This is a genomic window from Hymenobacter sp. DG25B (assembly GCF_000801315.1).
Taxonomy (GTDB): Bacteria; Bacteroidota; Bacteroidia; order Cytophagales; family Hymenobacteraceae; genus Hymenobacter.
In genome coordinates this window covers 1493627-1551297 of record NZ_CP010054.1, presented here as the reverse complement: position 1 = coordinate 1551297, position 57671 = coordinate 1493627, and the positions used below count along the sequence as shown (strand labels likewise).

Here is a 57671-nt window from a genome sequence, read left to right as displayed (position 1 = left end):
ACTTCTACCCGCAACAATTCCTCATCCTTAACCCGTGTGCTGCGCGTAGCTGGCCTGCTGCTGCTGCTGCTGGCTTTCCGCGCCACCAGCGCCCAGGCACAAACCTGGATGGTATCCACGGACGCCTACATTAAGCTGGGTGTAATGGATAAATACGGCCAGCTGGGTACCTATACCGCCAAGTTTATCGTGACCAATGATAACGGCAAACAGTACATCCTGGTAAAAGACATTGAAAAGGGCCAGAATGGCGTGGACGTGATGTACCCCGCCGACCCTCTGAACGGCGACTACTTCAAGTCAGACAACAATGAGGCCGCCCGCACTACGCCCGGCCGCTATACCTGGGAGTGCCAGGTGGCCGGCAAAAAAGTAGTGGGGGGCCGCTTTCAATTCCCCGAAACCGGCAACGAAGTGACCGTAGTGGAAAAGAAGGGCAAGTAGCTTTTTCAGAATACCCGTATAAAGCGTCTGGAGCCAGAGAGTTCCGGACGCTTTTTTTGTGCCCGTGGCTCCCTGCCGAGCCAGTACCCAGTATTCGCCTTGTAAATAGTAGCCGCCATGCCTAAGAAATCATTCTCCGAACTCATCAATAGCCCCGGCATGCCGGTCCTAGTCGATTTTTATGCCGATTGGTGCGGCCCCTGCAAAACCATGGCGCCCATTCTGCAGCAGGTAGCGGCCCAGCACCAGGGCAAGCTGAAGGTGATAAAAGTGGATGTAGACCGCAACCAGGCGGCGGCCCAGCAGTTCCGGGTGCAGAGTATTCCCACCCTGATTCTGTTTCATAAAGGGCAGCCGGTGTGGCGGCAGGCGGGCGTGGTGCCGGCGCAGCAATTGGCGCAGGTGGTGCAGCCCTATATGCAGGCCGGCTAAATTTGAAAACATTCGGGCGCTGCCAGCATTTCACAGAGGACCACCCTGGGTAAAGCCTTTCGGCTACCTTTGCGGTGCTTTGTGATATACCGTGCTGCTGATGCCTGTTTCCGTGTTTCGATGTTTATGGGTGGCCTGTGGGATTTGGCTGCTTCCCTTTTTTGTGCTGGCCCAACAGCGCACCTACACGCTGCAAGGCAAGGTGCTCAGCAATGCTGAAACCCTGCCGGGCGCCTCCGTAGCTGTGCCGGCGCTAAACACCGGCGTTACGGCCGATGCTAACGGCAAGTATCTATTGGTGCTGCCGGCCGGCCGCCACGAGCTGGTGGTTTCCTTTATCGGCTATCAAACCCTGACGCGCACCGTGAACCTGCGGGCCGACCAGCAGCTGAATCTGCAGCTGGCCCTGGCCGGCAATGAGCTGGGCGAGGTGATAGTAGAGTCATCGGGTACGCTGGAGCAGAAGCTGCAAACCACCCAGATGAGCGTGGAGCGCCTCACGGCCAAGGAAGCCAAGCTGCTGCCGGCCCTGTTTGGCGAGGTGGATATCCTGAAAACGCTGCAGCTGAAACCCGGCGTGCAGAACGGCGGCGAAGGTACCTCCGGCCTGTTTGTGCGCGGCGGCTCCCCTGACCAGAACCTGGTTTTGCTGGATGATGCGGTGGTGTACAACCCCAATCACCTGTTCGGGCTGTTTTCGGTGTTTAATTCGGATGCCGTGCAAAGTGTGGACCTGTACAAAGGCGGCTTTCCAGCCCAGTACGGCGGTCGGCTTTCCTCCGTAGTGGATGTCAAGCTGCGCGAGGGCAACAACCAGAAGCCCAGCGTAACGGGCGGCCTGGGGCTGATTTCCTCCCGCCTGACGGTGGAAGCGCCCATTGTCAAGAACAAAGGCTCCTTTCTGCTCTCCGGCCGCCGCACTTACTTCGACATCTTCACCCGCCAGATCAACAAAGCCAACGCCGACGACCCCGACTTCAACCCTATTCCGGATTATTATTTCTACGATTTCAACGCCAAGGCCAACTACACCCTGGGCGAGAAGGATCGGGTGTATCTCACGGGCTACTACGGGCAGGATAAGTTTGGCTTCAACTCCACCAACGGCTTCAACTTCAATTTTAACTGGGGCAACGGGGTGGCTGCCACCCGCTGGAACCACGTGTTCAACAAGCGGCTGTATGCCAATACCACGGCCGCTTTCACGCACTACCAGTACAGCATTACCAACAAGCTGGACCAGTTCAGCTTCAACCTGGCCTCCACCATTCAGGACTACTCCCTGAAAACGGACTTTGAGTACACGCCCTCGGAGCGGCATACTATCCGGTTTGGGGCCATGGGCACGCAGCACCACTTTGGGGTGGGCCGCCTGAAAGCCGGCTCTACCGATGGGCGCCTGAATTTTGGGCAGGATGTAACCTACTCGGGGCAGGAAGGCGGGCTGTATGCCACGGATAATTTCCGGGCCTCGGACCGGTGGCAGCTGGAATATGGCCTGCGCCTGACAGGCTTCCGGAGCGGCACCGAAGCTTACGGCGGGCTGGAGCCGCGCCTATCGGCCCGCTATACCCTTTCGCCCAAGCTTGCCCTGAAAGGCAGCTACGCGCTGATGTACCAATACCTGCACCTGGTTACTAACTCCGGCGCCTCCCTGCCCACGGATATCTGGTACCCTTCGCGGCTCTCGGTGAAGCCCCAGCGCAGCCAGCAGGTTTCTACCGGGCTTAGCTTTCTGTTTGGCGGCGGCACTTATCTGCTGTCTGATGAAGTGTATTACAAATGGTCCCGCAATCAGGTGGACTTTCGGGACGGGGCCCAGCTGTTCGTGAACCCCGAGCTGGATGCGGAATTCCTGTTTGGGAAGGGCTTCGCCTACGGCAATGAGCTGTACCTGGAAAAGAAAACGGGCCGCACCACCGGCTGGATTGGCTACACGCTGGCCTGGACCAAGCGCCGCTTCCCGGCCCAGCGCGGCACCTCCGGCATCAACAATGGCGAGCTGTTTTACCCCACCTACGACCGGCGCCATAGCCTGACGGTGGTGGGCCTGCACCAGCTTTCCAAGCGCGTAAACCTAACGGGCGCCCTCACCTTCAGCTCCGGTAATCCTACCACGCTGCCCCTGGCACGCTTTGTTTTTCAGGATATCTACGGGGCCGATGCCGACCCGGTGCCCGTTTACCCGAACCGCAACGGCTACCGCCTGGCGCCCTACCACCGCCTCGATCTGGGCCTGGTCTGGAAGCTACTGCCCACGCGCTGGTTCCCGGAGTCGGACCTGACTTTCAGCGTATACAATGCCTACAACCGCCGCAACCCCTACTTCGTGTATTTCGACCAGGTGAAAAACGAGGATAAAAGCGAGGTAACCGGCTACCGGGCCCGGCAGGTTTCGCTGTTTCCGGTTATCCCTTCGGTAACGTACAATTTCAAGTTTTAACCGCTGATGCAAACGGATTCTGAACGGATGAAACGTACCCGGAACACCTCCGGCCAGCCCCGGGCCAGAAGCGGATTCTATCTGCTTTCCGGCCTGCTGGCCACGTTACTGGCGGGCTGCGGGCTGCAGAAAGATATTGATGTGGAGCTGCCGGCCTACCCTGCCCAGCTGGTGGTAGAGTTTTACCTCACCCCGGGGCAGGTGCCACAGCTCACCGTTACGGAAAGCACCGAGTACCTGGCCTCCCCCACCCCCGCCGTGCCCCGGGATGTGCGCGTGGTGCTTTCCGGCCCCGGCGGCCTCACCGATACCATTCCGTTTGCCCCCGCCTATGACTCTCTAATGCAAAAGGCCTTCACGCACCGCGGCACCCGGCCCGTCCAGGCCCGCCCCGGCGACACTTTTACGCTGGACGTAACCGATACTAAAGGGCGCCACGTAACCGGCACGGCCACCATGCCCGCGCTGGTTCCCATTGATACCGTAGAGTGGAAATTCAACGACAAGCCCGATGACCAGCGCCGTGCCTACGTGCTGGTCCGCTTTCACGACCCCGCCACCCCCGGCGACTATTACCGCTTTCAGGTGCATCGCAACCGGGTTTCCCGGGAACCGGAAGTAGATTATACCCCGAAGACCGCCTCAACAATGGCCAGGAATTCACCCTGGGCACCAGCTACGATTTCGAGCCGAATGATACGCTGGTGGTCAGCCTTTTCCACCTCGACCGGCCTTATTATCAGTTTCAGCAGTCGGTGCAGGATGCGCGCAGTGCGAACGGTAATCCGTTTGCGCAGCCTGCGGCTATAAAATCCACGGTGCAGGGCGGGCTGGGCGTGTTTACCGTGCTGAGCTACGAACGGCGCACTGTTATTGTGAAATAAAGAAGCCCGGTGCACAAAATGCAGCGGGCTTCTTTATGGCGCCACTATTAAAGTTACTGCCGCTCAATAACGGTCTTCAGCAGCGCCGTTAAACGCGGCTCCGCTACGGCGGCCACCCGCAGAATATCGGCCAGGGCTACGTGTTTCAGCTTGCCGGGTGAGCAGAGGTCGGTAATAACGGATACGGCCAGCACGGGCAGGCCCATGTGGCGGGCGGCTATAACTTCGGGCACGGTGCTCATGCCCACGGCATCGGCACCAATGGTGCGCAGATAACGGTATTCGGCGGGGGTTTCCAGCATGGGGCCGGGCAGGCTGGCGTACACGCCTCGCCGCACTTTATCGGCAAATCCTAATTCTTCGGCAGCAGCTTCCGCTTGTGCCAGCAGGCCCAGGTCGTAGGGCTCCATCATGTCGGGGAACCGTTCGCCCAGCTCGTCCAGGTTTTTGCCGATGAGCGGGTTTAGGGGCTGCAGGTTGATGTGGTCGTCAATCAGCATCAGGTCAGAATAGTCCATATCCGGGTGCAGGCCGCCGCTGGCGTTACTCACAAACAGCTTCTGAATGCCCAGTAGCTTCATCACGCGCACGGGCAGCACTACCTGGTCCATGGTGTAGCCTTCGTAGAAGTGAAAGCGACCCTGCATCACCAGCACCCGCCGCCCGGCCAGCGTGCCGGCCAGCAAATTGCCCGAGTGGCTTTCCACGGTAGAAACCGGAAAATGTGGGATGCCGGCGTAAGGCAGCTTATGGAGAACATCAATTTCGTGCACCAAAGCCCCCAGCCCGGTGCCGAGGATAATGCCGAATTCCGGTTGAAAGTCGCCAAGCTGCTGGCGGATATAGGCGGCGGCTTCGCGCAGGTGCTGCATAGCAGGAGTTGATGTGCTCATAAAAAAGTTGTCATCCTGAGCTTCGCGAAGGACCTTCTCTCGCTAGAACGAGTCGTTGTTACGCGAGTAGTTCAGCCGTGAGAAGGTCCTTCGCAAGCTCAGGATGACAAATAAGGGTGGCTATTGAATATTCAGCTCAAACGGCATGCGGGCCTGTACGCCGCTCATCTCGGAGAGCTTCTTATACTGCTCGTACACGGGGTACATGGGGCCCATTTCCTCGCGCACCAGGTGCAGGCGGATTTCCTCATTGAAGTTGCTGAACATGGATTCCATGAACGACTTCTGGCGGGGCAGCACCTGCACGCGGTAGTCGCCTTTAGAGAGGCCGGCGCGGCGGGCGGCAATCTGCATGGCATCTTCAAAAGAGCCCAGCACATCTACCAGGCCCCGCTGCTTGGCTTCCGTGCCCGACCATACCCGGCCGGAGGCGTACCGGCGCAGGCGCTCTACGGGCATATGGCGGCCCTGGGCGGCTTTGGTCGTGAAGTCGGCGTAGATGCGGTCCACCTCTTTCTGCAATTGCGCCTTCTCGTAAGCCGTGAGGGGCCGCGTGATGGTGGGCAAGTCGGAGAACTTGCCGGTGGTTACCCGGTCGGTGGTGATGCCGAGCTTATCGCGCAGCATGGGCTGAATGTTGGGCAGAATGCCGAACACGCCAATGCTGCCCGTAATGGTGTTGGGGTGCGCCACAATGGTGTCGCAGGCCATGGCAATGAAATAGCCGCCGGAAGCCGCAACGTCCGACATGGAGCACACAATAGGTTTCACTTTCTTGGTGAGCACCACCTCGCGGTAAATAATGTCTGACGCCAGCGAGGAGCCGCCGGGCGAGTTCACGCGCAGCACCACGGCCTTCACTTTATCATCGAGGCGGGCTTTGCGGATGGCTTCGGCGAAGCGCGTGCTGCCGATGCTGCTGTTGCCGCCCTTACCCGTCACAATGTCGCCCTCGGCATAAATCACGGCAATGCGGTTGCCGCTGCTTTTCTCCTCATCGTCGTTTTTAGCATAGTCGGACAGGGGCACCAAACTCAGCTTTTCCTTTTTATCCAGCTTCAGCTTGCCCTTCATGTAGTCAGAAGCCTCATCGTAGTAGCCCAGGTGGGTTACCAGGCCCAGGCGCTTGGCGTCTTCGGCATTGTGCACCAGCATGGAGTCGCTGATGACTTTGAGGCGCGCGGGCTCAATACCACGGGCGGCGGCCACGTGGCTGAGGGTGAAGTTGTTGATGGAGTTGAGGAAGGAGCTGGTTTGCAGGCGCGCCGAGTCCGACATGTTCTCGCGGAAAAACGGCTCTACGGCGCTTTTAAACGAGCCTACCCGAAAAATATAGGGCTCGATACCGGCCTTCTCAAACAGGTTTTTGTAGTAGAACGTCTCCGAGCTCAGGCCATTGAATTCCAGCGTGCCCTGCGGGTTAAGGTAAATCCGGTTGGCTACGGAAGCCAGATAGTAGCTTTTCTCGGAAGCCATATCATTATAAGCCACCACAAACTTGCCCGATTTCTTGAAATCGAGCAGGGCGTCGCGGATTTCCTCCAGCGAGGCCATACCGGCCTGCACCAGCTCCACATTCAGGAAAATGCCCTTAATGTCGTCGTCCGTTTTGGCCCGCCGGATGCTGGCCTTAATTTCATCCAGCCCAATGTTATCGGCCCGGTTGGTGAGCATAGAAGCAAACGAATCCTTGCTTTCCCGTTCGGCTACGGGCTTGTCCAGCTTAATTTCCAGAACGGAGTTGCTGGCCACCTCCACGTCTTCGCCCGCGGAGGCTACTCCTGCAATCAGCCCTATCAGCAGCACAAAACCTACTAAGGCAAACAGTAGCAGCCCCACAAACGAAGCCAGCACGTATTTCAAGAATTGTCTCATTGGGTAAAGAAAAAAGGATATCCGCTACCTAACAAAGGTAACGGGCTTTCGGCATTGTTAGAGAGTGGGTTTTTGACAGTTGGTTGCGTGGTTCCATGTCCTTGCGAGGAGGCACGACGAAGCAATCCGTCCTCTCCGCAGCCAGACACGCCCTTTTACCAGAAAGCCCTTTCCCGTCAGCAACGGAAAAGGGCTTTTCACAGCTCGAGCGTTTCTACATTTCAGAGGACGGATTGCTTCGTCGTGGTCTCATCGCAATGACACTTTCTCGCCTCCTCTTCTCACTTCCTTAATACCCGTACTTCTCGCCCCAAAGCTGGCGCATTCGCTCCCGTATTTTGTCTTCGGCGGAGTTCTGACCAGGCTGATAAAATACTGTGCCACTGAGCTTTTCGGGCATAAATTCCTGATAGGCAAAGTTGCCGGGGTAGTCGTGGGAGTATTGGTACTCCGTACCGTAGCCGAGCTGCTTCATGAGCTTGGTGGGCGCGTTGCGCAGCGGAATGGGCACCGGCTCTACGCCTTGCTGCCGCACCAGCGCCCGCGCCTCCCGAATGGCTTTATAGCTGGCGTTGCTCTTAGGCGAAGTGGCCAGGTACACCACGCATTGCCCCAGAATAATATCTGACTCCGGCATGCCGATGACCGTAACGGCCTGAAAGCAGCTTTGGGCCAGCAGCAGGGCGTTCGGGTTGGCGTTACCCACGTCCTCGGAAGCCAGAATGAGCAGGCGGCGGGCAATAAACTTCACATCCTCGCCGCCTTCCAGCATCACGGCCAGGTAGTAGAGCGCCGCGTTGGGGTCGGAGCCGCGGATGCTTTTAATGAAGGCCGAAATGACGTCGTAGTGCATCTCGCCGCCTTTATCGTAGCGCGCCAGGTGCTGCTGGGCCAGCTGCTGCACGCCTTCATCGGTGATGATGATTTCGCCGGTTTTGGGGTCCGGGCGGCTGGCTTCCACCACAATATCCAGCAGGTTGAGCAGCTTGCGCGCATCACCTCCCGATATGGTGAGCAGGGCGTTGTACTCCTGCACCCGCACTTTTTTCTGCTTCAGAATCTCGTCTTCAGCCAGAGCCTTGTCAACTAAGCCGGTCAGAATTTCCTTGTCCAGCGGCTCCAGCACGTACACCTGTGCCCGACTGAGCACGGCCGGAATTACTTCAAACGAGGGGTTTTCGGTGGTGGCGCCAATCAGCGTAACAATGCCCTGCTCCACGGCGCCCAGCAGCGCATCCTGCTGGCTTTTGCTGAAGCGGTGAATCTCATCAATAAACAGCACCGTGCCACGCTGCTTTTTGGCCCGCTCAATTACCTCTCGCACGTCTTTCACGCCGGCATTCACGGCGCTGAGCGAGGCGAAGGGCTGCCCCAACTCCTGGGCAAGCAAATTGGCCAGCGTGGTTTTGCCTACGCCGGGCGGCCCCCACAGAATCAGGGAAGGCAGGCGGCCCGCATTTAAATACCGCCGCAGCACGCCCTCCGGCCCTACCAAATGCTGCTGCCCGGCATATTCCTCCAGGGTACGCGGGCGCATGCGCTCCGCCAGCGGCGCCCCGGGGCGTGGGGTGTACGGTTGTGGTACGGGAGAATCAGTATCGAAAAGGGAGCCGGTAGCCATGCGAAAGAATTGAGTCAGGAAAGGTACGGAAGGAAGTAGCGCGAAGCTCCGGCTTCGCGCACGAGCAACGCGAGTAGCAGGCGTGTGCATACGTTAGCACTCGCTCCGCTCGTACGCGAAGCCGGAGCTTCGCGCTACATTCCTTCTACATCAGCTTATCTTCGCCGGGCATGAAAAACTCTTTCCGCGTGCACGCCGCGCTGCTGTTTGTTACGTTGATATACGCTGCGGCGTACAGTCTTTCCAAAGACATTATGCCGCGCTATGCCGGGCCGTTTGGTGTGGTAGCGCTGCGCATTGCGGGCGCAGCGCTGTTCTTTGGCGTGTTGAGTCGCCTGGTGACGCAGGACCGCATCCGGGGCCGCGCCGATACTGTGCGCTCTATTTTGTGCGGCATCATCGGCATTGGGCTGAACCAGCTGCTGTTTTTCGCGGGCCTCAATCTTACCTCGCCTATCAATGCCTCGCTTATTCAGACGGTGGCGCCCATTGTGGTGGTGCTGGCTTCGGCGGTGCTGCTGGGCGAGAAAATTACGCCCACACGGACGCTGGGCATTTTGCTGGCGGCCGTGGGTGCCGCGCTTATTATTCTGGGGCGGGGCCACGGCGCGGCCACCGTGCCGGGGCAGGATGGCACGCTGGGCAACGTATTTATTCTGCTCAATGCCACGGCCTTTGGTATTTACCTGGTTATTGTGACGCCGCTGATGCGGAAATACCACCCGTTTACGGTGCTGTCGCGCATTTTTCTGGTGGGCGCGGTGGTGGCGGTGCCAGTGGGCTGGCAGCAGGTAACCGCTATTGAATACGCCCGCTTGCCGCTGTTTATCTGGGCTGAGCTGGTGTACATGGTGGTGTTTCTCACCATTCTGGCCTACCTACTCAACAATTGGGCGCTGAAATATGCCTCCCCTGCCCTGCTGGGCGTGTACGTGTATCTGCAGCCGGTACTGGCCGCTGTCATTGCCATTTTACTGGGCAAGGATGTATTTACCTGGGGTAAATTCCTACAGGCGCTGCTGATTTTTGCGGGCGTGTGGCTGGTGAGCCGCCGGCCGAAAGAGGTGCTGCCGGAGGGTGTGGAACCGGTGCCACTGGAGCCGGTGCAGGATTGAAATGGAGTAACTACCTTGGGGCTTCCGGTTTCGGGAAGCATTCAAATAATAGTATGCTTCCCGAAAGTTAGCTTCGTACAGAACGTCGGTTCCCGAAACTCTGAGGCCAGAATACTTTCGTAAACACAGATGTTATGGGCAACTTTAAAGGGACGACACATAATGAAGAATAGCATAATAATTTCGACTTTAACGCTTTTGCTTTTTGCTTGTAATGCAAAGACAGAAAAGAAATCGACAGTAGTTGAAACAACCGACAGTACAACAGTTACTTCGACAAATATCAAATCAGAAAGATTTTTCCCATAGAATAAAGAAACTGTAAAATTCGACACCCTATTAGCCGACAAACAATTACAAGTTACAATCATAAAGACAGACCTAGACAGCTATGTTACAAATGAATACGATGACAATGGAAAAAAGCAAATTGACAAATATAGAGACGCTGAAATAACATTGACAATCAAACAAAAGTCACAAACACTTTTGGACACTGTATTTAGAAAAAAGCAGTTTTCACAATATGCTGACAATGATTTTATGGACATCGCAATTTTTCACAACTATTGGTTTAACAAGGTAGACAAAGACAAAATAGAACTCTTTGGAGTTATTAGCAAACCTGAAACAGACTATACACTTGCCTTTTATCACTACTTCGACTTGACAAATAGAAAACTAAATTTTGTTGAACATACTGACGATGAAGAATAAAAAAGCAGCCCATAACAGGCGTTTGGCAAAAAAGCGGGTTCAGTGCTTAAATGAAGCTTTGTACTTCGTATCAAGTTCAGTGCTGGCAGATAGTTCAGTGCTTCGAAATCCGCTTCTTCGCCAAGCGCCAAAACGTTAGCAAAATCAGTTTATTGCTTTCTGATTACTCGCATAGGCTAAGCCACTAGTAAACCCGGCATACTCCGTAACTTATCCGGCGAAGGCCCCGGCTGATATTCCCCGGACTTCTGCCGCTTATGCCAACCCCGCTAACTACCGCTGAGCGCTGGCCCGCCCTGCCCGCCGCCGACTGGGAACCAACGCGCCGCGCCCTGCACATGTACCTGCAGATTGTGGGCAAAACCCGCCTCACGCTTAGTCCCCTGGTTAACCACTGGTGGCAGGTGCCGTTTTACGTTACGCCGCGCGGCCTCACCACCTCCGCCATGCCCTACGCCGGGGGCAGCCTGGAAGCCCTGTTCGATTTCCACGACCACGAGCTGCGCCTGTTCACCTGCAACGGCGACACCCGTACCCTTCGCCTGCCCGAAATGAAATCGGTGGCCGATTTTTACGAGCAGTACCAGAAAGCCCTGACCGAACTGGGCGTGCAGGTCCACCTCTGGATTATGCCCGTAGAAGTGGCCGAGCTAAACACGCCCTTTGATGAGCAGACCGAGTCCGTAGCGTACGATGCTGATGCCGTGCACCGCTGCTGGCGCATTCTGCTGGAATCGGCCAGGGTGCTGGGCGAGTTCCGCGGCCGGTTTATTGGCAAAAGCAGCCCGGTGCATTTCTTCTGGGGCAGCTTTGATCTGGCCGTGTCGCGCTTTTCCGGCCGGCCGGCGCCACCGCACCCCGGCGGGGCGCCCCACCTGGGCCAATGGGTGATGCAGGAGGCCTACTCGCACGAGGTGAGCAGCGCCGGCTGGTGGCCCGGCGGCGCGGGCTACGAGGCATCCTACTACAGCTACGTGTACCCCCAGCCCAGCGACTTTGCCCAGGCCAAAGTCCCCGCCCCCGCCTACTACGACAAGGACCTCGGTGAATTTATCCTGCCCTACGAAGCCGTACGCACCGCACCTAACCCCGAGAAACTACTACTGGAGTTCCTGGAAAGCACGTACGCCGCCGCCGCCTCACTGGGCCACTGGGACCGGGTAGCGCTGGAACGGGAAGCAACTGTAACGACATAAATATCAGCCGCCAGGTGTCGCAAAGGTGAAGGTGCAAACAGATATCTGCTGAGCATAAACTAGTCATGGCGAGCTGGTCAAGTCATCTCGCGTGCTGATGTTGCCAGAGTAATATAAAGCCCCTCCCTTCATGGATAGGGGATGAGGTTTAATGAAGCGGCAGAGATGCTTCGGCTACGCTCAGCATGACGTTCCTTTTCCAACAACGTCAGCACGCGAGATGTCTCGACTTCGCTCGACATGACGTTCTTTTCAGCTCACTTAAATTTCATTAAAAAAGCCCCTGCCATTGCTGGCAGGGGCTTTTTGCATCAGTCGAAGCTGAATTAATTAAATGTGAATCACCTCGCCATAGGCGGCGGCGGCGGCTTCCATAATGGCTTCCGACATGGTGGGGTGCGGGTGTACGGCTTTGATGATTTCGTGGCCCGTGGTTTCCAGCTTACGGGCTACCACTACCTCGGCAATCAATTCCGTAACGTTGGCGCCAATCATGTGCGCGCCCAGCCACTCGCCGTATTTCTTGTCGAAAATCACCTTTACGAAGCCGTCTTTGGCACCAGCGGCCGAGGCCTTGCCCGAGGCGGTGAAGGGGAATTTACCCACCAGAATATCGTAGCCCTGGTTTTTGGCTTCGGCTTCGGTGAGACCTACCGAGGCAATTTCCGGCGAGGCGTAGGTGCAGCCGGGAATGTTCTGGTAGTTGAGCGGCTCGGGGTGATGGCCGGTAATAGCCTCTACGCAGATAATGCCTTCGGCTGAGGCTACGTGTGCCAGCGCGGGGCCGGGCACAATATCACCGATGGCGTAGATGCCGGGCACGTTCGTCTGGTAGAAGTCGTCTACCACCAGGCGGCCTTTCTCTACTTTGATGCCCAGCTCTTCCAGGCCAATGTTCTCGAGGTTGGTTACCACGCCGGCGGCGCTCAGCACCACGTCGCAGGCAACTTGCTGCTCACCCTTGGCCGTTTTGATGGTTACGTTGCAGCCTTCGCCGCTGGTGTCCACCTTGGTTACCTCGGCCGAGGTCATGACATTCACGCCTATCTTGCGGAACGACTTCTCCATCTGCCGCGACACTTCCTCGTCTTCCACGGGCACAATGCGGGGCAGGTACTCCACCACCGTCACCTCGGAACCCATGGTGCGGTAGAAATACGCAAACTCTACCCCAATGGCGCCGGAGCCCACTACCAGCAGGCGCTTGGGCAGCTCGGGCAGCACCATGGCCTGGCGGTAGCCAATGATTTTTTTACCATCGATGGGCAGCGCGGGCAGCTCGCGGGAGCGGGCGCCGGTGGCCAGAATGATGTGCTTGGCCTCCACCGTCTGCTTGGTGCCGTCGGCGGCAGTTACTTCTACTTTGCCGGGGGCCAGCAGCTTGCCGGTGCCCATCACGGTTTCAATCTTATTCTTGCGGAACAGGAAGTTGATGCCCTTGCTCATGCCCTCGGCTACGCCACGGCTGCGCTTAATTACGGCACCAAAGTCGTAGCCCACCCCCTCGGCGGTCAGGCCATAGTCGGCGGCGTGGTTGAGGTATTCAAACACTTGGGCGCTTTTCAGCAGCGCTTTGGTAGGAATACAGCCCCAGTTGAGGCAAACCCCCGAGCGACTCACGCTCTACCACGCCTACTTTCAGCCCCAGCTGCGATGCCCGGATGGCGGCTACGTAGCCGCCCGGGCCGCTGCCAATCACGACCAGGTCGAATTGCAATGCCATATCTTGGAATAAGTGCTTGGAGGGAAGACCATTCTTCCCGTATTTTTGAAAAACCTTGCCTTCACTTTTCCGCAGCAGGTTGATGCCACGTTGTTTGTTTTCGCAAAGCGGGAGTAAAGATAGACACGGAAATCAATCAGTTCCGAATGAGGCGAAAGGCAAATAGCTGGCCCGGATATTGTCTATCCTTTTTCACCCGCGTTCCGCCCCCACCTTTTTCAACAATCTAATTTTTATAAGTCTCATGAAACACTGCTTCTCTTTGCTGGCAGCCGGTATTTTAACTGTTTCCCTGGCCTACACAGCCTCGGCGCAAACAGCGGTTCCGGCAGCCCCTGCTACCACTTCACCCGCGCAGGAGCAGACTGCGGCCGCGCCTGTTAAAGTGGAGGCGGCCGTATTGCCTCCCAAGAAAATGACCGCCGCTGATTATAAGCTGCAGGTACAGACCTCTGACAAAGTGCTGGCCGGCAATCCAAAAAATGAAGAGGCTCTGCTGGCGCGTGCCAAAGCGCATCTGCAGCTGAAGGACTACCCGGACGCCATTAAGGACTACAATGCGGCCATTAAGCTGAACCCCACCAACACGGATGCCTACTACAACCGGGGCCTGGCCCACCTGAAGAATGAGGAGATAACGCCCGCCATTGGCGACCTGAGCAAGGTAATTCGACTGCGCCCCGATGATAAAGAGGCGTTTTTTGCCCGTGGAGTAGCCAAGATGCAGATGAGCAACAACAAATCGGCGCTGGGCGACTTTGCCAAAGTGATTACCCTGGATCCTAACTACGCCGATGCGTATGAGTACCGCGGTATTTGCTATGCCTCCATCAACAAGCCCAAAGAAGCCCAGAAAGATCTGGAAAAAGCAGTACAGCTGAACCCGGCAGCCGCCAAAAGCCTGCGCAAATACGGCAAGAAGTAATTCAGCCGACGAGTGTCTTTGCGAGCGAAGCGAAGCAATCCGTCCTCTGAAATGTAGAAACCCCTGAAATGTGTAAAGCCCTTGACGTACCTCACGTCAAGGGCTTTCTGGTGAAAGAGAGTTTCCTACTTCGCAGGGGACGGATTGCTTCGTCCTTCGTCCTTGCAAGGACACAGGGTGCCTTGCAAGGACACGCTTACTCTTTACCGGCCAAACAGCAGCTTCATATAGAAGCCAGGCTGGCGCAGACGCTCCCGCAGGTCGATATCCATGAACATGCTGGACAGAGTTTCGGCCAGGGTAGGATTATTGGCAGCGCGGTTGGCCACAAAGTTGAACAGGCTGGGGAATTGCAGCAGGCGCTGCATGGTGCGGCTCAGGCGCAGCTCCTGCCACAGGCGGCGGTACACGGCCGCATCGTACTGCTTCAGAAACTCGGCGGAGGTATTCCCGGCCACTAAGGCTTTGGTGGCCCAGTCGGCGGCGTGGCGGCCGCTCACCATGGCGTGACTGATACCTTCGCCGCTGAAAGGGTCGATAAGGGAGCCCGCGTCGCCGAGCAGTAGGTAGCCCGCACCGGACAAGGAGCGGCGCTTGGAGCCCAGCGGCAGGCCAAAGCCGCGCACCGGCCCCAGGCGCTCGGCAGTGGCAAACCGTTCTTTTAGCACGGGGTGGGTGGCCAGCATGTCGGCCAGCCGCTCGCGCAGGTTTACTTTTTTCTTCGATACGGCGCTGGTGAGCATGCCCACGCCCACGTTTGCCTCGCCGTTCGGCAGCGGAAATACCCAGAGGTAGCCGGGCAGAAAATCCTTGATGAAGTGCAGCTCAATGAAATTATCGGGGTGCAGGCCCTGCACGCCGCGGTAGTAGGCGCGCAGACCGGCACAGTGGTGGTTGGGCTCCAGCTGGTGGCCGCCAATCTGGCGCGCAAACGCTGACTGGGCGCCGTTGGCGACGAGCAGCAATTTCGTTAAGGCTATAGGTGTGCCATCGGTAGCTTTCAGCAGCCAGCGGCCATCGGGCTGCTGTTCGTGCTGGGCTACATCTACACCTTCGCGCAGGTTAATTTCGGGGCGGCGGCGCACTTCTTCAATTAGAAAATTATCGAAATCGAGGCGCTTGGCAATGTGGCCGGCGGCCTGGTCGGTACGGGAGTTATAGCGGGGCCGGAAGGGCACGGCCAGGCGGCGGCCGTTGGGCGCGTAGAAATCGATGCCCCAGCTGGGCAGCTGTATGGGAGCAGCTTCCAGGCGGGCGGGCAAGTCCAGGCCCAGGCGGCGCAGCTCCGATAATACTTTGCCGCTGAGGGCATCGCCGCACACTTTGTCGCGGGGGAAGGTAGCACGGTCCAGCAGCAGGCAACGCTGCCCGGCATTGGCCAGGTGAATGGCGGCCGAGGCGCCACCCGGCCCGGCGCCCAGAATACAGATATCGGTTTCGAGCATGAAATAGGCTTACCGGGCGAAGGTAAGGACTTAGGAGCGCACCGTATGCGTGTAAAGTTGGCAGAAAATCGACCGGAAAGCGGTGCCTTCCGTAAGGAAAAGCGTTACGCTTTCTTCCATCATTTGCTTCATCCGCAATATTTTACCCATGAAAAAAGTATTACTACGTTATTGCCTGGGGGCTTCGCTGCTGGGTTTTATTACCCAATGTGCCACCGCGCCCAAGGAAAATGAGTCGCCGGGGGCAGTGGCTTCCTCCCCTGCTTCTTCCACTACGTCCGTAACTGCTCCTTCTACGGATTCTTCTGCGCAGGACGCCGTGCTGGGTGCTGTTACTACACCGGCCCCGGCTACGCCAGCGGCACCGGTAGCCAAAAAGCTGACTAATGCCGATTACAAAGCCCAGGTGAAGGCGGCAGACGCATCCCTGAAAACCAATCCGCGCAATGCCGATGCGCTGATGGAGCGGGCCAAAGCCCGGATTGAGCTCAAGGATTACAAAACGGCCATTCTGGATTACAACTCGGCGTTGCGCCTGAAGCCCACCAACGCCGAAGCGTACTACAACCGGGGTCTGGCCCGCCTGAAAACGGAAGCCTACACGCCCGCCATCAGCGACTTTACCAAGGCCCTGAAATATCGGCCCGACGATAAAGAAGCCCTTTTTGGGCGGGGCGTGGCCAAAATGCAGACCCAGAATTTCCGCAGTGCTATTCCGGATTTCACCAAGGCCATTGCCCTGGACTCTGCTTACGCCGATGCCTTTGAATACCGTGGCATTTCCTATGCCTCCATTAACAAACCCAAAGAAGCCAAGAAAGACCTGCAGCGCGCCGCCGCCTTAAACCCGGCCGCCGCTAAGAGCCTGCGCAAGTATGTGAAGGATTAGAGCGCTAAACGCGGCCTATTATACCGAGCGGTGCATTCAGAACGATATGCACGTGTATATTAGAATTAAAAGACTAGTTCCCCTCCTCAACTGAGGAGGGGTTAGGGGTGGTTGACCACTTGTTGAACGACCAACTAGTTCTAATTATCTAACTCTAGTTCTTCAACCACCCCTAGCCCCTCCTCAGCTGAGGAGGGGAACTAGCTTCTAGCTCTAGCTTAACCATTCTTAGTTTTTCCCGATTGCAGAAAATTGGGGCCGATACCTGCTCAGGCTTGCCGGGTTTTGCGGCTTCGCCTACCTTCGTCCCCATGACAAAACTGCTCGACGGAAAAGTAGCCCTCATTACGGGTGCATCTAAAGGTATTGGCCGCGCCATTGCGGTGCATTTTGCCCAGCTGGGCGCTCAGGTAGCTTTCACGTACCTCTCCAGCGTGGAGAAGGGCCAGCAGCTGGAGCAGGAGCTCGGCGCGTACGGCACCAAAGTGAAAGGCTTCCGCTCCGACGCCTCCGATTACGCCCAAGCCGAAAAGCTGGTGGAAGATGTGGTAGCGGAGTTTGGCAAGCTGGATATTCTGGTGAACAACGCCGGTATTACGCAGGATGGCCTGCTGATGCGCATGAGCGAGCAGCAGTGGGACCAGGTGCTGGCCGTGAACCTGAAGTCCGTATTCAACCTGACTAAGGCCGCTACCAAGCCCATGATGCGTGCCAAAGCCGGCTCCATCATCAATATGACCTCCGTAGTGGGCATTAAAGGCAACGCCGGCCAGAGCAACTACGCCGCTTCGAAAGCGGGCATCATTGGCTTCACCAAATCGGTGGCCCTGGAGCTGGGCTCACGCAACATCCGCTGCAACGCCATTGCGCCCGGTTTCATTGAAACCGAAATGACCGATGCCCTGGACCCCAAGCAGGTGGATGAATGGCGCAAGGCTATTCCGCTGAAGCGCGGCGGCTCGCCTGAGGATGTGGCCAAAGCCACGGCTTTCCTGGCCTCAGACAACTCTTCCTACATTACCGGACAGGTGCTGCAGGTAGATGGCGGCATGCTGACGTAAGGATATCAAATTAGCTAGAAAAGCTAGTTCCCCTCCTCAGCTGAGGAGGGGAACTAGCTTTTCTAGCTAATAACTTTTATTCCACAGCTTCTTTTTCAGATCGTCCATAGCCTGCCTACCACCTAACTTGCGCTTCTCCGTAGTTGCTACCACACGCAACCGGACTGAAGCATATGAGCAAGGCAGTATTTATTGCAACGGCGGAGCCGTACAGTGGCAAATCGGTAGTGACGCTGGGACTGGTGAACCTGCTGCTGGGTAAGGCGCAGAAAGTGGGCTATTTCAAGCCGATTATTACTCCCGTTACCCCTAATCAGAACGACCTGCACATTGAAACGGTGCTGCAGCACTTCAACCTACCCCTCGCCTACTCCGATACCTTTGCCTTCCGCGGCCACGAAGCCTTGCGCCTGATGGAAAATGGCCAGCAGGGCGAGCTGCTGGATACCATCATCCATAAATTTAAAAAAATGGAGGCCCAGCATGACTTTGTGGTGGTGGAGGGCACCGACTTTGTGGGCACCAGCACGGCCCTGGAGCTGGATATTAACTGGTCGGTGGCGCGTAATCTGAGTATTCCGGTTATTCTGGTGATTTCCGGGGTCACTAAAACGGTGGAAGAGGTAGTCAACTCGGCCCTTTCCATCCGGCGCACCGCTCACGACCGGGAGGTGCAGGTGCTGGCGCTGGTACTCAACCGCGTGGCCCCCGAGCAGGTGGTGGAAGTACACCAGCTGGTGAAAGACCAGCTGCCGCCCGACACGCTGCTCACCGTAATTCCCGAAAGCAAGGACCTGCGCAACCCCTCCATGCAGGAAATTTATGACCAGCTGGGTGGGCAGCTGCTGTTTGGCGAAGAGCAGCTCACCAACACCGTCGACCATTTCATTAACGGCTCCATGCACGTGCCCAACTTCCTGCGGCGCATAGAGGAGAACGTGCTGGTGGTAACCCCCGGCGACCGATCAGACCTTATTCTGAGCACGCTGCAGGCCAATATGTCGGCGAACTACCCCAAGGTGGCGGGGCTGGTGCTCACCAGCGGCTACATGCCCGAGGACTCCGTGCTGCGCCTGATTGAAGGCCTGCAGACCACCGTGCCCATTATTCTGGTGGACACCGGCACCTTCCTGACCACCACCCGCGTGGGTGCCATACAGTCGCGCATTGGTCCGGGCCACGCCAAAAAAATCCGGCTGGCTATTCAAACCTTTGAGCGCTACGTAGACACGGCCCCGCTGCTGGATCAGCTGGCCACGTTCCGGCCTGAGGGCATGACACCGCACATGTTCCAGTACCAGCTGCTGCAGTGGGCCCGCAGCCAGCGCAAGCACATTGTGCTGCCCGAAGGCAACGACGACCGGATTCTGCGCGCCGCCGCCCGCCTGCTGGAGCAGGACGTGGTTAACCTCACCATCCTCGGCGACCCGCAGCAGATTATGGCCGCTGCCAAGCGCCTGAGCCGCCCCCTGGACCCCGCCCGTGTGCAGCTCCTGGACCCCACCAAATCCGAGCTGTTCAACGACTTCGCCGAAACCCTCTATGAGCTGCGCAAAGCCAAAGGCGTAACCCTGGAAATGGCCCGCGACCTGATGACGGACGTGTCGTATTTCGGCTCCATGATGGTGTATAAGGGCCTGGCCGATGGCATGGTATCCGGCGCGGTGCACACCACGCAGCACACCATTCGGCCGGCCTTGCAGTTCATCAAAACCAAGCCGGGCGTATCGGTGGTGTCGTCGGTGTTCTTTATGTGTTTGCCGGACCGCGTGGCCGTGTTCGGCGACTGCGCCGTGAACCCCAACCCCACCGCCGAGCAGCTGGCCGAAATTGCCATTTCCTCCGCCGACAGCAGTCGGCGCTTTGGCATTGAGCCGCGCGTGGCTATGCTCTCCTACTCCTCCGGCACTTCCGGTGAGGGCGCCGACGTGGACAAGGTGCGCCAGGCTACGCAAATCGTGCACCAGCTCCGCCCCGATTTGCTAGTGGAAGGCCCCATTCAGTACGATGCCGCTGTGGACCCCGCCATCGGCCAGCAGAAGCTCCCCGGCTCGCCGGTAGCCGGCCAGGCCAGCGTGCTCATCTTCCCCGATCTGAACACCGGCAACAACACATACAAAGCCGTGCAGCGCGAAACAGGCGCGCTGGCTATTGGCCCGATGTTGCAGGGGCTGAATAAGCCGGTCAATGATTTAAGCCGCGGTTGTACCGTGGATGATATTTATAACACGGTGCTGCTGACGGCTATTCAGGCGCAGGGGTAATAATCAGGTGGAAGTAAAGAAGCCGTTTCTGGGAATTAACCGAGTTTATGGCTTTTTCAGTTTCTTAATCAGTAGATATTCAAAACCATATCCTAATAGCAATGCAAAAGGAAAGCCTAGTAGGAACATTGCCACCGCTATTCTCAGCAGGAAATAAAATGCTATAAAGACGTCAAAACCCTCAATCCAACTTATCTGAATTACTTCGGCCAAAGAAACAGTTAATGCTGATATAATTAATACTTGCAGGGCAGCAACAAAGCCACCTGAACTTTGAGCATTAGTATCTTTATTGATTTTAACACCTGCTTTCCTACCAAAGTAATTGGCAGATACAAAAAGAGATAAGATACCGATTATAACAGGAAAATAGAAGTTATTAATATCATTATTAATCTTTTCCACTACGTTCGGATTTATAGTTAAATTTATTAAAAATATAATAAACAATACAAGTCCTATTGCTATAATTACCGCTAGCATTGCGTATCGGCTTCCGTTAAGTTCTGAATTTTCCCTCATTGCAATAACCTTTGAATTTTATTTTTTCTACATAACTAAGTCATTTTTTGTTATTTCAAGCTCAAATCCAGTTGTATCATTAGCTTCAGTGAATAAATACAATGATTTTAAATCCTTTTCATAAGAAGATGGTTTTACCAACCCAAATTTCAAATGTTTCTCATTGTTAAAGAAAATTGTATCGTTTTTCAATTTATAAGTTCCTCTTATCTCTTCAACACCAAAGCAGACATTTCTTTGAGAAAACTTAAAATTATCTTTAAATTTTATAGATGTTCCACAACCTCCACTACCTTCTCTTTCTGCAATCAACAAATCTACCCCTGCTAACTTGTCAAAGTCTATAAACCCATAAGGCCTGAGGAATGTCATAAGTATCACAAATGTCAGAAGACTTAAGATCAAGAGTCGTTTTCTAGTATTAAACTTTTCCTTATATGCTAAGTAAAACTGTCGGAAAAGAACTACAATAAGCCATAAATAAACAAAAAACAAGATTAAATAGACTGGAAAAGTCAAAATCCTAAGCTGCCCTTCCCAAAAATAGGCGGAATTTACTAATACAAAGAATACTATTATCGTAATTAATAGTCTATTATTTTTCAAAATACAAAGTTATTTATCATTTTAAAAAAGCCGCAAAATCCCCATTTAAGTTCTCACTTCTTGGGGCGAAATTTTCTTATTTCGCAAAGCGCCAGCGCCATCTTGCGCAATGTATGTTGGTTGACGCACAGCACCAAACTTCCCTAGCCTTGTAGCTGAGATGTCCCTGTGAGTCTTGGTTAATAGAGTTGAATGTCTCGATAATAAGCAGTTGATTAGCTTGCGCAGAGCAGGCCTACAGATACTACTCATCCATCCGTACTTTCGGGGCGCGTCTTTACCTTCACCGCCCTATGAACATCTTCGTTATCAACTCCGGCAGCAGCTCCCTCAAGTACCAACTCTTCCGCTGGCCCCAGGAGCAGCCCGTTAGCCGGGGCCTGATTGAGCGAATTGGCCTGACGGACGGGCTGCTCACGCACCACGCGCTGGTAGATGGCCAGGAGCATACGGTACGGCGCACCCTCCCCATTCCCGACCACCGCGCCGGGCTGGAAGAAGCCATGCGCCTGCTCACCGATGCTGAAATCGGCGTTATCCAGAACCCGGATGAAATTGCGGTGGTGGGCCACCGCGCCGTGCACGGCGGCGAGCAGTTCCGCGACACTACGCTCATTACGGCGGAGGTAAAAGACAAAATCCGGCAGCTGTTTTCCCTTGCCCCGCTGCATAACCCCCCCAATTTGCTGGGCATGGAGGTAGCCGAGCAGCTGTTTCCGCAGGCCCGGCAAATAGCCGTATTCGATACGGCATTTCACCACACGCTGCCGCCCCACGCCTACCGCTTTGCCCTGCCCGAAAAGCTGTACACCGAGCACGGTTTCCGGGCCTATGGCTTTCACGGCACCAGCCATAAGTTTGTGGCCGGCGAGGCACTGCGCTATTTAGAAAACCCGGAGGCGCGCGTTATCACCATTCACCTGGGCAATGGCTGCAGCATGACAGCCACCGCCGCCGGCCATTCCGTGGATACCAGCATGGGCTTTGGCCCCATGAACGGCTTGGTGATGGGCACCCGAGCCGGCGACACCGACCAGGCCGTTATTTTTCACCTTATCGAGCACCTGGGCTACACCGCCAGCCAGGTACAAAACCTGCTGAACAAGGAAAGCGGCATGCTGGGTCTCACCGGCCACAGCGACATGCGCGACGTGACCCACGCCCTGGAGCACGGCGACGAGCGCGCCCGGCTGGCCTACGACCTCTACGCCTACCGCATCAAGAAATACATCGGCAGTTTTCTGGCGGTTCTCAATGGCGCCGAAGCCATTGTATTCACCGGCGGCGTAGGCGAAAACGACGCCCGCGTACGGGAGCTAACCTGCCGCAACCTCGATTTTTTCGGCATCACGCTGGAAACCAGCGAAAATCAGCGGCGCTCCCCCGGCCTTCGTGACCTGTCGGCCCCGGGCTCCCGCGTAAAAGTGCTGGTGATTCCGACCAACGAGGAGCTGGAAATTGCCCGCCAGTGCGCAGATTTGGTGATGCAGGCTTAGTAATAGATATCTAAATGCAATACACACCAAGTAGAAATACACACTAAAAGAACGGGTCATGCTGAGCGGAGTCGAAGCATCTCGCTAGTGTGGTATACCACTGCAACGAAGCGGGCGAGATGCTTCGACTCCGCTCAGCATGACCGTTATTTTCCCAAAATAGTCAGCACGCGAGATGCTTCGCTCTGCTCTGCATGACGGTTAGGAATATTAACTAACACCCTTCCTTTTACACGGCGCTGCGCACAATGCCGCCATCTACGCGCAGGCTGGCTCCGTTGATGGCGCCGGCCAGGGGGCTGGCTACGAATACGGTGAAATCGGCAATTTCCCGGGGTTGAATCAGGCGGCTGATAAGGGAGGTTGGGCGGTTTTCGGCCATAAAGCGCCGCTCCGCCGTGGCGTAATCTTTTTCATCGGGAAATACCTGTCGGATAAATTCCTCTACCCCGGGGGTATGCGTGGAGCCCGGCATCAGGGCATTTACGGTGACGTTGGAGCCTTTCGTCATTTCGGCTAGGCTTCGGGAAATGGAAAGCTGCATCAGCTTGGTGGCGCTGTAGTGGGCCATTTCCGGGGCCGGGTTCATCGCCGATTCGCTGCTGATGAAGATGATGCGCCCGGTGGTGCGGGCCAGCATACCGCGCAGGTAATGGCGGCTGAGGCGCACGCCACTCATAATGTTCACCTCAAACAGCCGCAGCCAGGATTCATCGGTGGTATCAAAGAACTCGGTGGCCTCATAGATACCCAGGTTATTTACCAGCACATCCACCTCCGGGTACTTGTGTATGGTTTGGGCGGCTCCTTCGGCGGTGCCATTGTCTGCCACCAGCGGCAGCAGTTCGGCTTCAGGAAACTCCTGCCGCAGTTGCGCAATGGCCTGCTGCACGCTGGCGGCTGTGCGGCCGTTGATGATAACTATGGCCCCTTCGCGGGCAAAGGAGCGGGCTATTTCCAGGCCGATGCCGCCGGTAGAAGCGGTAACCAGAACGGTTTTTTGGTCAAGTTGTAAGTCCATGTGCAGGAGGAAATGAGTTTGCGAGAGGCTAATGCCGTACTTTCTACGGCTACCTTCGCACAACAAACGCCGCCAGCGTTTGGCTCATATCGCCCAACAATTTGCCGTCCTGCTGAGCATGTCGGTTGTAAGAGATGGCAACAAACCGCAGCATCCCTTTCCAGAACTCTTAACTTCGCCTGCCTTCCTTATTCTGTATCCTATTCCTCTGATCAGCCCAGGCAACCGTTTCGGTTGCTTTGGAGTTATTGGTGCTCTCTTCACGTATTTCCGCCGTTGATATCCTTCGCCGCTTCTCCCTGGTTTATTCTGCTGTGCCTGGCCGTGGGCGCGGGCTACGCGGCCCTGCTCTACTCGGCCAAAGCGCCCTGGAGCCGGGCGCTGAATCTCGGGCTGGCGGCCCTGCGTTTTCTGGTGGTGAGCTTGCTGTGTTTTCTGCTGCTTTCCCCCTTCATCAAAACCACCACCAGCACCACCGAGAAGCCCACCATTGTGCTGGCCGTGGATAATTCACAGTCGGTAGGGCTGTTTACACCGGCTCCGCTCCTGCAGCAAACCACCCAGGGCCTGCGCCAGCTCACCACCGACCTGCAGGCCAAAGGCTTTACCGTCGAAACCCAGACGCTTACCCCCGGCACACGCGCCGTCCGCCCCGATTCGCTGCGCTTCACAGCCGCCGCTACTGATCTGGATGGTATGCTTTCCGCCGTGAGCGAGGCGTATGAAGGCCGCAACCTGGCCGGCGTGGTATTGGTGTCTGATGGCATTGTGAACCAGGGCCGGGCACCGCAGTATTCGGAGTACCGCTTTCCCATTTACGGCATGGCTGTAGGCGACACGGTGCCTAAGAAAGATTTGAGCATTCCGGCGCTCAACTACAACCGGGTAGCCTTCAGCGGCAACCGTTTCCCGGTTGAGGCGGAAATTGGCTACGATGGCTACGCCGGCAGCACCGCCACGGTGCAGCTGCGCGAAAACGGCCGCGTGCTGCAAACCAAGCAGGTGAAACTGCCGGCCGGTCAGCGCCGCCAGAAAACCACTTTTCTGGTGATGGCGCCGGCCCCCGGCAAGCGGCGCTATGAGGTGGTAGTGGAAAAGCAGCCCGGCGAATTTACCCTGCTCAACAACAGCAAATTTGCTTACGTGGATGTGGTAAAAGGCAAGCTGAAGGTGCTGCTGGCCGGCGCCGCCCCCCACCCCGACCTGAAAGCCCTGCGCGCCGCCATTCAGCAAAATGACAACTTCGACCTAGTTACCTACCTGCCCGGCATCAGTCCCCTGAAGGCCCAGGACTATGATGTAGCCATTCTGCACCAGCTCCCGGCCCGTGGCGGCCTGGGCAGCGAAGTAGTGGCCCAGGTACGGCAGCGCCGGATTCCGGCCTTCTATATCCTGGGAGCCCAATCTGATTTTGATGCCTACAACCGCTTGGGAGCGGGCCTCACGGTGCAGCCGCGCGGCGCTCAGACGGATGATGTAACGCCAGTGCCCAACCCAGCATTTGCGCGCTTTTCCTTTGAAGAAGACGCTGCCCGGCGGTTTGCGGCGTATTCGCCCGCCCCGGTTCCTTTTGGCAGTCTGCGCCTGAATGGCGGCGCCGAAGTGGCCTTATTTCAGCAGGTAGGCCGCCTGAAAACCCAGCGCCCGCTGCTGGTTTTTGGCGGCTCGGCAGCCCAGCGCCAGGCTACCCTGCTCACGGATGGCAGCTGGCAGTGGCGCCTGCAGGAAGCCACGGAGCACGAAGACCGCCCCGAAGCCTACGACCGGATGATTATTCGCACGCTGCAGTTGCTCACGCAAAACGCCAACAAAAAGCGCCTCGATGTATACCCTACGCAGGACGCCTTTTCTTCGCAGGACGACGTGACGTTCGGCATCGAAACCTACAACGCAGTATTTGAGCGCATCTACAACCAGAAAATCACCCTTACCCTCACCGACGAAAAGCAGAAGACGCGCACCTTCAGCTATACTAATACCGAGGACGGCGCGCCGCTGCACCTGGGCGCATTGCCCGGCGGCCTCTACCGCTACACCGCCCGCGCCACGCTGGGCGGCCAGCCCCAGCAGGACCGCGGCGAGCTGCTGGTGCAGGAGCAGCAGCTGGAAGCCCTGGATGCCCGCGCCGACCATAACCTGCTCTACCAGCTCTCCCGCCGCAGCGGCCAGCGCCTTTACTATCCGCAGCAGTTCGCCCAGCTCACCCAGGACATTGAGAAGGCTAACTACAAGCCGGTTATCTACTCCGAGGAAAAGCTGAAAGAGCTCATCGATATGAAATGGCTGTTTTTCCTGATTCTGGCTTTAATTTCGGCGGAATGGGCCATACGGAAGTACTCGGGTGTAGTGTAGCGCGAAGCTCCGGCTTCGCGCACGAGCAGCGCGAGTTCCTAAGCATTGTTACAAGCGGCGCATTTCCGACCACTCGCTTCACTCGTGCGCGAAGCCGGAGCTTCGCGCTACAATGCGCGCTACGATGCGTGCTTCCTGCTACCTTTGCACCATGCATTACATCCTCGTCAACAAACCCTACGAAGTCCTCACCCAGTTTACCGACGAGAATGGCCGCGCCACGCTCAAGGATTTCGTTAATATCCCCAACATTTACCCCGTAGGCCGCCTGGATTATGACTCCGAAGGCCTGGTGCTGCTCACCGATGACAAGCAGCTGCAGCACCGCCTCTCCGAGCCGCGCTTTAAAGTGCCGAAAACCTATTGGGTGCAGGTGGAAGGCATTCCCACGCCCGAAGCGCTGGAAACCCTGCGCCGTGGCGTAGACCTGAAAACCGGCTTCACTACCCCCGCCGAGGTAGAATTATTGACTGAAGAACCCCAAATCTGGGACCGGAGCAAGCCTGTGCGTTTCCGGGCCGCTATTCCTACTTCCTGGATTCAGATTACCATTTCGCAGGGCATGAACCGCCAGGTGCGCAAAATGACGGCGGCCGTAGGCTTTCCTACGCTGCGCCTGGTGCGCGCCCGCCTCGCTGGCATTCCGGTAGGCAACCTGCAGCCCGGCCAGTGGCGTGAGCTGACGACTGATGAGGTAAAAGCGCTGACGGATGATATGGCGGCTCAAACGCTGGCCGCCGGCACCTTTAAGCCGGCCAGCAAATCAGACAGTGGCTATTGGCCCGGCGGCATTCGTCCGACCAGTGAAAAGCCCGGCCAGAACAGCGCCGGTGGCTATAACCGGGGCGGCTTTGGCGCCAAGCCCGGAGCTGGCAGTAAATCCAAAACCGGCCGTAGCGCCGGTGGCCCGGCCCAGGGCAAGGGAAAAGGCAAACCCGCCGGCGGCCCCAGCCGGGGTGGCGCCGGCCGCAAACCGGGCTCCGACCGGCCAACGGGCGGCGGGCGCAAGTCCGGCCGATGAAGCTTAGGTGCCTTCTTACGCTGCTCTTAGTATTAGCCACGGTAGTGTTAAACACCGTGGCCTTTTTCCATGCCTGGCGCTTCACCCATTTCTCCCCTGCCGCCACCGTGCGCACCAGTAATCCGGAGCGGCTGGCCGGCTGGCGCAAGCTGGGCGTGCTGCTCACGGGCGTATCTAACCCGAAGCCGCACAGCCTGGCCCTGCCAGATTTTCCCTACACCAATCACTTTTTATCCAGCCCCAACGGGCGCCTGGAAGCGTGGTATAGCACAGTGCCCAATGCCCAGGGCACCGTGGCCCTTTTTCATGGCTACACCAGCAATAAAGCCGCACTACTTCCGGAAGCCGCTTATTTCCGCAGCCTGGGATTTAATGTTTTGCTGACTGATTTTGCTGGTAACGGTGGCTCCGCCGGCTACACCTGCACCGTAGGATACCGGGAAGCAGAAGACGTACGCACGGCTTTTAACTGGGTGCGCCGGAATCAGCCCGGGCAGCCAGTTATTCTCTATGGTGTGAGTATGGGTGCCGAAGCTATTTTAAGAGCTGAGAGTGAGCTGGGAGTATCGGCCCAGGCAAACATTCTGGAATGCCCTTACGGTAGCATGCTTCAAACGGCGCGAAACCGCTTCGCCGCCATGCACCTGCCTGATTTCCCAATGGCTCAGTTGTTGGTTTTCTGGGGTGGCGTACAAAATGGCTTCTGGGCCTTTGACCTGGATGCTACCCAGTTTGCCAGCCATATCACCACGCCTACCCTACTAATGTGGGGCGAAGCAGATCCGCGCGTAACCCGTGAGGAAACCGATGCTATTTTCCAGAACCTGCGGGGGCCAAAGCAACGACAGGATTTTGCCGGCTCTGGTCATGAGCCCTATTGGAAGCGCCACAAGGCGCGGTGGGAATGGAAAGTGATGGAGTTTGCCGATAAGTATTCACATCAAACCATAGCCAATGGAACTGCTGCAACGAATTCAACGCTGGTACACCATCAATTGTAACGGTGATTGGGAGCACTCCTATGGTATTTCAATAACTAATATTGACAACCCAGGCTGGAAAGTCAACATTGACCTTAATGAAACTTGCATTAAAAATGTGAGCTTCGATTATCCCATAATTGAAAGAACACCTACCAACTGGGTAGGCTATTCAGTTAAGGAAGCTGTTTTTAGAGGTAGCGGAGGCCCAGAAAATCTTACTGAAATCTTGATTTACTTTCTCGACACCTTCTTGCCCGCACACATTGACCCCGATTGCACCATTGAATTACACCTGCCTGTACGCGGCTACGAGAATAGATTGTGGCTAAAAGCGGAGGGTAAAATGCTGTCTGAATCTACAATAGAGGTTTGCAATATTGCTGATACTAATAGGTTTTCTTATGAATGGGGTACTGATGCCGACCTTAACTTATTTAGCGAGTTAGGAAATTCACTTTCGGAACTTGGAACTGATTATTTGATAGGAGACCATGTCGAACCCTACGTCTATCAAGCAGCAGACAATATTCTACGCACTTTTTTAGTAGCTCCAGTCAAAAGGTAATTGGTAACATTGTTTACCCAGCCATCCTGCCCGGCTGGCAGGGAAATCGGGATTAGGAGTGCCAGAGAAGGTCAGAGCGGCGGGAAACGGCGGCATGCGTCCCGTAAAAATGACAAGTTGTCACAGGAAAAGCCCTACGAGCGGGCTGGTACGCTGCTTGTAATCCTCCTTTTGCGAGTGATTCGCAATTATCCTCTGACACCTCAACTCCTAAACGATAACCATCCACATGGGCAAAATAATCGGTATTGACCTCGGCACCACCAACTCGTGCGTGGCCGTAATGGAAGGCAACGAGCCGGTGGTGATTCCAAACAGCGAAGGCCGCCGCACCACCCCCTCTATTGTAGCGTTCCTCGATAACGGTAAAGGCGAGCGTAAAGTCGGTGACCCCGCCAAGCGTCAGGCCATTACCAACCCCAAGAACACGATTCAGTCGATTAAGCGCTTCATGGGTCGCAGCTTCGGCGAAGTAACCGAAGAAGCCAAGCACGTTTCCTACGAGCTGGTGGCCGGTCCTAACAACACGGTAGCTGTGCAAATCGGCGACCGGAAGTACACGCCGCAGGAAATTTCGGCCATGGTACTGCAGAAAATGAAGCAGACGGCGGAGGATTATCTGGGTCAGCCCGTAACGGAAGCCGTTATTACGGTGCCCGCTTACTTCAACGACGCCCAGCGCCAAGCCACCAAAGAAGCCGGTGCCATTGCCGGCCTCGATGTGAAGCGCATCATCAACGAGCCTACCGCCGCTGCTCTGGCGTACGGCCTCGATAAGAAGCACAAAGACCAGAAAATTGCTGTGTACGACCTGGGCGGTGGTACCTTCGATATCTCCATCCTCGAGCTGGGTGACGGTGTGTTCGAAGTACTGTCTACCAACGGTGATACCCACCTCGGCGGCGACGACTTCGACCAGGTAATCATCAACTTCCTGGCCGATCAGTTCGCCAGCGAAAATGAAGGCCTCGACCTGCGCAAGGACGCCATGGCGCTCCAGCGTTTGAAAGAAGCCGCTGAGAAAGCCAAAGTAGAGCTGTCGTCTTCCACGGAGACGGAAATCAACCTGCCCTACGTTACGGCTACCGCCTCGGGTCCCAAGCACCTGGTGGTAAAGCTGAGCCGCGCTAAGTTTGAGCAGCTCGCCGACAGCCTGGTGCGCCGCTCTATGGAGCCTTGCAAAAAGGCCCTGCAGGATGCCGGCCTGAGCACTTCCGACATCGATGAAGTAATTCTGGTGGGTGGTTCAACCCGTATTCCCCGCATTCAGGAGGAAGTAGAGAAGTTCTTTGGCAAGAAGCCTTCCAAGGGGGTTAACCCCGACGAAGTAGTAGCCGTGGGCGCTGCCATTCAGGGCGGTGTACTGACCGGTGAAGTAAAGGACGTGCTCCTGCTGGACGTGACCCCGCTTTCGCTGGGTATTGAGACGATGGGCGGCGTAATGACCAAGCTTATCGAGTCGAACACCACCATCCCGACCAAGAAGTCGGAAACCTTCTCTACGGCTTCGGATAACCAGCCTTCGGTGGAAATCCACGTGTTGCAGGGCGAGCGTCCGATGGCTTCGCAGAACCGCACGATTGGCCGCTTCCACCTCGCCGATATTCCACCAGCACCTCGCGGCGTTCCGCAGATCGAGGTAACCTTCGACATCGACGCCAACGGTATCCTGCACGTATCGGCCAAGGACAAAGGCACCGGTAAAGAGCAGAAAATCCGCATCGAAGCCTCTTCGGGCCTGTCGGATGCGGACATTGAGCGGATGCGTCAGGAAGCGGCAGCCAACGCCGAGTCGGACAAAGCCGAAGTGGAGCGCATCTCGAAGATGAATGCCGCTGACTCGATGATTTTCCAGACCGAGAAGCAGCTGAAAGAGTACGGCGACAAGCTGAGCGGCGGCAACAAAACCGCTGTGGAAAGCGCGCTGGCCGACCTTAAATCGGCCCACGAAAGCAAGGATATTGCCGCCATCGACAAAGCTATGGAGGCTATCAACGCCGCCTGGCAGGCAGCTTCTACGGAGATGTACAACCAGGGCGGTCAGCCCGGCGGTGCGGAAGGCGGCAACCCTTTCGGGGGTGCTGAAGGCCAGCAGCCCGGCGGCAACGGCCAGGGCGGTGCCGCACACGACAACGTGACGGACGTGGACTACGAAGAAGTAGACGGCAACAAGTAATTGTTGGCTTATTAGAACAAAAAGGCCGGTAGCTATATGCTGCCGGCCTTTTTTGCGTTAGGGCGGCTCGTAACTGTTCAACTATTACCTTTCGCACATGGCACATTTTCTCATTATCGGGGCGGGCATTGGCGGCCTTGCCACGGCCCATGGGCTTTTGCAGCAGGGACACACGGTGCAGGTAATTGAAGCCGCGCCGGAACTGCGGGAAATTGGCGCGGGTGTGGTATTGGGCGCTAATGCTATGCAGGCCCTAAGCAAGCTGGGCCTACAGGAAACCATACAGGCGCATGGCACACCCATCACCAAAATTCAGCTGCGCGATGAGCAAGGTGGCGTGCTGCAGACCGTGGATACCTCGGAATTCACCCGGCAGCTGGGCTTTCCCAACCTGGGCATTCACCGTGCCGCCCTGCAAAAGGCGCTGCTGCAAGGCCTGCCCCCGATGCCGTGCAGCTGGGCATTCCGTTTGAGCGGTTTGAGCAAACCGCCACCGGTGTGCGGGCGCACCTGGCCAACGGCACCTCCCTTACCGCCGATGCCCTGATTGGGGCCGATGGACTTCGGTCCCGCGTGCGGCGGCAGCTGGTGCCCCCGGCCAAGCCGCGCTACGCAGGCTATACCTGCTGGCGGGCCGTGGTAGATGCCGCCCAATTGAAGCTGCCAATCGGTGAGTCCAGCGAAGTATGGGGCACGGGCGGGCGACGCTTTGGCTACGTGCCCGTGGGCGAAGGCCGCGTGTACTGGTTTGCCTGCCTGAACTGCGGCCAGGTAAACAGCCCGCACTTCAGCCGCTACCAGCTGGCCGACCTGCGCCGGGAATTTGCCGGCTTCGCTGCGCCGGTGCCGGAACTGCTGGCGCTGACCTCCGATGAAAGCGTGCTGTGGAACGATATCCTCGACCTGAAACCCCTTACCCAGCTGGCTTTCGAACGGGTGCTTTTGCTGGGTGATGCCGGCCACGCCACCACGCCCAATATGGGCCAGGGCGCGGGTATGGCCATTGAGGATGCGCTGGTGCTAACGGAATGTGTTGCGGCCGAAACCACTATTCCGGCTGCCTTTCAGCGGTTTGAGCAGCGCCGTTTGCCCCGCACCACGCGCATTGTAAACACTTCCTGGCAGCTGGGCCGGCTGGCGCAGCTGGAAAAGCCGTGGCAGATAAAGCTGCGTAATATGGGTATGCGCCTAGTGCCCGATGCCATCAGTATGAAGCAAATGGCTTGGTTGTATGAGCCGGCATAGGGCAGGCTTTTGTCCGGCGGCCGCTAAAGCTGTTTCTTTGTTGATACGTCCTTCTCTCCGCCCCAATGCCCGTTCCCTTTCTCTCCTTTGCCGCGCAGAATGAGCGCATCCGCGCGGCTGTGCAGGCGGCTACCATGCGCGTATTTGACGCGCAGCAATATATTCTGGGTGAGGAAGTGCGGCAGTTTGAGGCTGAATACGCGGCGTTCAATCAAGTGCCGCATTGTGTGGGTGCGAGCAGTGGTTTATCGGCCCTGCATCTGGCCCTGATAGCGCTGGGCATTAGACCCGGCGACGAGGTGCTGGTACCCAGCAATAGCTACGTGGCTACCTGGCTGGCGGTATCTTACGTTGGCGCCACGCTGGTGCCGGTGGAGCCGGATGAAGCTACTTTTAACCTGGATGCGCAACGGCTGGAAGCAGCCATAACACCCCGCACGCGCGCTATTCTGCCGGTGCATTTCTTCGGCCAAGCCTGTGATATGGCCGCTATTATGGCCGTGGCCCGGCGGCATAATTTGCTGGTGATTGAGGACAACGCCCAGGCCCAGGGCGCCGCCAGCCACGGCCTGCCGACGGGCAGCTTCGGAGAGGCGAATGCCACCAGCTTCTACCCCACCAAAAACCTGGGCGCATTGGGCGACGCCGGGGCCATTACCACGGCAAGTGCCGAGCTAGCCGAGCAATTAAAAGTGCTTCGCAACTATGGCTCGCGGCAGAAATACCAGAACGAAGTCATCGGTTTCAATGCCCGCCTGGATGAACTGCAGGCCGCCATTCTGCGCGTGAAACTGCCGCATATGCCCTTCTGGACGCAGCAGCGTCAACAGCTGGCGGCCTGGTATGACGGGTATCTGGCTGATATTACCTGGCTACAACGGCCGCAACAGTTGTCTACCTCCACCCACGTTTATCATTTGTACGTGGTACGCACGCCGCATCGGGATGCGCTGCAACGGCATTTATCCACCCAAGGCATTGGCACGGTTGTTCACTACCCGGTGCCACCGCATTTGCAGCCGGCTTACCAGCCGCTGGGCTTTACGGCCGGGCAGTTTCCCATAGCCGAGCGCCTGGCCGCCACTAGCCTTAGCCTGCCGCTATGGCCGGGCATGACGGAAGCCCAGGTGGCGGAAGTAGCGGAGGGTATCCGGCGGTTTATACCTGCCTACCCCCCGGGGTTTGCTAAAATTACAAAAAGAGCGAAAAGACCGTCATGCTGCGCTCAGTCAAATCTTCTCCCGGTATGCGGTTGTTGATAAAGACCGTCATGTCGAGCGTAGCCGAGACATCTCGCGTGCTGATGGTGTGGTGCTATAGTCATGCTGAGCTGGTCGAAGCATCTCTACCGCTTCGTTTGCTGACGACTCCAATGGCGTGGTAGAGATGCTTCGACTACGCTCAGCATGACTATAGCACCACACCATCAGCACGCGAGATGTCTCGGCTACGCTCGACATGACGGTCTGTTTTCTAATAACGTCATCACGTGAGATGCTGTACTCTGCATGAAGGGATAGAAGCTGGCTTACGAAGAAGTGGCCTCCTGTTTCTCCTGGCGCTCCTTGTGCTCTTCTTCGGCTTCCTCTTGAAAGCCTTTCTGAATTTTTTCTGTGGCTTCCTGGTGGTCCTCGGCGTCGGCCTGCTCCTGGTTTTCCTCCTGCTCCGCCTTGTCGTGGGGCTCGTAGCTCACCTTGATGTAGATGGGGAAGTGGTCGGAACCCACGTAGGGCAGGCGCTCTATGGCATCTACCTTAAAGTGTGGGGACACAAAAACGTGGTCCAGGGGCCAGCGCATCAGGGTATACTCGGCATGAAACGTGGGGAGCAGGCCGCGCCCTACGCGGGGGTCCAGCAGGCCGCTAACGCGCCTAAACAGCTCACTAGTGTGCGACCAGGCCACATCATTCATGTCGCCGAACACGATGGTTGGCTCATTTTTGCTCTCAATTTCTTTGCCTACAATCAGTAGCTCAGCGTCGCGGCGGGTACTGGTTTCGGCTTCCTGCGGCGCCGGGGGCTTGGGGTGCAGCCCAAACAGCCGAATCCAGCTGTGACCATCGGGGAGCTGCACGTAGGTGTGCAGGGAAGGAATATCGTCGTCGAGCAGGTACTTGATCTGGGCATCGCGCAGGGGCAGGCGCGAGTAGAACAGCATGCCGTAGGTGTTGTCCAGCGGCTCGTGGCAGATATAGGGGTGCGTTTCCTCCAGCGGGCGCAGCTGCTCCTGCCACCACCTATCGGTTTCTACCGCAATAATGAGGTCGGGGTCGGTTTCCTGCAGCACCTGCAGGGCTTTGGGCGCCTGCTTGTTATACTGCAGCACATTCATCACGGCCAGGCTCATATGGCGCCGGGCATCTTTCAGGGTGCTGTCGCCTACCTGCTTACGCACAATGGGGGTATAGGGAACAATGCGGAAGAGCTGGTACAGGATAGCAACGGCCAGCGCCCCCAGCACACCCAGGCCCCAGTAGCCGGGCAGCTGATGCCAGCCCAGCACAAAGCCGACGCCCAGGGTGGCCATGGCCACAAATACTATTTGCAGACGCGGGAAGTCAAATACCCGGATCCACCAGGCTTCTTCTTTCAGCAATGGCAGCAGGGTGGCTACGAGAGAAGCAATTGCGAACAGCAGCGTAAGACCGTGCACAATCAGCAGCCAAATCGGTGCGTCTAAATCAGGCAAGTGAAAAGCTCATTAGGGGTGGGGAAAAGGAGGCTGATTAGCGGAAGCAGCAAGTTCGGTTAAATATCATCATTGTATCCGCCTTTACGCATCTCTTCAATAGTACGCATCACTTTATCTTTTAGTGAGTTACGGTATTTTTCCAAGACATCTACCAGGCGGGCATTCGTGATACCCAGCATTTGAGTGGCCAGCACTGCCGCGTTGGGGGCGCTGTCAATAGCAACGGTAGCCACGGGCACGCCCACGGGCATCTGTAGCATAGACAGCACCGAATCCAGCCCGCGAATGGAGGCCGAGGAATTAATAGGCACCCCAATAACCGGTAGCGTAGTAAAAGCCGCCACCATACCCGGCAAATGGGCCGCCCCGCCCCCACCGGCAATAATAACACGCAAACCGCGCTTACGGGCGTTTTCCGCGTACTCCACCAGCCGGTGCGGCGTGCGGTGCGGCGACACTAAAGTAATTTCATAGGGCACGCCAAACTGGCGCAGCAGCTCAGCAGCGCCGGTCATTACCTTCAGGTCCGACTGGGAACCCATAATGATACCCACCAACGGAGTTACATCCCGGGATTCGTCGGGGGTGGCGGCGGGGGCGGTAGAAGGAGTATGCATAAGGGAGAATTGGACCGTAGGAAGGCTGTCCGCAGAATTCTACGGCTATTCGCTGTAACAGTTGGATTACCAAACATAGCATTTTCCCCCTTTGCTGCTTCTTATTCCCTCGTACCTTTAGCCCATTCCCCTTCTGCCCGTTGTATGGAAATACTGCTCGCCACCTTTACCACGCTGTTTTCGGTTGTGAACCCCTTTGGGGCCATGCCGGTATTTCTAACGCTCACGCAGGAAGATTCCGCCGCGCACCGGGCCGGCGTGGCGCTCCGCGCCTGCCTGTATATGATTGGGGTGCTGACGGTATCGTTTTTTGCCGGGCAGTATGTGCTCAATTTCTTCGGTATCAATATTCACCATTTGCGTATCGCGGGCGGTATTTTGCTCATGCGTTCGGCCTTTGATTTACTGACGCCCGGTGGCAACCGCGCCAAGGTCTCGGAAGCCACGCTGGAGGAAAGTATGCACAAGGATGATATTTCCTTTACGCCGCTGGCCATGCCCATGCTTTCGGGGCCGGGCTCCATGGCGGTGTGCATTGGCTTATTTGCTGAGAAGCTCTCTTTTGCCGATATGGGCCTGATTATTCTGGGCTTTGTGCTGGTGGCCCTGGCCAGCTACCTGATTCTGATGTCGTCGTTGCGGCTTACCAAGTTCTTGGGCCGCCCAGGCATGGCCGCGCTGGCGCGCATTATGGGTTTCCTGACCCTGGCTATTGGCGTCAATTTCCTGGCTACAGCTATTGTGGCGCTGTTTCCGGGGCTTTCGCGGTGAGCGGTGAAATGGTGAAGTGGTGAGTTTGCGATTCTGGCGGCATGTTATTGCGCGTGGCGTGAACGTCACTCACAATTTCACCACTTTACCATTTCGCCATTTGTACCTTTGCAGCCTCTATGCTGAAGAACGACCTCCTCCTCCGTGCCGCCCGCGGCGAACAGACTGAACGTACCCCCGTGTGGCTGATGCGCCAGGCGGGCCGTATCCTGCCCGAGTATCGTGCCCTGCGCGCCCGCCTCAGTGGCTTCAAAGAGCTGGTAGAAACGCCGGATCTGGCTGCGGAAGTCACTATTCAGCCCGTGGATGCCCTGGACGTGGACGCTGCCATCATCTTTTCGGATATTCTGGTGGTGCCCGAAGCCATGGGCCTCACCTATGAAATGATTGAGGCGCGCGGCCCCCTCTTCCCCGAAACCATTAAAACCGCGCAGGACGTGGCCCGCATGCGCGTGGCCGACCCCGAAGAGCACCTGGGTTACGTGCTGGAAGCCATTCGGGTAACCAAACGCGCCCTGAACGGCCGCGTGCCGCTCATTGGGTTTGCCGGCGCCCCCTGGACCATTCTGGCTTATATGGTAGAAGGCCACGGCTCCAAAACCTTCAGCAAAGCCCGCCGCCTGCTCTACACCAATCCGGCCTTGGCCCACGAGCTGCTGCGCAAAATTACCGATACCACCATTGCGTACCTGCGCGCCCAGGTGCAGGCCGGCGCTAACCTCATTCAGGTATTTGATTCGTGGGCCGGTATTCTGCCGCCCGCGCATTATGCGGAGTTCAGCACCCGCTACATTGCCGAAATTTGTGCGGCTATTCCGGAAGTACCGGTTACCGTGTTTGCCAAAGGCGCTTTCTGGGCCGTGGGCGACTTCGCCCAGCTGCCCTGCCGCACTATTGGGTTGGACTGGAACCAGGACCCGCGCGCAGTGCGCCCCCTGGTAGGCGACAAAACCCTGCAGGGCAACCTGGACCCCTGCGCCCTCTACGGCACCCGCGAGCAGGTGCGCCAGGCTACCATTCAGATGCTGGACCAGTTTGGCCCCTACCACCACATTGCCAACCTGGGCCACGGCGTATACCCCGACACCGACCCCGACAACGTGCGTGTGTTTATTGACACGGTGAAGGAATACAGCGTTAAGATGCGCCACTAAAAACTAGTTCCCCTCCTCAGATGAGGAGGGGCTAGGGGTGGTTGAAAAACTAGAGCTAAAACTAAACTTAGCCTATCGTTCAACGACGGTCAACCACCCCTAACCCCTCCTCATCTGAGGAGGGGAACTAGTTTTTCTAGCTTTTAGCCTAATAAAATACCGGGGAGTTAAAACACCCTATTTTCCTGGGCTTCAGCCAGGAGCAGTTGTTTTTCAATGGGCACTACGCCTATCTGCTCGCACACCAGCCCGCCACCTAGATTGGCCAGCGCAGCGGTAACGGGCGGGGCCATTCCCAGCGCTACGCACAGCGCAGCAATACTTATTACGGTGTCGCCGGCGCCGGAAACGTCCGAAATGCTGCGCAGGTGGGCGGGAATGTAGGTGCGTTGGGTGGCACCATCTTCCACAAAAACGCCCCGCTCAGAGAGGGTTACCAGCACAATTTCTGGTAGTAAAAGCTCGCGCAGGCGGTCTACAGCGGCCTCAAACTGCGGGCGGGCGGCATCGGTATCTTCAAACTCCAGCTTCAGGCCCTCGCGTAGCTCTTTCAGGTTGGGCTTGAACAGGGTGCAGTGGCGGTAGGCCAGGAAGTTCTTCTTCTTAGGATCTACTACAGTGGGAATGCCCCGTTCCCGGGCTAGCTCGATAAAGCGGGTAATGCTGGCCTCGCCGAGCACGCCCTTGTCGTAGTCTTCAAAAATCACGACGTCGGCGCGGTCCAGCAGGGCGGCGTAGCGCGCCGTGAGGGCAGCATTTTCTTCCTGGTTGAGGTTGTGCTCTACTTCGGAATCGATGCGCAGGAGCTGCTGACCGTGGGCCAGAATGCGCTGCTTTACGGTAGTGGGCCGGTGCGGGCTGCGCACAATGCCTTCGGCGGAAAGGTTGTTTTCACGCAGCAGATCCAGCATTTGGTTGCCGCCTTGGTCCTCCCCTATTACGGCGCACAGCAGCGGCGTGGCACCCAGGGCCTGCACGTTTAGGGCTACGTTAGCGGCGCCGCCCAGGCGCTGCTCTGTGCGGCTTACATTTACTACCGGCACCGGCGCTTCCGGCGACAGCCGCCCGGCCTTTCCCCACACGTAGGCATCCATCATCACGTCGCCCACAATGAGCACGGTCAGGTGGTTGAACGCATCAAATAACTCAGCAAGGGAAGCAGGCGGTACGGAGGCAGCGGGCATCACAACAAATTCAGAAAAATGAAGCCGCAAAGGTAGGAAGTTGCGCTGTAGCTCCGGCTGCCAGTAGCGCGAAGCTCCGGCTTCGCACACGAGCGGAGCGAGTAGTTGGAATCGCGCGGTTTGTGCCCACGCCTGCTACTCGCGTTGCTCGTGCGCGATGCCGGAGCTTCGCACTACTACTTTAAACCAGTTTAGCCAGGCTATTTTTGATGCGGGTGAAAGCTTCGCGCAGCTTCTCATCGGCGGCTGCCGTGCTGAAACGAATGCAGTTGGGCGCCCCAAATGCGTCGCCGCTCACGGCGGCTACGTGGCCGTCGTTGAGCATGTACATGGCCAGATCCGTGGCGTTTTGGATAACGCTGCCATCGGGCATCATTTTCCCGAAATAGCCGCTCACATCCGGGAATACATAGAAAGCGCCGCTGGGCGTGGGCGTGCGGAAACCGGGGATGTCTTTCACTAGCTCCAACACCAGGTCGCGGCGGCGGCGGTAGGCTGTTACCATCTCATCGGCGGAAGTGCGCCCGCCCTGCAGGGCCGCCAGGGCCGCGCGCTGGGCAATGGAGCAGGTACCGGAGGTAATCTGGCTCTGCATTTTCTCGCAGGCGCTGGCAATTTCCTTACGGGCCGCCAGGTAGCCTACGCGCCAGCCCGTCATGGCATAGCCTTTCGAGAAGCCATTGACCGTAATTACGCGGTCCTTGATTTCCGCAAACTGCGCCATGCTCACATGCTCGCCCACAAAATTGATGTACTCGTAAATCTCATCGGCCAGCACGTGCACCTGCGGGTGGCGGGCTACCACGGCGGCAATTTCGGCTAGCTCTTCCCGGCTGAAAACGGCGCCGGTGGGGTTACACGGCGAGGAGTACATGATGAGCTTGGTACGGGGCGTAATGGCCTGCTCCAGCTGCGCGGCCGTTACTTTATAGCCGTTTTCCAGCGTGCCCATCAGCGTAACAGGGGTACCTTCTGCCAGCTTCACCATCTCCTCGTAGCTTACCCAGTACGGGGCAAATACAATGACCTCGTCGCCGGGGTTTACCAGGCTGAGCACGGCGTTGGCCAGGGCCTGCTTGGCGCCGGTGCTCACCACAATGTTGTCGGGCTTAAAGCTCAGCTGATTTTCGCGCAGGAGCTTGTCGCAGATGGCCTGGCGCAGCTCGGGGTAGCCGGGCACGGGCGTGTAGAAGGTGTAGCCTTCGTCAATGGCCTTTTTGGCGGCATCCTTAATGTATTGCGGAGTCTGAAAATCAGGCTCGCCAAAGCTCAGGCTAATAATATCGATGCCCTGTGCGGCCAGCTCGCGGCCTTTTTTGGCCATGGCAATAGTCTGCGACTCCTGCATGGTGTTGATGCGGTCTGACAGAACGGGGGTTGGCGAAGGAGCGAGCGAGTCAACAGTTTGTGACATGGCAACAAGGCAAATGGGTGGGTGGGGAAAGACGGGCTAAAAGTACGGGAATGTACGGACTCAGGCGCAGCAACCAAAAGGCATTACTCCTGCCCCAGCCACCGAAAGCACCGCAGCAAAAGGCTCAGATCGGTGCCGGTGGTATAGTCCCGGGCATACAGCAGCTCCAGCCGCTGTTTAGTAGCTTCGGATAGCGGGGTTTGGGATTCGCCGGCATCGGCGGGGGAAAGAATGGCCTGGGTCATGCGGCGGGGGCCAGCGGCGTAGCGCAGTCCCACCCAGGTGCGCTGCCCAGAGAGAACCCGCAGACAATTGCGCAGAAAACCCTCCTTTTGCTCTACCAGCCACACCAACAGCGGAGCGGCCAGCAGCAACGCCACGCTACTCAGCACATCCAGCAAGCGCTTATTGCGAATGCACCGGGGCTGAAACAGGTTCAGGGCAATATCCAGGGTATAATAGTCGCCGGGGGAATCTTTGCTGGAGCTGCCAATGATGTACTGGCTGTCTTCGGGCAGGATTTTATAGCTCACCGGGCACTGGCGCCGCTGGGGCAGGTTGACCATGAGGGCCATTATCTCACTGGCCGACAAATCTTTCCCGCAGAAAATTACTTCATCAATTCCGTGGATTTGAATGATTTCCTCCATTTGGCGCACTTCGCCCAGCAGGCCACTGGGCGCGGCCGGCGCGGCCGGCGCCACCGGGCTTACGTAACCCATAATACGGGCCCGTACCCCGGCATTTTGCAGTAGGAAACGTACCCGCCGGCTTTCTGCCTCCGAGCCCACAATAGCAATGTTCTTCTGCTTGTCTTTTGACAGGCTGAAGTTGCGGTGGCGGAGGTAATGTGTGAGCAGGCGGCGCAGCAGCAGGGCCGCTACGGCCCAAACGCCACCCAGAATAATAAGCGCCTTGGAAAAGCGCCAGGCATCAAAAAAGTTGGAAGCGGCTGAAATCAGAACAGTGCCGAAGAAGATGCCCCGCACAATGCGCACGGTACGCACGGTACGCACTGGTTTATCGTAGGCCCCACTGAAATAGGCGGTGGCCAGCCACACTGCAGTGTAAACCGGTACTGCCACCAGCAGGAACTGCGGCGGAAATGGCGTGGGCACGTATTTGTAGTTGTTTTCCCAGTACCCCGTCAGGAAATACATACCTACCAAAATCAGGGCGGCGTCCAGCAGCATGGGGGCGGCCTGCGTGAGCAGGCGATGCGCTACCGCCGCCCCGGCCCGCAGCCAGATGGCCAGATTAATCAGCAGCGCAAACAGGCCGGCCCGCTCGGGCGCAAAGTGCTTGCGGGCAAAAATGACCATGGCCCGATAGAATACAAACACATAGTTTACGCTGGTGCGCCGGGTACTTTCGCCTTTGTAATGGATGATGCGGGTGCCCGGGAAATAATAGTTTTTCCAGCCGCCGCGCGTGAGTCGGTACGAGAGGTCAATGTCCTCGCCGTACATAAAATAATCCTCGTCCAGCAGGCCCACCTGGTCCAGCGCTTGGCGGCGCATCAGCATAAAAGCGCCGCTGAGCACTTCAATTTCGTGGGTCTGTTCTTTGTCGAGGTACCCCAGGTGGTAGCGCCCAAACGTGCGCGAGCGGGGAAACAGCTGCGCCAGCCCGAATATCTTATAAAACGCCACGCGGGGCGTGGGAAGACCCCGCTTGCTTTCCGGCAGAAAGCGGCCCTGCCCATCCAGCATCTTCACGCCCAGCCCTCCGGCAGCGGGGTGGGCATCCATAAAGGCGCAACACAGCCGGAAAGTATCCTCTTCCACCACGGTGTCGGGGTTCAGCAGGAGCACGTACTGGCCGCGGGCCACGCGCAGAGCCTGGTTGTTGGCTTTGCTGAAGCCGGGGTTGTTTTTATTCTCGAGGAGAATAACCTCCGGAAAGCGGGCCCGCACCATGGCCACGGAGCCATCCACGGAGTTATTATCCACCACAAACACTTCCGCCGGCTCCCCCAGCCTGGCCACGGCCTTGCGTACCGACAACAGCGCCTGCTCCAGGAAATAGCAGACGTTGTAGTTGACAATAACGACGGAAAGCTTCACGGGCGCGACGGGGGCAGAAATCGAACAGTCACGAAAGGTAAGCAGACTTGCGTACTGTGCGCCAGGGAAAGTGGGTACGGCTTTTTATTCCAGCAAAAAGCCCCGGCGTACGAGCGTACATCAGGGCTTTTCAGGATCAATAATTTATGGCTTTAGCGGCCTCAGCAGCCGCGGCTATTTAGCTTGGCGCTGGCGCTCTACAATGGAGCGGCCCAGCGTAATTTCATCGGCGTATTCCAGCTCGCCGCCCATAGGCACGCCGCGGGCAATGGTGCTGATGTGCACCTGCGGGAAGTCGCGCAGCTTGCGGGACAGAAAGAAGGCGGTGGTGTCGCCCTCCATGGTGGGGCTAATGGCCAGGATTACTTCCTTCACCTCCGACTCCGGCTCGCCCAAACGCTCTACCAAAGACTCAATCTGCAGGTCGCTGGGGCCAATGCCTTCAATAGGCGAAATAACGCCGCCCAGCACGTGGTAGGTACCCTGGTACTGGCCGGTGTTTTCAATGGCAATGACATCCCGAATATCCGACACCACGCACACGGTGCTATGGTCGCGGAGCGGGTTGGCGCAGATGCCGCATTTCTCCGTGTCGGAGATGTTGTGGCAGGTGTCGCAGTAGCGAATATCGAAGCGCATTTTAGCCAGCGCTTCAGCCAGGGAAGCCGTAGCGTCGGTTTCTGCCTTCAGCAGGTGCAGGGCCAGCCGCAGAGCGGTTTTTTTGCCGATACCGGGCAGCTTCGCCAGCTCGCCCACGGCGTTTTCTATCAGTTTGGAGGGGAATTCCATGAGTTTAGCTGATAGCCGATAGCTCATGGCTGATAGCCTGTTTGCTTACGCCAGACACAGCGACGAAAGCCAACAGCTAATAGCCAACGGCCAACAGCTCATTTATAAAATGTCCGCCGAAATGCCGCGGTCGTGGATGGCGGTGCACATGCCGGCCAGCTCATCAAAGGCACCATGCTTAACGGTACACTGCCCTTTGTAGTGAATCAGCAGGGTGCATTGCTCGGCCTGCTCAGGCTCGTGGCCGCATACATCAATGAGGGTTTTAATGACGTGGTCGAAGGTATTCACATCGTCGTTGTACACAATCAGGTCGCGCACATCGATGGTTTCCTCCAGCAGCAGTACGTCCTCGTCGTAATTGATTTGCGGGTTGGTATTCATGGGGCAAAAATACGAAAAAACGGCCAAAAAAGCGCGTTGCCATGTGTTATTGAGAGTACTATAACCCCTTGGCGGGCAGAATCGTTTCGCGGAAAAGCCCGGAAAAACCGGGGTCGATTCCGGCGTATCCGGCCGCCCTGGCCAGGACCTGCCGGCGGCCGCACTCGCGGGTAAACCGGGCCTTTCACCCCGGTAACGGGCGCTGCCGGCCAGAACCTTTGCGCCCTGGCGGCAGTACCAGTGCAGCTATGGCACCGCTGGCCGGGAGTTGCTTTCTTTGCCGGTTGTGCGGGAGCCCCGCCTGCCTTTTTCGTTCCGCTAACTCCGGCCGCTTCGCTTATGCCTGTTCCCTCCACCGACTTCAAAAAAGCCCTGAAGCGCCTCTCTGATAAAGAGAAGGAAGCCCTGCTGCTGCGCGCCGTGCGCCGGGACGCCGAGCTGTATGATACCCTCAGCTTTGAGTTGATGCTCGAGGTGACCGTGGACACCGTGTATGAAGAAGCCGCTGACCGCATCCATGAGCTGTTTAATGTGGCCGTAACGGGCCGGCTGCTCAACCGCAGCCTGACCAAAGCCCTGCAAAAAGCCACCAAGGAAGTAGCCCGCGCCCGCCGCGTGACCAAAGACAAAAAGCTGGAGGTAGATCTGAACCTGTACACGCTCCGGCTGATATTTGACAACTACACGGGCCAGTTTGAAAGCCCCTATAACGGCTTTTATGTGGGCACCGCCCGCCTGGCCGCCCGCACCACCTTGCTGATTCTGAACAACCTGCACGAGGATTTGTGGCTGGAGTATAAAGCCGAGCTGGATGATTTTCTGACCCAGCTGCACGCCCGCACCAAGAGCCGCAACCTTAAGTTTGAGCTGCCGCGGGAATTGCCTCTACCGGATTAATCCCGCCGCTCATGGCACAAAAAAGCCCCGGATACCGCAGTATCCGGGGCTTTTTACAGCGTTGCTGAAAGGTAGCAGCCGGGCTGCTTACTTCTTGGCAATTACGTTGAAGCTCAACGCAAACTCATTGTCAATGGCTTTGTCGGCAGCAGCGCCAAACAGGGTTGAGCCATACTTAATGTCGTAGTTAGTGCGGTCGATGATGGCCGTGCCGCTGGCAGCTGCTACGCCGTTCTTCACGCCTACTTTAGCGGGGAAGGTAACGGGCTTGGTGATGCCTTTAATGGTCAGGTCGCCGGTGATACGCATGTTGTTGCCCTGAGCATCGGCCTTAATGGGGGCCAGGCTGGTGATTTTCAGGGTAGCGGTGGGGTGCTTCTCCACGCTGAAGAAGTCATCGGAACGCAGGTGGCCCATGAGCTTGCCATTGTACTCCGCGTCTTTCAGGTCTTCGTTTTTGATGGAGTTCATGTCCACCGTTACGGTGCCGCCTACCAGCTTATTGCCGCGCACGAGCAGGTCGCCCTGCTGGAACTGCGCCGTGCCATTGTGCTGGCCAGCTACTTTTTTACCCAACCAGCCCAAGGTACTCAGCTGCGGCTGCAGCTTGTAAACGGCGGCCGAAGCTTTAGCCGCTTTGGCAGCGCGGGGGGCGCTGGTGCCGGCCGAGTTAGCCATCGGAGACTGAGCGAAGGAAGGAGCCGCCAGGAGCGTGAAGGCCAGCAAAGCGGGAAAAAAGAACTTTTTCATAACAGACAGAAAAAAGGAAAAGAGAAGTGTATGTATTAATTAGCCGCGCAGCTTATCCAGCAGCGCGTTGAGTTGAGCAGCTTCTTGTTCGGTCAGATTTTGCAGGCCCAGGGTTGCATCAGACACCACGGCATCCATGCGCTGGAGCAGAGCCAGCCCGGCCTCGGTAATGAGGATATCCACGGCCCGGCGGTTGCTGGGGCACACGGTGCGGGTAACCAGAGCCTTGGCTTCCAGCTTGTCCACAATGCGGGAGGCGTTGCTGGTTTTATCCAGCATGCGCTCAATGAGCAGGTTTACGGTAGCCGGCTTAGGGTGCTGGCCCCGCAGAATGCGCAGCACGTTAAACTGGGGCAGCGTGAGACCAAACTCCTTAAAAGCCACACTTTGCCGGAACTGCAACCAGTTTGCCGTAAACACCAGGTTGATGTGCAGCTTATGGTACTCGCTCTGGAAAGTGCGTTGCTGGATTTCGTCTTCAATTTTCATGCAGCCAGACAGATTCATCAGGAATTCGTTGCAAATATATGTATATACATTTAATGTACAAACACAGTTCACAACTTTCTGAAATTTTTAAGATAGGTGCTCTGCCTTCGACCTTCTCCGGCAGGGCTGCGTATGAAGGCCGAATTCACCGAAGAAAAACTCCCATGAAACGCTTCTTCCCTACCCTACTGCTCAGCTTTACCCTTTTGGCACCTCTGGCAGCGGCGGCCCAAGCTAAAACCACGCCGCAAACCAGGCAAACCGTGAGCGCCAACGCGCAATACGTGATGCAGAACGGCACCGTAGTGCTGCGCCAGGGCAACCAGAACACCGGCCTCACGCAAAACATCCGCCTGGCCAATGGCACCAAAATCAACTATAAAAGTGGCATTGTAGAGCTGCCCGGGGGCAAAATGACCACCCTGCGCGAAGGCGACTACGTAACCGCGAAAGGAGATATTGTGTTTGCCACGCCCGGCAGCGCCGCCGCCGCCCGCGGCGAAAAAGCCCCTGCCGATGCGCAGTTTGACCGCTACGTGGAAAAAGGCGCCGCTATTTCGCCCGAGACGTTTGATGCGCGCCTGACTACGCTGAACACCCGCCTGGACCTGATGGCCCAGAAAATTCAGCTGCTGAATCAGAAAATCAGCCTGCTGAGCGTGAATGCCCAGCGCCCCACCGATACCGCGCAGCTGGACCAGCAGATTCAGGCGCTGGAAGAGCAGATCAGGAATATTAAATAACGGTTGGGGGCACCTGGTGCAGGGCAGGCAGCGCCGCCTGGGCGGTGAGCAACCCTTGGTTTTCCTGCACCAGGCCAAATGGCTCGTCGCGCACAATCAGGAACCCGTCCAGGTCGCAGACCTGGGCCAGCGGGCTTACCTGCAGCGCCGACCAGATACCCAGGGAAGTTTCTACCATGCAGCCCAGCATGGTTTGCAGCCCGTGGGCACGGGTTTGCTTTAGAATATGAAGGCCGTTGCGGTATCCGCCGGCCTTCATTAGTTTCATGTTCACGCCATGAAACTGCCGTGCTACTTCGGCAAATTCGGCCGTATCCGTTACTGACTCATCGGCAAAAACCGGGAACGGGCTGCGCGGGCGCAGGTAGCGGTAGGCATCGGTGCAGGCGGCGGGCAGGGGTTGCTCCAGCAGGCGCACCTGCAGGCCGGGCAGCGTTTGGGTCTGCTCCAGAAATTGCAGCAGGCTGTCGGGCTCCTGCCAGGCTTCGTTGCCATCAATCAGGAGCGGGTGGCCGGGCAGGCATTGGGTCAGGGCCTGCAGCAAGGCATAGCCGCTTTCCTGGTTCACCTTCAGCTTAAGCAGCGGAAAGCGGGCTACCGCATGCGTGCGCACAAACTCCGGCACCGCGCCGGGCTCCATAATGGGCAGTGAAAAGGCCGTGGGCACCGGGCCCGGCGCCGCCTGCACGCCCAGGTACTTTCCTACTGACTGCCCCAGCCGGGCGGCGGCGTAGTGAATAAAAGCTGATTCCAGGGCAAAGCGCAGCGCGTGGGCGGGCTGCTGCGTGTGCAGCAGCTCCTGCAAGTCCTGCTCATCTTCTACGTGCGGCAGGCCGGCCGTCAGCAGTCGGGCAAAATCGGCCTGCAGGCTTTCCGGCGTTTCCCCGTAGCGCACGTTGGGGGCCGCCTCGCCCCAGCCGGCGGGCCCGCCATTGCCCTCCCGCCCCACGCGCACCAGCAGATTTACCTTCTCAGTGGAGGCGTTGCGGGATATTTTCCAGGTATAGCGCAGCGGCAGCGTGCGGGGGTGCAAAGACCAGTGAAGCATAAAGGCAGCCGGAAAAAGAGCCGGGCATTGGGCATCAAATAACGCGGAAATAGACCGAGGGGAAAAGCCGGTGGCAGCTTCTGTTGCAGCAGAAGCTACGCTTACCTAGCCCAAAAACCTATCTTTGCTGACATTCCCCCCAGTTTGTCCCTTATTTGCCCGCATGAAGTTTTCCCGACTCGCTCTTCTGGCTCTCGTTTTATTACTAGTGGCCGCAGTTATCACGCTGCTGCATCAGTACCAGCTTGCTACCCTCCCCGATTCTTTGCCGATGGCCGCCCGTTGGGTAGCGTTGGCCGCCGTCGTTGCCTATGCCATGCAACGCCGCTCCCTCACGTTCTGGATTGTAACCAGCATGCTGGTGGGGGCCGAAGCCGGAGCCGACTTTCCGGAAGGCGCGCAGAACCTGAAGGTATTGTCTGACGTGTTTCTGCGCCTGGTGAAAACTATTATTGCGCCGCTGGTATTTGCCACGCTGGTGGTGGGTATTGCCGGCCATGCTGACCTGAAAAAGGTAGGCCGCATGGGGGTTAAGGCACTGGTATATTTTGAGATTGTCACCACGTTTGCGCTCTTCATCGGGCTGGCAGCTATTAACCTCACGCAGGCCGGCAAGCTGGACCCCGCAGTACTGGCCGCTGCCCGGGCCGGCAATACTACCAATGACGCCATTGCCACTGCACCCAAGCAGACCGCAGCCGACATCATTACCCACATCTTCCCCGAAAACATTGCTAAATCGGTAGCTGACGGACAGGTATTGCAAGTGGTGGTTTTCGCCATCATCTTCGCTATTGGCCTGGCTATGGTGTCGGACAAGTTTCGCCGGCCTATGCTGGAGTGGTCGGAAAGCCTCTCGGAGGTGATGTTTAAGTTCACCAACGTGGTCATGTTCTTCGCCCCGCTGGGCGTGGGCGGCGCCATTGCCTATACTGTAGGCAAAATGGGTTTCGCGCCCCTGCTCAACGCTTTGCAGCTGCTGCTCACGCTCTACGGCGCACTCATTGCCTTTATTCTGCTGATTCTGCTGCCGGTGGCGCTGATTGCCCGCATTCCCATCAAGCGCTTTGTGCAGGCCATTGCCGAGCCGGTGAGTATTGCCTTCGCCACTACCTCGTCGGAGGCGGCGCTGCCCAGGGCCATGGAGGCCATGGAAAGTATTGGCGTGCCGCGCCGCGTGGTGGCCTTCGTGATGCCTACAGGCTACTCCTTTAACCTTGACGGCACCACGCTATACCTCTCACTGGCCGCCATTTTTGTGGCCCAGGCCGCGGGGGTGCCGCTCAGCTTCGGACAGCAGCTGGTCATGGTGTTCACGCTGATGCTCACCTCCAAGGGTGTGGCCGGCGTACCCCGCGCTTCGCTGGTGATTCTGCTGGCTACCGTGTCTTCATTTAATCTGCCGTCCTGGCCGGTGTTCATTATTCTGGGTATTGATGCGCTGATGGATATGGCCCGCACCGCTGTTAACGTCATCGGCAATTGCCTGGCCTCGGCCGTAATTGCGCGGTGGGAAGGCGAGTTTGTAGACAACTACCACGCGGCGCCCATCACCGATCTGGCCGAAGCCGACAGCACTTTGGTGCAGCACGTAAGCTAGTCTTAGCCACCGCTTACCTCCGAATCCCGGTCCCGCGTTATGCAGGGCCGGGATTCTGCATTTTAGGAGCAGGTGTTATAGAATTCGGGCGGAAAGACAGGCAGCCTCAACAATCAAAAATAAGTTATATCCTATTTATGTGAATCAATTTGGCATTATTTATAAAAATATTAAAATTGTTATTATAATTATATAGCACACCAAAATTTTACAATTTTGTGCAGCACCTATCTGGCAGGCAGTGTGTTAACTTCGAAATCTTTTTTTCGCCACCTCTACTCTGCTATCCTCCATGCGCCTGGCCCAACCTCTACTCCTGCTATTGAGTGTTTCTTTGTTGATGCTGGGCGGATGCCATTCCGGCAGTAAGCTTTTATATCAGCCTTCGCCGCTGGCGCTGAGCACTAAGCTCCCGGAGATGGAAGTAAGAGTAGAAAACGGGCCCATGGACAAAACAGAAGGCTCCCTGCCCGAAGATCCGGCGCAGCTGTTTAAGCGCGAAGCCACCCAGAACCTGCTGGAAAGCAACGATAGCAGCGCGCGGTTTGGCTACCTGAAGCTGCAGATTCTGGAAGCCAAAGCCAGCCGGCACGGCAAAGCCCTGCACGCCATTCAGATGGTAGGCTTCCTGACGCCGAGCCTGTTTGGCGTACCCCTGGAGTTTTTCCGCACCCACGTGCGGGCGCAGCTGCAGGTAGTAGATGCCAAGGGCGAAGTACTGGGCACCTACGAAGGTACCGGCGACTCTAATATTAAAGTGGCTATGTACCACGGCTACTCGCAGAGCATGGGCCCGCGCCTGGCCGATACGGAAGCCCTGAAAAGCGCGCTGGCTAAAATTAAAACGCAGCTGGATACGGCTTCTACCCTGTTGCGCACCCGCCTGCTGAATACCGGGCAGTTGGGCGATGAAGAACAGGAAGTAGCCACGGGCAGCCTGTACGAGGCAGCTCCCACCCCGGCCCCGGCCACTCCGGCTGCAGATGATGAGGAATAAAAAGTCAGCCAGCAGCAACAACAGGAATTTAAGCCTGGCTATATAGGAAAACCGCTACAGAGCATTCTGTAGCGGTTTTTTTCTGACCGGCGGTTAAACCTACGCCCGCTTCCTCCCTCTATAGGGCATAACCCGATACTTTATCATTTTGCCCTTCCCTAGTATGAACACATTCTCCCTTCGGTCCCTGCTGGTAGCCCTGGCCGTGCTGCTGCTGACCACGGCCTCGTTTGCCCAAAACCGCCGCCCGGCCAAGTCGCCGGCCCGCCAGGAAATGCACGCTTACCTGCAGCAAACGGTAATGCCCGTGGTGCGCCAGCAGCGCCAGAAGCTGGAGACCCAGCTTTCAGCCACTGATAAAACCCAGCTTACCGCCTACCGCGGGCAGCTGCAGGCAATGCGTAAGCAGGATAAACAGCTGCGCCGTAGCTTCCGGGCTGCTAACCAGCCCCAGCAGGTTCAGGGCCAGGCAAAAGTTACGCTTACCGATGCCCAGAAAGAGCAGCTGAAAGCACTGCGCACGCAACGCCGCGCCATACTGGAGCAAGTAAAGCCCCTGGCGCAGAAGTACCAGGCTGCTATCAGCCAGCTGGCCGCTGAGGTACAGCCCCAGCAAGTCCAGTGGCAGACTGATATGCAGGCTATTCGGGCCAAGTACCCCGCCGCTACCCCGGAAAACGCGCCTGCTAAGGCTGGCCGTAAGCACAGTGGGCAGCGCCGCTACTTCCAGCCTGTTTCCTTTCTGCTGCTCAACCCTAACGCCCCCACCCATTCCCGGCACGACAAGCAGCAGCCAGCCGTGGGCGACGAGGCATCCGTATATCCTAACCCGGTGGCGGCTACCAGCCAGCTGACCTACGAGGTGAAAAAAGCCGGCCCGGTAACCGTGGAGCTGCTGGATGGTCGCGGCAGCGCCCTGCGCACCGTAGTCAATCAAAAGCAGAACAAAGGCACCTATTCGCAGGCGGTGCAGGTGGATGATCTGGCGCGTGGCACTTATTTCTTTAAGATAACCACCCGCAGTGGAGTAGAAACCAAGCGGTTTGTGAAACAATAGCCACCATTTTGCAGGTAACAGCAGCGCCGGCTCCGTAAAGGGCCGGCGCTGCTGGTGTTATAAGTGCCTGCCGGCAGGCCCGGCGCATATCCCTATCTTTACCGCTGATGATTTCCCGCCTTGCCTCCGCTTCTTTTGTATTGCTGTTGATGCTGCTGGTAGCCGCCTGCTGCGGCAACTCGGCCGTCGACTGCCAGGATGCCTATGCCGACAGCCTGTACCTGCGCTTTAACCTGACGGACTCCGCCAGTGGCAAAGGGTTTCGGGCCCGGGAAATCGACAGCGTGCTACTGATTCGGAAGACCCGGGCCAGAACGGCTACCTATACTTCTCCTGATACCGCCCGCCTGGCGCCTGATACGGTACGGATAGTGCGGCTGCCCACGTCTGTAGCTGACTTTATTCTCCTGGAACAGACTGCTCCCTTCACCCGAAAAGGGCTCCGCCGGCTGCCCGACTATGACTACACGGTGTATCTGCCTAACAGCCAGGAGAAGCTGCGCTACGAGCTGACGGAACTGGACATTGCCGGCGACTTTGAGGCCGATGGCTGCGTGACCTGCTACCGTAACCGCCGAAAAAAACTGCTGGTAAACGGCACGCCGGTTGATGTATATTCATCTACTAACCACCCGGAGGAAAAGCCGGTGGTGCTGAGCCGGTAGGCAGCCGCCGCGAACCGGGCTGCGTATATACCTTTATCTGCCTCGGCGGGCCCTGTTGGTCTGCTCCGGACACTACCTGTATGCAGCTTAAGACTCTAGAAAAACCGGCCTCGGCCGGGATATTTCCCTTCATTACTTCCCTTAGTCTGGAACCCCTCATAGCCTATTGGCAGGAGCGGGTGCACGACACCAATAAAGGTACCGCCGCCCTGGCGCAGGCCATTATGGACCAGGTACAGAACGAAGCCTGGAGCCGGGGGGCTATTACCGATATGGTAGCCCTGGAATGTGGCTGCGACCTGGTGGAAACCCTGATGCTGGCGGTGTTTCCTCCCGCTTCCTTTCAGGCCGATATCAGCGGCGCGACTCCTCCTTTTGCCCGGTTCAGCTTTTACCATACGCCCCGCTTTGCCGAGGTACTGCTTAACCCCAACCACACGGTAAAACAGCCGCTGAATATAGACGCGTCCACTATGGAGGTGTACATGACGCGGGTTGCCTATCTGCTCATTCTGGAAAAAGTATATGGTGTCCGGCTGCCCCTTAACAGCACCGTCATCTTCACTGTACCCGACTACAGCATTGGCCTGTACCGGCACTACGGCGTAGAGTTAAACTCGTCGTTTATTGAGGTGCGGGTAGTAGGCGAAGCCCCTCCGCTTACCCCCGAGCAGATTGAAAATCTGGGGCATAACCTGCACCGCCTGGATATCTGGAAAGAAATGCTGCCGCCGGAGCTATTTGAGCTGCATGGCTTCAACATTGTGCACCTAGTAGATGTAACGGACCAGGAAATCCTCTCCGAACTGAAATACGACCTGCTGGAGCGCGACGTGCTGCAGGCCTCCGACCGCCTGGAACAGATTCAGGAAAAGCTGCGCGTGCTGTTTGGCCGCCCCTTCCTGCAGCTGGGTATTGCCGCCTACGATGAGAAGAAGCGCGCTTTCGTGGATTTCGGCCGAAAGATAAACCACAGCTTCCTTACCAAGCAGCTGCAAAACCAAGAGGTTAGCTCGGGCTTTCGGCAGATATATGCCCGCCTGATGCTGGAACGGCAGCCCGTGGTGCTGGAAAATGTAGAAACCGCCGATATTCCCGAAGACCTGCGCCAGCAAATCCTCGGTATTGGCATCCGGAGCGCCATTTTAGCCCTTTTGCCTTACGGCGACGACACCGTGGGCCTGCTGGAGCTGGGCTCCCCCAACGTGGGCGACCTGGACGAGTTCAGCCTGGAAAAAGTGAACCCCTTTATTCCCTTGTTCGCGGTGGCCGTGAAGCGCAACGCCGAGGATATTCAGACGCGGGTGCAGGCCATTATCAAGGAGAAGTTTACCGCCATCCATCCGACCATGGAATGGCGCTTTACCGATGCCGCCCTGAACCTGCTGGAGAAGATTGAGGACGGCAACAAAAACGCCGAAATGGAGCCCATTGTGTTCCACGACGTGTATCCGCTGCATGGCTCTTCCGACATCCGGGGCAGCAGCACCGCCCGCAACGAGGCCATTCAGGGCGACTTAATTGAGCATTTATCCCTGGCGAATAAGGTGCTGAAAAAAGCTTCTGAGTTTCAGGCGCTGCCTATTCTGGATGAACTGAAGTTCTACGTGAATAAAAACCTGCGCCGCCTGCGCCAGGGCATTATTACGGGGGATGAAGTCAACATTCTGGAGTCAATAAAGACGGAAGTGGAGCCCCTGTTTGAGTACCTGGGCACCAACACGCCCGAGCTGCGCACCATCCTCACGGAATACTGGGACAATATTGACCCCGATCTGGGCATTCTCTACAAGCGGCGCAAAGCCTTTGAGCAAAGCGTAACCCGCCTGAACGATGCCGTGAGCGACTACCTGGACGAAGAGGAAGAAAAGGCCCAGCAGATGTTCCCGCACTACTTCCAGCGCTTCAAAACCGATGGCGTGGAGTACAACATTTACGTGGGTGGGGCGCTGGTAGAAAATAAGCCCTTCGACCTCATTTTTCTGAAAAACCTCCGCCTGTGGCAGCTCCTGACCATGGTGGAAATAACGCGCCGAACCGCCGCCCTCAAGAATGAATTGCCCATGCCGCTGGAAACCACCCAGCTGGTGCTGGTACACAGCCAGCCGCTGAGCATCCGCTTCCGGCAGGATGAGCGCCAGTTTGATGTAGACGGCACCTACAACATCCGCTACGAAATCATCAAGAAGCGCATCGACAAAGCCACCATTCTGGGTACCGGGGAACGGCTGACGCAGCCCGGCCAGCTGGCCCTGGTGTACACTCAGCTACGGGAAGCTACCGAGTACATGGAGTATATTGACTACCTCCAGGACCGCAATCTGCTGGAGCCGGAGGTAGAAGAACTGGAGCTGGAAGAGCTACAAGGCGTAAAAGGCCTGCTGGCGCTACGGGTGAAAGTGAAGCTATAAGGTGAGAAGCCAGGAGACAGGAGGTAAAAGCTAGAAAGCTAATTCCCCTCCTCAGATGAGGAGGGGCTAGGGGTGGTTGACCTTCGTGGAACGACCAATTAGCACTAGTTCTAAAACACGTACCACCGTTTCAACCACCCCTAACCCCTCCTCATCTGAGGAGGGGAACTAGTATTAGCTTTAACTCTATTTACCAGCTTCTACCTCATCTTTAATCGTAACACCCACAATCCGCTCCCAAAGGTGCAGGGCAAAGCGTAGCAGTATCAGCCAGACCAAACCGGCGGCAAAGCCGGCCAGCACATCAGTGGCGTAGTGCACGTGCAGATACACGCGGGAGCAGCCAATCAGGAACGTCCAGAATAGTAGGGCGGCCGCCCAGGCGGGGTGGTGGCCGTGCCGCCAGAGCAGCCAGGCCACACAGCCATACAGCGTCATGCCAATCATGGCGTGGCCGCTGGGAAAGCTCAGCCCAGCTTGCGGTAGTAAGGCAGTATCGGGGCGGAGACGCTCATAATGGATTTTGAGCAGCTGATTCAGGATGGAGCCCCCGGCCACGGCCCAGAGCAGCTCCCAGGCCTCGCGCTTGTACCCGCGCCATAGCAGTCCGGCGGGGGCCAGGATGCCGGCAGCCACCAGAAAAGGCATGGAAGCGAAAAACGTAACCACCAGAACCCCGGAGGTAAGCCCGGGATAGGCAAAGCGCAGCGTATCCAAAGTGGAAAAAGCCCACCAGTCGAACGTGGCGGACTTATTGACGAAAACCACGCGGGTGAGGTAGAAAAACACCACCAACGCCGCCCACAAAAGCACCCCTACCACCAGCGCTTCCGTGGTAATTAACGATAAGCGGGCCAGCAGACGGGCAGTGAAGGCTTTCATGGGCTTCCGTTTCTTGGCCAAACGCAAACCGGCAGTCTTCGTTGGCAAACGGACCCAAGATGCAAAAGCCTGAAAAACAAAAAAAGCCGGCTCCCAAAGGAACCGGCTTTTGTGGTGCGCTCGGAGAGACTCGAACTCTCACACCTTTCGGAACTGCCGCCTGAAGACAGCGCGTCTACCAATTTCGCCACAAGCGCATCGTAGGTCAAAAGCTTAAACTCCCGTGTGGAGGTGTTTTTGACGCTGCAAAGATACACGCTGAATTGAACTTGTGTCAAGCCGGGCGCAACATTTTTCCGAAATAAATTGCGAAATCAGGCTACAAGGCCTGTTTTTCAGCTAATTGCGGATCGTTGCGGAAGCGTTTTTTTATCACTCCTTCTAAGCGTCGCAACAGCGGAATGGCAATCAGCAGCCAGGAAATGCCGGCCAGAATGCCCGCCATTACATCAGTGGCATAGTGCACCCGCAGGTATACGCGGGTAATGCCAATCAGCAGAATAAGCAGCGCTAGCGCGACAATGAGCACCCAGCGCCAGACTTTATGGCGTCGCACATGCGTGTATACCAAGTAGATAAGTAAGCCGTAAAAACAAGCACTGATCATGGCATGGCCACTAGGAAAACTCAGGCCCGAGGCCGAGGTGAGCGGCAGCAGCGGCCGGGGGCGCTGGTAAATACCTTTTAGCACCACGTTGAGCGTGATGCCGCCCAGAGCCACCACCGGCACCATGAGCGTATACCAGCGGTGTTTGCGCACCACCAGAAAGTACACAATAACACTAAGGGCCGCCACTACAATGAAATTGCGGGAGGCCAGAAATGTAATGGCTTCCACCCACTGCTGCCGCCCGGCCCCAAACAGGCGCTGCGTCCAGCGGAAAGCATCGGCATCAAAGGTGGCGGCATCCTGATCAAACACTTCCCGGCTGATGAACAGAAAACCCGCTACACCCAGCACCCCAACGGCCAGCACAATGGCAAACTCAGTGATGAACAGCACGACTTCCGCCAGCAGGCGGCGAAGATGAGAGGTCATAGGCTCGGGAAAGACGGTGAGGGCGCAGGTTGCAAACGAAAGCCGCGCCGGAAAGGATATTGCGCCGCGCCCCGCATCTTTACGCATGACTTTGCCTGATGCCGGCTTCGACCGGGTTGCTGCCTTTTATGATCCGCTGGCGCGGCTGGTGTTTGGGCGCAGCCTGCTGCGGGCCCAGCAAATGGCCCTGGCAGGCCTGCCGGCCGGCGCGCCACGGGTGCTCATTATTGGCGGCGGCTCGGGCGGGGTGCTGCGGGAGGTGCTGCAACGGCGGCCCGCCGCACAAATTTCATACGTAGAGGCTTCACCGGCCATGCTGCGCCGGGCCGAGCAAACATTGCAACAAGACTGCCCCGGCCAACTGCCGCAGGTAGAATTCCGCCTGGGCACCGAGGACTCTTTGCTGCCCGCGGAGGCTTTCGACGTTATCGTTACTTTCTTTTTTCTCGATTTATTTCCGGCGGCCCGGCTGCGCCATATTGTAAGCCGGCTGGCCGCCGTACGCCAGCCCCGGGCCCCGTGGCTGCTGGCCGATTTTGCGCCCCGCGCACCGCCTGGCAACAGCTGCTGCTGGCGGCCATGTACCGGTTTTTTGGACTCACGGCCGGAGTGCAGGGCCGGGAGCTGCCGCCCATCCGGGAGGAGCTGGCGCGGGTGGGGCTGTTCCCCACCACGCGCCACACCGTGTTTGGCGGCATGGCCGAGGCGGTGGTTTTCCAGGAAAGGGGTTAGAGGGCCACGGCAACGCAAATCCATTATTCTCGAACCTACTTGCCTGTTTATTGGCCATTCTCCCGGCGGCCGCAGCATAAATACCGCCGTGTTAAACATAAGGCGTGTATTTTCAAGCCGCATTCCTTCATTACTCAGCCCTCCCCCTCCTATGCGGCATTCTACCGCCTCTCTTCTTTTTGCCCTGGCGCTGCCTCTCTCGGCCCTGGCGCAGGCCCCCGTGCGCTACCAGGTGGCTTTTCCCAATGCTGTACACCACGAGGCCCAGGTAACCGTTACTTTCTCTGAAATTCCTTCCGGACCGCTGCAGGTACGGATGGCCCGCAGCTCGCCCGGCCGCTATGCCCTGCATGAGTTTGCCAAGAACGTGTATGACGTGCAGGCCACCGACTCCAAAGGAAAAGCCCTCAACATCTCCCATCCCGACCCGTATGGCTGGGCCGTAACGGGCCACGATGGCACGGTGCGCTTTACCTATACCCTGTTCGGCGACCGGACCGATGGCACCTATGCCGGTATTGATGCCCAGCACGCCCACCTGAATATGCCCGCCACGCTGGCCTACGCCCAGGGACAGGAACAGCGGCCCGTGGAAGTGAAGTTTGATGCGCCCGCCGGCTGGCAGATTGCCACGCAGCTGCGCCCGGAAACGGCCCCGAACACTTACTCGGCGCCCCACATGCAGTACCTCATGGACAGCCCCACTTCCCTGGGCAATCAGCAGGTGCGCACCTGGCAGGAACAGGGCCAGACCATTGAGCTGAAAGTATTGCACGCCGACACCGACGCCGAGCTGGATGCCTACACCGAGCAGACCAAAAAGGTAGTAAAAGAGGCCGCAGCCATATTTGGCGAGCTGCCGAAGTATGATTTTGGCCGCTACACGTTCGTGGCCGATTATCTACCCCAGGCCAGCGGCGACGGTATGGAGCACCGCAACTCCACCTCCGTTACCAGCTCCCGCTCCTTAAAGGGGGCCGATGCCTTACGTAACCTGAGCACGGTTTCGCACGAGTTTTTCCACAGCTGGAACGTGGAGCGGCTGCGCCCCCGCGACCTGGAGCCGTTTGATTTCAGCCGGGCCAACATGAGCAGCAACCTTTGGTTTGCCGAAGGCTTTACCCAGTATTTCGGCGACCTGCTCCTGCGTCGGTCCGGAGCGTATTCTACGGATCAGTACGCGGCCATAGCCGTGAGCGGCCTGGTGAATGCCATGCTGAATGCGCCCGGGGCTAAGCTTTACTCGCCGGTGCACATGAGCCAGCAGGCGCCGTTTGTGGATGCCGCCGTCAGCATAGACCCCAACAACCGCGGCAATACCTACCTCTCCTACTACATTATCGGCGGGGCCAATGCCTTGGCGCTGGACCTGGAGC

Annotated in this window: 50 protein-coding genes, 1 tRNA gene and 3 pseudogenes (2 of these 54 running past the window's edge); 32 read left to right on the top strand and 22 right to left on the bottom strand. The window is 57.3% G+C overall.

Annotated elements, in window-relative coordinates; all coding sequences use genetic code 11:
- From PK28_RS06630 to PK28_RS06615, 4 genes and pseudogenes are all read left to right on the top strand, one after another.
- Positions 1-444 carry the 3' portion of a hypothetical protein gene (locus PK28_RS06630; protein WP_044512625.1) on the top strand. The gene continues 6 nt to the left of window position 1, outside the view, so the window shows 444 of its 450 coding nt (coding positions 7-450); its start codon lies off the left edge, out of view; the stop codon is at positions 442-444.
- Between the two features lie 117 nt (positions 445-561).
- Complete coding sequence (trxA, locus tag PK28_RS06625) at positions 562-876, top strand: thioredoxin (protein WP_044512622.1); 315 nt, start codon at positions 562-564, stop codon at positions 874-876.
- Between the two features lie 163 nt (positions 877-1039).
- Positions 1040-3319, top strand: a complete 2280-nt coding sequence (locus tag PK28_RS06620) for a TonB-dependent receptor (RefSeq protein ID WP_065814160.1) — start codon at positions 1040-1042, stop codon at positions 3317-3319.
- A 6-nt stretch (positions 3320-3325) separates the two neighbouring features.
- Positions 3326-4203 (top strand): annotated as a pseudogene (locus PK28_RS06615) (DUF4249 domain-containing protein).
- Positions 4204-4256: 53 nt separating this feature from the next.
- Here PK28_RS06615 and PK28_RS06610 read toward each other — a convergent pair.
- From PK28_RS06610 to PK28_RS06600, 3 genes are all read right to left on the bottom strand, one after another.
- On the bottom strand, positions 4257-5096 hold the full coding sequence (locus PK28_RS06610) for a purine-nucleoside phosphorylase (protein WP_231576230.1): 840 nt from the start codon (positions 5094-5096) through the stop codon (positions 4257-4259).
- Positions 5097-5216: 120 nt separating this feature from the next.
- Positions 5217-6971 (bottom strand): signal peptide peptidase SppA, encoded by a 1755-nt coding sequence (gene sppA / locus PK28_RS06605; protein ID WP_044512615.1) that lies wholly within the window; start codon positions 6969-6971, stop codon positions 5217-5219.
- Between the two features lie 289 nt (positions 6972-7260).
- The gene (locus tag PK28_RS06600; RefSeq protein WP_044516468.1) at positions 7261-8508 is read right to left on the bottom strand and encodes a replication-associated recombination protein A; all 1248 of its coding nucleotides are present in this window, start codon (positions 8506-8508) and stop codon (positions 7261-7263) included.
- Positions 8509-8762: 254 nt separating this feature from the next.
- Between PK28_RS06600 and PK28_RS06595 the strand changes: the two genes are divergently transcribed.
- The 3 genes from PK28_RS06595 to PK28_RS20885 all read left to right on the top strand — a co-directional run bounded on the left by PK28_RS06595 (position 8763) and on the right by PK28_RS20885 (position 11620).
- Positions 8763-9707, top strand: coding sequence for a DMT family transporter (locus PK28_RS06595; protein ID WP_044512613.1), 945 nt, complete (start codon positions 8763-8765; stop codon positions 9705-9707).
- 366 nt (positions 9708-10073) lie between these two features.
- The gene (locus PK28_RS21315) at positions 10074-10424 is read left to right on the top strand and encodes a DUF4738 domain-containing protein (protein ID WP_082016993.1); all 351 of its coding nucleotides are present in this window, start codon (positions 10074-10076) and stop codon (positions 10422-10424) included.
- A gap of 257 nt (positions 10425-10681) precedes the next feature.
- A complete protein-coding gene (locus PK28_RS20885; protein ID WP_044512608.1) occupies positions 10682-11620 on the top strand; it encodes a DUF5996 family protein in 939 nt (312 codons plus the stop codon).
- 330 nt (positions 11621-11950) lie between these two features.
- Here the strand turns inward: PK28_RS20885 and lpdA are convergent.
- Positions 11951-13343: pseudogene (gene lpdA / locus PK28_RS06580) on the bottom strand (dihydrolipoyl dehydrogenase).
- A 244-nt stretch (positions 13344-13587) separates the two neighbouring features.
- Here lpdA and PK28_RS06575 point away from each other — a divergent pair.
- Positions 13588-14268, top strand: a complete 681-nt coding sequence (locus PK28_RS06575) for a tetratricopeptide repeat protein (RefSeq protein WP_044512606.1) — start codon at positions 13588-13590, stop codon at positions 14266-14268.
- A 203-nt stretch (positions 14269-14471) separates the two neighbouring features.
- Here PK28_RS06575 and PK28_RS06570 read toward each other — a convergent pair whose 3' ends face one another.
- Positions 14472-15713, bottom strand: a complete 1242-nt coding sequence (locus PK28_RS06570; RefSeq protein ID WP_044512602.1) for an NAD(P)/FAD-dependent oxidoreductase — start codon at positions 15711-15713, stop codon at positions 14472-14474.
- Positions 15714-15861: 148 nt separating this feature from the next.
- Between PK28_RS06570 and PK28_RS06565 the strand changes: the two genes are divergently transcribed.
- From PK28_RS06565 to pta, 3 genes are all read left to right on the top strand, one after another.
- Positions 15862-16602, top strand: a complete 741-nt coding sequence (locus PK28_RS06565) for a tetratricopeptide repeat protein (RefSeq protein WP_044512600.1) — start codon at positions 15862-15864, stop codon at positions 16600-16602.
- Between the two features lie 311 nt (positions 16603-16913).
- Positions 16914-17663 (top strand): 3-oxoacyl-[acyl-carrier-protein] reductase, encoded by a 750-nt coding sequence (gene fabG / locus PK28_RS06560; protein WP_044516465.1) that lies wholly within the window; start codon positions 16914-16916, stop codon positions 17661-17663.
- A 173-nt stretch (positions 17664-17836) separates the two neighbouring features.
- A complete protein-coding gene (gene pta / locus PK28_RS06555; RefSeq protein ID WP_044512598.1) occupies positions 17837-19927 on the top strand; it encodes a phosphate acetyltransferase in 2091 nt (696 codons plus the stop codon).
- A 45-nt stretch (positions 19928-19972) separates the two neighbouring features.
- On the opposite strand, the gene PK28_RS06550 is transcribed toward pta, so the two are convergent.
- Positions 19973-20410: a hypothetical protein gene (locus PK28_RS06550; protein ID WP_044512596.1), complete on the bottom strand. Its 438-nt coding sequence runs from the start codon at positions 20408-20410 to the stop codon at positions 19973-19975.
- 66 nt (positions 20411-20476) lie between these two features.
- Positions 20477-20821, bottom strand: a complete 345-nt coding sequence (locus tag PK28_RS20710; RefSeq protein WP_197070488.1) for a hypothetical protein — start codon at positions 20819-20821, stop codon at positions 20477-20479.
- A gap of 527 nt (positions 20822-21348) precedes the next feature.
- Here PK28_RS20710 and PK28_RS06540 point away from each other — a divergent pair.
- Positions 21349-22551, top strand: coding sequence for an acetate/propionate family kinase (locus PK28_RS06540; protein ID WP_044512593.1), 1203 nt, complete (start codon positions 21349-21351; stop codon positions 22549-22551).
- Between the two features lie 229 nt (positions 22552-22780).
- Here the strand turns inward: PK28_RS06540 and PK28_RS06535 are convergent, their stop codons facing one another.
- The gene (locus tag PK28_RS06535; protein ID WP_044512591.1) at positions 22781-23572 is read right to left on the bottom strand and encodes an SDR family NAD(P)-dependent oxidoreductase; all 792 of its coding nucleotides are present in this window, start codon (positions 23570-23572) and stop codon (positions 22781-22783) included.
- 276 nt (positions 23573-23848) lie between these two features.
- Here PK28_RS06535 and PK28_RS06530 point away from each other — a divergent pair, with 276 nt between their 5' ends.
- The 8 genes from PK28_RS06530 to PK28_RS06505 all read left to right on the top strand — a co-directional run bounded on the left by PK28_RS06530 (position 23849) and on the right by PK28_RS06505 (position 33173).
- Positions 23849-25924, top strand: coding sequence for a VWA domain-containing protein (locus PK28_RS06530; RefSeq protein ID WP_231576229.1), 2076 nt, complete (start codon positions 23849-23851; stop codon positions 25922-25924).
- Positions 25925-26075: 151 nt separating this feature from the next.
- Positions 26076-26945 carry a pseudouridine synthase gene (locus tag PK28_RS20110; protein ID WP_082016992.1) on the top strand — a complete coding sequence of 290 codons (870 nt, stop codon included), beginning with the start codon at positions 26076-26078 and terminating at the stop codon, positions 26943-26945.
- A gap of 56 nt (positions 26946-27001) precedes the next feature.
- The gene (locus PK28_RS06520) at positions 27002-27946 is read left to right on the top strand and encodes an alpha/beta hydrolase (RefSeq protein WP_197070487.1); all 945 of its coding nucleotides are present in this window, start codon (positions 27002-27004) and stop codon (positions 27944-27946) included.
- The gene (locus PK28_RS19885) at positions 27900-28493 is read left to right on the top strand and encodes an immunity 53 family protein (RefSeq protein ID WP_071885056.1); all 594 of its coding nucleotides are present in this window, start codon (positions 27900-27902) and stop codon (positions 28491-28493) included. The genes PK28_RS06520 and PK28_RS19885 overlap by 47 nt, the downstream gene beginning before the upstream one ends.
- Positions 28494-28722: 229 nt before the next feature.
- Positions 28723-30669: a molecular chaperone DnaK gene (gene dnaK / locus PK28_RS06515; RefSeq protein WP_044512588.1), complete on the top strand. Its 1947-nt coding sequence runs from the start codon at positions 28723-28725 to the stop codon at positions 30667-30669.
- A gap of 97 nt (positions 30670-30766) precedes the next feature.
- Positions 30767-31216 (top strand): FAD-dependent oxidoreductase, encoded by a 450-nt coding sequence (locus PK28_RS20105; protein WP_048825691.1) that lies wholly within the window; start codon positions 30767-30769, stop codon positions 31214-31216.
- A complete protein-coding gene (locus PK28_RS06510; RefSeq protein WP_197070486.1) occupies positions 31120-31914 on the top strand; it encodes an FAD-dependent monooxygenase in 795 nt (264 codons plus the stop codon). Before PK28_RS20105 ends, PK28_RS06510 begins: the two co-directional genes overlap by 97 nt.
- A 65-nt stretch (positions 31915-31979) precedes the next feature.
- The gene (locus PK28_RS06505; protein ID WP_065814131.1) at positions 31980-33173 is read left to right on the top strand and encodes a DegT/DnrJ/EryC1/StrS family aminotransferase; all 1194 of its coding nucleotides are present in this window, start codon (positions 31980-31982) and stop codon (positions 33171-33173) included.
- A 269-nt stretch (positions 33174-33442) separates the two neighbouring features.
- Here PK28_RS06505 and PK28_RS06500 read toward each other — a convergent pair whose 3' ends face one another.
- Entirely contained in the window at positions 33443-34603 is a 1161-nt protein-coding gene (locus tag PK28_RS06500; RefSeq protein ID WP_048825688.1) for an endonuclease/exonuclease/phosphatase family protein, read from the bottom strand.
- Positions 34604-34662: 59 nt separating this feature from the next.
- Positions 34663-35223 carry a 5-(carboxyamino)imidazole ribonucleotide mutase gene (gene purE, locus PK28_RS06495; protein ID WP_044512586.1) on the bottom strand — a complete coding sequence of 187 codons (561 nt, stop codon included), beginning with the start codon at positions 35221-35223 and terminating at the stop codon, positions 34663-34665.
- A gap of 144 nt (positions 35224-35367) precedes the next feature.
- Here purE and PK28_RS06490 point away from each other — a divergent pair, with 144 nt between their 5' ends.
- Positions 35368-35994: a MarC family protein gene (locus PK28_RS06490; RefSeq protein WP_044512585.1), complete on the top strand. Its 627-nt coding sequence runs from the start codon at positions 35368-35370 to the stop codon at positions 35992-35994.
- Between the two features lie 119 nt (positions 35995-36113).
- Positions 36114-37148 (top strand): uroporphyrinogen decarboxylase, encoded by a 1035-nt coding sequence (hemE, locus tag PK28_RS06485; RefSeq protein ID WP_044512583.1) that lies wholly within the window; start codon positions 36114-36116, stop codon positions 37146-37148.
- A gap of 167 nt (positions 37149-37315) precedes the next feature.
- On the opposite strand, the gene PK28_RS06480 is transcribed toward hemE, so the two are convergent.
- The 5 genes from PK28_RS06480 to PK28_RS06460 form a co-directional block, all read right to left on the bottom strand.
- Positions 37316-38332, bottom strand: coding sequence for a bifunctional heptose 7-phosphate kinase/heptose 1-phosphate adenyltransferase (locus PK28_RS06480; RefSeq protein WP_044516450.1), 1017 nt, complete (start codon positions 38330-38332; stop codon positions 37316-37318).
- Between the two features lie 181 nt (positions 38333-38513).
- Positions 38514-39746: a pyridoxal phosphate-dependent aminotransferase gene (locus PK28_RS06475; RefSeq protein ID WP_071885053.1), complete on the bottom strand. Its 1233-nt coding sequence runs from the start codon at positions 39744-39746 to the stop codon at positions 38514-38516.
- 83 nt (positions 39747-39829) lie between these two features.
- A complete protein-coding gene (locus PK28_RS06470; RefSeq protein WP_044512581.1) occupies positions 39830-41812 on the bottom strand; it encodes a glycosyltransferase family 2 protein in 1983 nt (660 codons plus the stop codon).
- Between the two features lie 174 nt (positions 41813-41986).
- Entirely contained in the window at positions 41987-42601 is a 615-nt protein-coding gene (recR, locus tag PK28_RS06465) for a recombination mediator RecR (RefSeq protein WP_044512579.1), read from the bottom strand.
- Between the two features lie 102 nt (positions 42602-42703).
- Positions 42704-42985, bottom strand: coding sequence for an ATP-dependent Clp protease adaptor ClpS (locus PK28_RS06460; protein WP_044512576.1), 282 nt, complete (start codon positions 42983-42985; stop codon positions 42704-42706).
- Positions 42986-43324: 339 nt separating this feature from the next.
- Here PK28_RS06460 and PK28_RS06455 point away from each other — a divergent pair, with 339 nt between their 5' ends.
- Positions 43325-43882, top strand: a complete 558-nt coding sequence (locus tag PK28_RS06455; RefSeq protein WP_044512574.1) for a hypothetical protein — start codon at positions 43325-43327, stop codon at positions 43880-43882.
- A gap of 87 nt (positions 43883-43969) precedes the next feature.
- On the opposite strand, the gene PK28_RS06450 is transcribed toward PK28_RS06455, so the two are convergent.
- Positions 43970-44632, bottom strand: coding sequence for a YceI family protein (locus PK28_RS06450; RefSeq protein WP_044512571.1), 663 nt, complete (start codon positions 44630-44632; stop codon positions 43970-43972).
- 39 nt (positions 44633-44671) lie between these two features.
- A complete protein-coding gene (locus PK28_RS06445) occupies positions 44672-45121 on the bottom strand; it encodes a MarR family winged helix-turn-helix transcriptional regulator (protein WP_044512569.1) in 450 nt (149 codons plus the stop codon).
- Between the two features lie 164 nt (positions 45122-45285).
- Here PK28_RS06445 and PK28_RS06440 point away from each other — a divergent pair, with 164 nt between their 5' ends.
- Complete coding sequence (locus tag PK28_RS06440; protein WP_044512567.1) at positions 45286-45864, top strand: DUF6799 domain-containing protein; 579 nt, start codon at positions 45286-45288, stop codon at positions 45862-45864.
- Here the strand turns inward: PK28_RS06440 and PK28_RS06435 are convergent.
- The gene (locus PK28_RS06435; protein WP_044512565.1) at positions 45857-46912 is read right to left on the bottom strand and encodes a dipeptide epimerase; all 1056 of its coding nucleotides are present in this window, start codon (positions 46910-46912) and stop codon (positions 45857-45859) included. The genes PK28_RS06440 and PK28_RS06435 overlap by 8 nt on opposite strands.
- Positions 46913-47075: 163 nt before the next feature.
- Here PK28_RS06435 and PK28_RS06430 point away from each other — a divergent pair, with 163 nt between their 5' ends.
- The 5 genes from PK28_RS06430 to PK28_RS06410 all read left to right on the top strand — a co-directional run bounded on the left by PK28_RS06430 (position 47076) and on the right by PK28_RS06410 (position 53642).
- Positions 47076-48512 carry a dicarboxylate/amino acid:cation symporter gene (locus PK28_RS06430; RefSeq protein WP_044512562.1) on the top strand — a complete coding sequence of 479 codons (1437 nt, stop codon included), beginning with the start codon at positions 47076-47078 and terminating at the stop codon, positions 48510-48512.
- 292 nt (positions 48513-48804) lie between these two features.
- Entirely contained in the window at positions 48805-49509 is a 705-nt protein-coding gene (locus tag PK28_RS06425; protein WP_197070485.1) for a hypothetical protein, read from the top strand.
- A gap of 163 nt (positions 49510-49672) precedes the next feature.
- Positions 49673-50566 carry a T9SS type A sorting domain-containing protein gene (locus tag PK28_RS06420; protein ID WP_044512557.1) on the top strand — a complete coding sequence of 298 codons (894 nt, stop codon included), beginning with the start codon at positions 49673-49675 and terminating at the stop codon, positions 50564-50566.
- A gap of 107 nt (positions 50567-50673) precedes the next feature.
- Entirely contained in the window at positions 50674-51231 is a 558-nt protein-coding gene (locus PK28_RS06415; protein WP_044512554.1) for a hypothetical protein, read from the top strand.
- An 80-nt stretch (positions 51232-51311) separates the two neighbouring features.
- Complete coding sequence (locus PK28_RS06410) at positions 51312-53642, top strand: GAF domain-containing protein (protein ID WP_048825683.1); 2331 nt, start codon at positions 51312-51314, stop codon at positions 53640-53642.
- A gap of 186 nt (positions 53643-53828) precedes the next feature.
- Here PK28_RS06410 and PK28_RS18925 read toward each other — a convergent pair whose 3' ends face one another.
- The 4 genes from PK28_RS18925 to PK28_RS20880 all read right to left on the bottom strand — a co-directional run bounded on the left by PK28_RS18925 (position 53829) and on the right by PK28_RS20880 (position 55831).
- On the bottom strand, positions 53829-54524 hold the full coding sequence (locus PK28_RS18925) for a phosphatase PAP2 family protein (RefSeq protein WP_048825681.1): 696 nt from the start codon (positions 54522-54524) through the stop codon (positions 53829-53831).
- A 112-nt stretch (positions 54525-54636) separates the two neighbouring features.
- Positions 54637-54721, bottom strand: a tRNA-Leu gene (locus PK28_RS06400).
- 122 nt (positions 54722-54843) lie between these two features.
- Positions 54844-55563 (bottom strand): phosphatase PAP2 family protein, encoded by a 720-nt coding sequence (locus PK28_RS06395; RefSeq protein ID WP_044512551.1) that lies wholly within the window; start codon positions 55561-55563, stop codon positions 54844-54846.
- A 79-nt stretch (positions 55564-55642) separates the two neighbouring features.
- Positions 55643-55831: a hypothetical protein gene (locus tag PK28_RS20880; RefSeq protein ID WP_048825680.1), complete on the bottom strand. Its 189-nt coding sequence runs from the start codon at positions 55829-55831 to the stop codon at positions 55643-55645.
- Here PK28_RS20880 and PK28_RS21310 point away from each other — a divergent pair.
- The 3 genes and pseudogenes from PK28_RS21310 to PK28_RS06385 form a co-directional block, all read left to right on the top strand.
- Positions 55745-56014 (top strand): annotated as a pseudogene (locus PK28_RS21310) (class I SAM-dependent methyltransferase); the annotation flags it as partial. The gene PK28_RS20880 and the pseudogene PK28_RS21310 sit on opposite strands and share 87 nt — an antisense overlap.
- A 68-nt stretch (positions 56015-56082) precedes the next feature.
- Positions 56083-56295: a hypothetical protein gene (locus PK28_RS20875; RefSeq protein ID WP_048825678.1), complete on the top strand. Its 213-nt coding sequence runs from the start codon at positions 56083-56085 to the stop codon at positions 56293-56295.
- A 151-nt stretch (positions 56296-56446) separates the two neighbouring features.
- On the top strand, positions 56447-57671 hold the 5' portion of the coding sequence (locus tag PK28_RS06385; protein ID WP_044512549.1) for a M61 family metallopeptidase. It continues 611 nt past the right edge of the window; the window shows 1225 of its 1836 coding nt (coding positions 1-1225); its start codon is at positions 56447-56449; its stop codon lies off the right edge, out of view.

What these genes read in the sequence shown, in the direction of transcription:
- trxA (WP_044512622.1), top strand. Translation starts at nt 562, where the DNA reads ATGCCTAAGAAATCATTCTCCGAACTCATCAATAGCCCCGGCATGCCG.
- PK28_RS06610 (WP_231576230.1), bottom strand. Translation starts at nt 5,096, where the DNA reads ATGAGCACATCAACTCCTGCTATGCAGCACCTGCGCGAAGCCGCCGCC.
- sppA (WP_044512615.1), bottom strand. Translation starts at nt 6,971, where the DNA reads ATGAGACAATTCTTGAAATACGTGCTGGCTTCGTTTGTGGGGCTGCTA.
- PK28_RS06600 (WP_044516468.1), bottom strand. Translation starts at nt 8,508, where the DNA reads ATGCGCCCGCGTACCCTGGAGGAATATGCCGGGCAGCAGCATTTGGTA.
- PK28_RS06595 (WP_044512613.1), top strand. Translation starts at nt 8,763, where the DNA reads ATGAAAAACTCTTTCCGCGTGCACGCCGCGCTGCTGTTTGTTACGTTG.
- PK28_RS20885 (WP_044512608.1), top strand. Translation starts at nt 10,682, where the DNA reads ATGCCAACCCCGCTAACTACCGCTGAGCGCTGGCCCGCCCTGCCCGCC.
- PK28_RS06575 (WP_044512606.1), top strand. Translation starts at nt 13,588, where the DNA reads ATGAAACACTGCTTCTCTTTGCTGGCAGCCGGTATTTTAACTGTTTCC.
- PK28_RS06570 (WP_044512602.1), bottom strand. Translation starts at nt 15,713, where the DNA reads ATGCTCGAAACCGATATCTGTATTCTGGGCGCCGGGCCGGGTGGCGCC.
- PK28_RS06565 (WP_044512600.1), top strand. Translation starts at nt 15,862, where the DNA reads ATGAAAAAAGTATTACTACGTTATTGCCTGGGGGCTTCGCTGCTGGGT.
- fabG (WP_044516465.1), top strand. Translation starts at nt 16,914, where the DNA reads ATGACAAAACTGCTCGACGGAAAAGTAGCCCTCATTACGGGTGCATCT.
- pta (WP_044512598.1), top strand. Translation starts at nt 17,837, where the DNA reads ATGAGCAAGGCAGTATTTATTGCAACGGCGGAGCCGTACAGTGGCAAA.
- PK28_RS06550 (WP_044512596.1), bottom strand. Translation starts at nt 20,410, where the DNA reads ATGCTAGCGGTAATTATAGCAATAGGACTTGTATTGTTTATTATATTT.
- PK28_RS20710 (WP_197070488.1), bottom strand. Translation starts at nt 20,821, where the DNA reads ATGACATTCCTCAGGCCTTATGGGTTTATAGACTTTGACAAGTTAGCA.
- PK28_RS06540 (WP_044512593.1), top strand. Translation starts at nt 21,349, where the DNA reads ATGAACATCTTCGTTATCAACTCCGGCAGCAGCTCCCTCAAGTACCAA.
- PK28_RS06535 (WP_044512591.1), bottom strand. Translation starts at nt 23,572, where the DNA reads ATGGACTTACAACTTGACCAAAAAACCGTTCTGGTTACCGCTTCTACC.
- PK28_RS20110 (WP_082016992.1), top strand. Translation starts at nt 26,076, where the DNA reads ATGCATTACATCCTCGTCAACAAACCCTACGAAGTCCTCACCCAGTTT.
- PK28_RS19885 (WP_071885056.1), top strand. Translation starts at nt 27,900, where the DNA reads ATGGAACTGCTGCAACGAATTCAACGCTGGTACACCATCAATTGTAAC.
- dnaK (WP_044512588.1), top strand. Translation starts at nt 28,723, where the DNA reads ATGGGCAAAATAATCGGTATTGACCTCGGCACCACCAACTCGTGCGTG.
- PK28_RS20105 (WP_048825691.1), top strand. Translation starts at nt 30,767, where the DNA reads ATGGCACATTTTCTCATTATCGGGGCGGGCATTGGCGGCCTTGCCACG.
- PK28_RS06505 (WP_065814131.1), top strand. Translation starts at nt 31,980, where the DNA reads ATGCCCGTTCCCTTTCTCTCCTTTGCCGCGCAGAATGAGCGCATCCGC.
- purE (WP_044512586.1), bottom strand. Translation starts at nt 35,223, where the DNA reads ATGCATACTCCTTCTACCGCCCCCGCCGCCACCCCCGACGAATCCCGG.
- PK28_RS06490 (WP_044512585.1), top strand. Translation starts at nt 35,368, where the DNA reads ATGGAAATACTGCTCGCCACCTTTACCACGCTGTTTTCGGTTGTGAAC.
- hemE (WP_044512583.1), top strand. Translation starts at nt 36,114, where the DNA reads ATGCTGAAGAACGACCTCCTCCTCCGTGCCGCCCGCGGCGAACAGACT.
- PK28_RS06480 (WP_044516450.1), bottom strand. Translation starts at nt 38,332, where the DNA reads ATGCCCGCTGCCTCCGTACCGCCTGCTTCCCTTGCTGAGTTATTTGAT.
- PK28_RS06475 (WP_071885053.1), bottom strand. Translation starts at nt 39,746, where the DNA reads ATGTCACAAACTGTTGACTCGCTCGCTCCTTCGCCAACCCCCGTTCTG.
- recR (WP_044512579.1), bottom strand. Translation starts at nt 42,601, where the DNA reads ATGGAATTCCCCTCCAAACTGATAGAAAACGCCGTGGGCGAGCTGGCG.
- PK28_RS06460 (WP_044512576.1), bottom strand. Translation starts at nt 42,985, where the DNA reads ATGAATACCAACCCGCAAATCAATTACGACGAGGACGTACTGCTGCTG.
- PK28_RS06455 (WP_044512574.1), top strand. Translation starts at nt 43,325, where the DNA reads ATGCCTGTTCCCTCCACCGACTTCAAAAAAGCCCTGAAGCGCCTCTCT.
- PK28_RS06450 (WP_044512571.1), bottom strand. Translation starts at nt 44,632, where the DNA reads ATGAAAAAGTTCTTTTTTCCCGCTTTGCTGGCCTTCACGCTCCTGGCG.
- PK28_RS06445 (WP_044512569.1), bottom strand. Translation starts at nt 45,121, where the DNA reads ATGAAAATTGAAGACGAAATCCAGCAACGCACTTTCCAGAGCGAGTAC.
- PK28_RS06440 (WP_044512567.1), top strand. Translation starts at nt 45,286, where the DNA reads ATGAAACGCTTCTTCCCTACCCTACTGCTCAGCTTTACCCTTTTGGCA.
- PK28_RS06435 (WP_044512565.1), bottom strand. Translation starts at nt 46,912, where the DNA reads ATGCTTCACTGGTCTTTGCACCCCCGCACGCTGCCGCTGCGCTATACC.
- PK28_RS06430 (WP_044512562.1), top strand. Translation starts at nt 47,076, where the DNA reads ATGAAGTTTTCCCGACTCGCTCTTCTGGCTCTCGTTTTATTACTAGTG.
- PK28_RS06425 (WP_197070485.1), top strand. Translation starts at nt 48,805, where the DNA reads ATGCGCCTGGCCCAACCTCTACTCCTGCTATTGAGTGTTTCTTTGTTG.
- PK28_RS06420 (WP_044512557.1), top strand. Translation starts at nt 49,673, where the DNA reads ATGAACACATTCTCCCTTCGGTCCCTGCTGGTAGCCCTGGCCGTGCTG.
- PK28_RS06415 (WP_044512554.1), top strand. Translation starts at nt 50,674, where the DNA reads ATGATTTCCCGCCTTGCCTCCGCTTCTTTTGTATTGCTGTTGATGCTG.
- PK28_RS06410 (WP_048825683.1), top strand. Translation starts at nt 51,312, where the DNA reads ATGCAGCTTAAGACTCTAGAAAAACCGGCCTCGGCCGGGATATTTCCC.
- PK28_RS18925 (WP_048825681.1), bottom strand. Translation starts at nt 54,524, where the DNA reads ATGAAAGCCTTCACTGCCCGTCTGCTGGCCCGCTTATCGTTAATTACC.
- PK28_RS06395 (WP_044512551.1), bottom strand. Translation starts at nt 55,563, where the DNA reads ATGACCTCTCATCTTCGCCGCCTGCTGGCGGAAGTCGTGCTGTTCATC.